Origin of the sequence: Chryseobacterium kimseyorum, assembly GCF_025971945.1 — a bacterium.
In the GTDB taxonomy this organism is placed as follows: Bacteria; Bacteroidota; Bacteroidia; order Flavobacteriales; family Weeksellaceae; genus Chryseobacterium; species Chryseobacterium kimseyorum.
This window is the reverse complement of sequence record NZ_JAPDHW010000015.1, coordinates 42,900-84,149: the sequence shown is the minus strand read 5'-3', so window position 1 is coordinate 84,149 and position 41,250 is coordinate 42,900. Positions and strand designations below refer to the sequence as shown.

The window sequence follows — 41,250 nt, the reverse complement described above, 5'->3', positions numbered from 1 at the left end:
CACCAAAGGTGCCGCCGAAACTATTTGTATTAGAGGAAATTTTAAATTAAATTCCTAAACTTTCTCTTACTCTTCTAATGGTTTCAGTAGCAATTGCTCTCGTTTTAACAGCTCCTTCCTGAAGTTTTGCTTCCAACTCATCAAGATTGTTCATGTAGTAAGAAAACAATTCTCTTTCTTTTTCAAATCTTGTAAGAATTAACTCTAAAAGTTCTTTTTTAGCATGACCATAACCGAAATTTCCGGCTAAATATTTCGCTCTAAGTTCTTCAGTCTGTTCAGGAGTTGCAATCAATTCGTAAATTGCAAAAGTCTTATCAGTCGAAGGATCTTTCGGTTCTTCCAGTGTTTTTGAATCACTTTCAATACTCATCACCTGTTTTTTTAGTTCTTTTTCAGGTAAGAAAATATTGATAATGTTTCCTCTCGATTTTGACATTTTGTGACCATCCACACCGGGAACATATTTGGTGTCTTCTTGCAGTTCAGCCTGAGGCAAAACCAAAACTTCACCCATCTGATTATTAAATCTTGAGGCTACATCACGGGCAATTTCCAAATGCTGAAGCTGATCTTTTCCTACAGGAACGATTTCTGCGTCATACAGTAAAATATCTGCAGCCATCAGAATCGGATAAGTAAACAAACCTGCATTAACGTCCTGCAGACGGTCTGCTTTATCTTTAAACGAATGTGCTAAAGTTAATCTCTGATAAGGAAAAAAACATGATAAATGCCAGGAAAGTTCACAGGTTTCAGGGATGTCGCTCTGTCTGTAAAAGAATGTTTTCTCAGTATCCAGTCCGCAGGCAAGCCATGCTGCAGCAATTTCGTACGTATTGTTTTTAAGCTCCTTTGCATCTTTGATCTGCGTCAGTGAATGCAGATTCGCGATAAATAAAAATGATTCGTTTCCTGCCTGCTTTGAGAGCTCAATTGCAGGAATAATTGCACCCAAAAGGTTTCCAAGGTGCGGAGTTCCGGTGGCTTGTATGCCGGTAAGAATTCTTGACATTTGTTTTAAAATTGTTTATGCAAAAATAGGCAAAATTTAAATGAATACTATTCATCCAAATATTGATCACCTTTAAAATTTGCAATTCTTAATATGATTATTGCAATGATCTGGGATTTTGATTTTGGGAAATTTGCAAAATAAAACAAATTAATGACAAAAATTTTTATTACCATTTTTTCCCTTGCGTTTGTGACCATTTATTCGCAAGTCGGAATTGATACCACAGATCCTAAGGCTACCCTAGATGTTACAGCAAAGGCTGCAGATTTATCTAAGATCGATGGAATTATCGCGCCTAGACTATCCGGAAACGAACTAAAATCGAAAGACGGTTTGTACGGACCAAATCAAAATGCAGCTTTTGTATATGCAACTTCCGCAGCTTCTCCTACAACAGCAAAGACGGTAGATGTTACTAAATCTGGTTACTATTATTATGATTCTCTTTTAGCAAAATGGGTTGCTTTTCAGTCTTCAGCCGGAAGCGGCATCACAACAAATGAAATTTCTAATCCGATTAATACGATAACATCCATCGTCAACGGTATTTCTACTACGACAAATGCAGTGAATGTTGTAAGCAATACTTCTGCAGCAAACAGCAATACTTTAACGACCACGGTAAACGGTGTCACAGGAACAAGTGTAAATCTTGTAAAATCTGTGAGCAATACCGTTTCAGCGACCAACTTTTTAACAACTACCGTCAATGGTGTTGCGAGTACGCCGGTTTCCATTAAAAATATTTACAACAGCGACGGAACTTTAACCGGTGACCGGACGATGACAATGGCGGGATATAGACTTTATCTAGAAGGAGTAACCGGAACAACGAGGTTTTCTAACGATACAGGTGGAGCCTCAATTGCGCATTTAGCCAGTACGGGAAGAGCTGATTTTATTATGAGAGCTGGTACAAGCGGAATGCAGTTTTTTGTAGACCCAAACGCAGCGGCTCAAATTTCTGCAGGTACAAGTTCAACTTCATTATCACTTGGAACCAGTGGCACGAATGCTGCTGCACCGATTGGTTTTTTTACGTCAACTGGTGGTGGAGCGAACGGCCAGTACCGAGCGGAAATTGCTGGCGACGGAAGATTTAATATTGTTAATAATTTAAGTGTTGGTTATGGCAATCAACAAACCTTTACAGGAACTCAAAAATTGAAGGTAAACGGAAGCATTGTAACGACTTCAAATACTTATCCTGACTATGTTTTCGAGAAATATTTTACCGGAAATTCGATCATTAAACCTGATTATCATTTTAAAAATTTAGAAGAAACTAAAAGTTTCGTTAAAGAAAATCATCACTTGCCGGGAATTGTTTCCATCAAAGATTTACAAAAATCAGAAGACGGTTATGATGTTGATATGACGCAACTAAGCATTCAGCAACTGGAAAAAATTGAGGAATTATATCTTCATGCTTTTGATCAGGAAGAAACGATTAAGCAACAGCAATCTGAAATTATTGATTTAAAACTGAGATTAGAAAAACTTGAAAGGATTACATTAAAATAGATATCATTTGTGTTTTGCGGAAATATGGATAAGATTTTCTTGTCCATATTTCGCTTTTGTTAAATAATATGTAACTTTAATTAAAACTTTCGCCATGGAAAATGAGGTACCTTTCTTCGCAACCCACGATGATTTTTTCAAGGCTGCAAATATGCCGCCATCCAAATACGACGGGCTTTATGTAGATGTTTTAGATAAACTTTGGACGCATCCATCGCTGGAAGTTCCGCCTTTCAAGCATAATTCTTATGCCATAAAATTACTTCTAAAAGGTGAAGGTGTAATGAGAATTGGTCAATGGAAGGAAAACCTGAAAGCGCCTGCGATCTTTATCTCACCACCAAATCAAATCGTTTCCTGTGAAATGGTGGATGACGATATTTTAGAATACGCTGTCATTATTTCTCATGAATTTGTCGAAAAACATTTGAGATTAAATCATTTTATCTCGGTTTTTGAATATTTTCAGGCAGAAAAGTCCGCTCCGATTGTGATTACTGATGATGAAATGACAGACTTAGAAAAAGTTTTTCATTACATCAATGACGAATATAAATCGGAAATAAAAAGTGATTCACTGGAAATGATGGCTTCGGCAATTCTTATTTTTTATATGAAGATAAAGAGACTTTACAGCAAATATTCATTAGAAATTGACGAAGAAAACAATGAGTCAAAAAAAATAGATTCTCTGAGCAACCGTTTCCTGAAATTGCTTCACGAAGATTCTCAAAATCTGGAGAATGTAGATTACAATATTGCCTATTTCGCTTCTAAACTCGCAGTACATCCCAATTATCTAAGCTCTAAATTAAAAACAGAAACCGGAAAATCTGCCAAAGAACATTTGGATGCAAAGCTTATCCACAACGCCAAAACTTTGCTTCAGCAAACCGATTTTTCAGTTAAGGAAATTGCTTTTAAACTGAATTTTAAAGAATCTTCACATTTTGTGAATTTCTTTAAAAAACAGACAGCGGAAACGCCGAGTGAGTTCAGGAAAGAGTATCAATGAGAGTTTGAAAGTAAATCCTTAAGACATTAAAAAGATTCTTATATTAGTGGAAAGAATTTCACAAATGGAGAACAACGACGTTTTATCGCCGAAGATTTTTAAATCCATCCAAAGGTTATGGATTTTGCTGGCAATCTTTGTAGGTGTGGATTTTATCACCAATTTCTTTTATCCCGAGCAAAAAGATTCTTCGTTGGCGAAGATTTTTGACTTCTTCTCTTCTGCGCTTCACTGTTTGTTTTTTCTTTGGTATTTTGTTATCAACAAGCGTTGGAAATCCTTTGTGATGGCGCTTCCTCTGTTGGTTTTGTGTTTCTTTTTTATGAAGGAGATTCGGAATTTTTTGGATTATTATATTCCTTTTGAAACCATTGTCAATTCTGGGACGATTCGGAAATATTCATATTTGATTATAGAATTGCTGGCCATTTTTATTTTGAGCAAACGATATTTGGTGGAAGAAGTAGTGACTGGAAAATGGGCGTTTGGAAAAATATTCCTTTTGAATCTCGGTCTGTTTTCGCTCTACAATTCTGATATGGGAATCGTGGAGCAAATGATTTCGACGGGGACTTTCAGTTCAAAAACTGTTGAATTCATCCTGACTTTTATTTATTATGCTTTGACTTCTGTGAGAAGTATTGCGTTTTTGGGTGCCTTTTTATTTCTGACAGGTTGTGTCATCAATCGGGAAAATATCTACCATTTTTCAAGCAAGGTTTTACAATTTGCCAACCGATATTTTGGCGTTTCAATTTTGATTTCCATCAGCTGTTTGATTTTCGGTTTCGCTTATTTGATTGAAAATGCAGTTTCCCTCCAGCTCGATTTCTTCGGAGAAAAGTTGACGGTTTTTGGTTGGCTCAACAATATTGCTGTCATTGCATTGTTCGTGATTTGCTCCAGATTTGTAGGTCAATTTTTGAAGGAAAGAAGCCTTCAGAAACAGAAATATTACGGCGTAATTGGAAGCTCGGTTTGGGTTCCCGTGATTAACATTATTTCTTTATTAATGATAAGATTTGATGATAAAATAAAATTCCTTTCCCCATCAAACTTCGAAAGAGCCAAGAAGATTCACTTGATCATCGCATCTGTCTTGATTCTGTTTTTCTATAAAAATGACATCCTTGATAACGATAAAAGGCTGGAAGGACTTTTGCTGAGTTCCATCTATATTGCGAGTTTCTGGATTGTCGCTTACATCAAAAAGTACAATTGGATTTTCCCTTTGATTCTTGCTGGACTTATAACGATGATTAATGTTTATCCTTTCTACAGCGGGATTTATGACGAGCAATTTATGTTCAAAGACTATGTTTTGGATTTTGTGAAACACACTTTTTCCATTGCGATGATTCTGATGACGATTGTGTTTTACGGGATTTATTATATTGCTTTTGAGACGTTGAATAAGAAATGATTACTTAGTTTTCAGGGGTTTACATATTTCAACAACATACGGATACGAATTATAAGAATTGATTTTTCTAGTTGAATCATTAGGTTTTCCAGAGCCAGTCAATATTTTCTGTTGATTATTTTCTCCACCTTTTATAGAATAAACAAAAGAAATTTCTTTTCCATTTTTATCTTTTAGCTTTTCAATTCTTCTATTGCCTTGTATTGATATATAGATGAGATTTTCTCGAATACATTTTTCATCAATTTCATTTTTCGCAACAACCATAAAAGTATCAACTGCACGCGAATAACTCAATAGCTTGTAATCAACCAACTTTTCAGTTTTAATCAATTTTAATTCTGAATTTTTGTTTGTATTGTCAAATTTTGAATTAGCACAAGAAATTATGATAGTTCCGATTAGAGTATGCAAAAAAGTTTTGATGTTAATTCTGCTCATTATGAATAAAATTAAAATTTACTTCTTTCTCAATATCACAGCCACTTTCGTAAACATACTTCTCGCCGACTCACTATCACTGCTGGCTTTGTAATCTAAAGTATATTTCCCGTCTTTCTCAATTGGAATTTGAATCACTTCTTGTTCAAAAGTCCAATCGGATTTTACTATTTTTTCAGGTTTTTCTTCTGGCGTTTCTTCAGAATTATTTTCGTCATCAGACGTTTCATTCTCAGTTTGTTCCTCTTCTTCTTTTTCTTCTTTTCTGACTTCGTGCGTAGAATTGATGATTTTATAATTGACCGCAAACATCGTCACAGTAGAGTTTTCAATGGTTTTTCCATTCAAGCTGAGATTGTAGTTCAAGCGAAAAGAGGGAACATTGTTATTCTCCAGAAATGATGCATCCATTTTCCCCCAAATCACAAGAACGTCGCCTTTCTTCAAATCAATGTTTTCTGTGGTGTTGACCAATTGGTCGTCCAGCGGTTTTTCTTCGGAAACTGTCTCTCCAACGGGATTGCAGGAGATTATGACGATTGAAAATATAATTAGAGTTAAAAATAATTGAAATATTTTGAGCATAATTTTTAATATTAGGACATTAGTAAAAAGCTAAAAGCCAGAAGCAAACCGCCAAAAGCAAACAATTATATTTTTAAATGTTTACTGAAATAATCATTCATCAAAGAAGTTAAATCATCTCCATTTTCGTTGGTTGGGCTGATGAGATAAAATTGACCTTTCTCGGTTTTGATGGAACTGATGATGTAATAATTAGAGTCATCAGAATTGTATCCGCTTCTTGTCGCACTTACTAAAATCGATTGGTCACTTATTTTTTTAATAAATCGAAACTGATCATCAATACTATACATTTGTCGGAAATAACCTTTATGTAATCGATTTTCAAAATTAAGGTCGTAAAATATTCCAGAATATTCTGAGTTTGCTAGAGACGTAACTTGGTCAAAAGTATTCTTGCTATGATCTTCATCCCGATAGAGGTAAAACTGCATCTTGTCTCGGTTGATGTTGACGCTGTCATTGTCTTTCAAGAAATATTTCAATTCCTTTGCCATCGATTTGTAGTAAACGCCGTAGTTTTTCAGTTCAGTTTCGGAAAGGCTTGGTTTGATTTTTTCCCAAGTCATATTTTCTGCCGGACTTTCATTATCAAAAGCCAACAGATTTTGTGCTTTTATATAGATCGAAAATAAGGAAGCGTATTGAAGTTTCTGGTCATTATATTTCGGAACTTCGGCGGTGTAGAGATAATACGTGGAATTTACCGGATTATACTGTCGGTAAAACAATTTCTTTCTTCCAAACCCATCTATAAATAACAAAGCATTTTTGTCTTCAAATAGAATTTTTTCAGCTTCATTGAATTTTTTGATGTCAGAAACAGGAAAAACATTGGGATTTGATGATTTACCGATCAACAAAACTTCTCCTGAGTCACCTTCAGAAAACGGATTTTGAACGCCAACACTCATTGGTATCTCAGCTTCATTTATTTCCGCAGTAGAATTTGGGTCAGTCACATTGATGTCGCTCGAAAACGAATATTCCTTCAGATAATTGCTCATCGGAAGCATCAAATCAACAGAAGTTGCGGAGTCCAATTCGTAAGACACTTTCTTCAAAAAAACCTGTTTTTTCGCTTCACTTTTTTGGATAGAATCTATTTGTGCCTGCGGAATTCCGAGCACCATATCAGCGTAATCCTCAGTTTTTTTGAAATCTTCATTCTCCGCTTTGTCTTTGCAGGAAAACAGAAATAAGGAAATTAATAAAATCAGATAAGTTTTTTTCTTCATCGTAATATAGACTTTAAAAGTAACGAAATTATTCTACTAAAATCTTCATCTAATCAAATTTTGGTTGAAGATTGGATAATTGCTTACGGTTTTGTGAATTTGATTTTTAAAACCTAATTCTTCATTTTAATTTTATAATTAAAAACCAGAACCTTCAAATGCCAAAGCGTCAAAGTTTGTTCAGCAAGAATCAAATCGTTTTCCGAACCAATAATTAATTTATCCCGAAACGAACTGATGAACTGCGACCAGTATTCTCCCTTAGAATCTTTCAGCAAAAAATAAAATCCTGCGTCTCCAAATTTTTCCCCTGAAGAATCTAAAATCAATTCACCATTTTTTCCAACACTTGGATTCATCAAAACAGTTGCGTTTCCATTTGGAAGCGGAAAAACAGCTTTCACACAGGTTTTTCTGGAAGGCAAAGTGCTGATTCCGTACACACCGGAATAAATAACCTGTCCGGTAGATTGAATGGAACGGAACCAAAATGTGTACTTGATTTCGTTGGTTACAGGATCGGCAAGATTGATGATCTCGCTTTTTAAAGATTCAGAGTCATCAATATTTTTCGTCGGAATATTCAGCTGATTGATTCTGTTGCTGAACAGTTTATTAAGTAAAATCCCGAAAAATTTGAAAAAAGGATTCCACTGTACAGAAAATTGTAAATGGTGACCGTCTGTGTTTTCATAGAATTGAATGACACTTTCAGATAGATTTTCGAACTCAGTTTCAGACAAATTCAGTTTCTGCATTGAGGGAATAATGCCTTTTGATTCTGAGTCTTTTTGAATAATTAAGTTTTGCTTTTCCGCAAACTGATGGATATAATCTTTACCAATTGCATCCAAATTTCCAAAGGGACCTATCAGCCACGGAAAATCTTCGGGATTAATTTTCTTTCCACGCAAGATTACCCATTGCTGAGTTACCCAATCCTGGAATTTCTGCATCGGATAAGCAAATCTCATTTAACCTTTTTTAAATTGGGAATAATATTGCACCGTCCGTTCCATTCACCAAATTCTGCGATCGGTTTGAAGCGAAGGGTTGTAAACTCAAAATGAAAATCTTTCCGGTCTCTTTCTTTCATCGCATTGGCATGTCTTTCAGGTTGTGGAACTTTGCTGTGTCCGTGCACCATATCTGTCATTTCTTTCTGTGTTTTCCAAACTGAAAAAGTGGAAACGGTATTTGGAAATTTAATCGAAGCCAGAGACAAAGTAGTTGCGGGATGGTCGCGAACCAATTTCTCAACCGGTCTTCCCCAGCGGATAAATCTTGGAATTTCCAGAAATTTCATTCGGGCAATTGTTACTGCGACAACAGGAGAATTCGGATTTTCAAATTCTAAAGTTTCATCCGGAATTTCAAACTTATTAAACTTGCCCCATTTTCGCATAAAAGTTAACCTCGTATGCCAACCTTTCGCAAGTATTTTTCCTAAGTTATTTTCAGTTAAAAAATTTTCAACATCACTTTCATTTTCCCATTGAGCAAATACGGCGATCTGCCGGATCAGCATTCGTGAAGGTGAAAGAATAGGAGAGCCAAGCGTCATTGCAGTCATACATTCTGCGTGAATTAACCCAGGGATATTTTCTTTTTTCGGTGGAAACAGAAGAATTTTAAGCGCAGAAATATAATTTGTTTTTACTAAATGATAGGTGAATACGCTCATTATTTCAAGTTATTGGAAGTTTTTGCAGAGGAAATTATAATATTAATTTTACTTTTTCCTTACTGAGTTATAATAATTGATTCCTTCTTTTTTCATCCAGAAATAAGGAATTTGTTTTGATTTCTTTTTTTTAAGATCGGTAATAATAGCAAAAAAATTATAGATTAAATAAGTGTATTTACCGTCATTAATAATTAGATTTGTGTCTGAAATTGTTCCAAAAAAGATTAAATTTTCTGTATTTTCAATTTGGTTTGTAAAAGCTGCAAAAGAATTTCCTTTATAATCTCGTAGACATTGTTGAATTTTATCTACAGCATTTTGACTGAAAATTTCTTTCGACCTACTAATGTGAGAATAAGCAACTTCGTCTTTATTTAAAACCTTTTTAATGATGAACGGATCTATTAATATACCATCATTATAAGTTTGAAATAATTTGAGAGCATCTAAAAAGGAAATGTAATTATTAAAATACCCTTCTGTTTTCAGATTATTTATATTGAAATTTGATAAGAATTGAACTTCTTTTTTGCTTATTTCCAATTCTTTTCCTGATGTATAGGAATGGTGGTACAAATAATTCTCTGCGATTTCTGAATCTGGACTTTCGTTAAGTGCACTTCCTATTCTGATTAATTTTCTTAAGCCACCAATTGAAATATCATTTCGATCATTTTTTTTGGTTTTGAATGAACTATAGAAATTTACTACTCTTCTTGTTTTGTTATCTACAACAATGATTTTTTCCCGGAACCATTCATCAAAAGCTTCTTTATCTTCAGGTTTAAAATTGTAAGTTAAAGCATTTTCAAAAATTTTATTTCGTATAGAATCCAAATTGGTTTTGTATGAAGTTTAATCTAAAGTGGTGTAAATTTTCAAATTCTTTTCCTGTGTATTGATTTTCAGTTTTATCAATTCATTATCAATGAAACGAATTACTGTGCTATCTTTTATCTGCTTATTATCTGAATAATAGTAAATGTTTTCCTTTTTGCAGGAAATGAAAATGAATAGTACAATAAACAGCTGAAAACTTTTCATGGCTATATTAAGGAATCAGAATCTTCTCCCCACCAAATTTCGGTTCCACCTCAAATATAAAATCCCAAAACACCTTTGCCCGCGCCAGTTTTTCTCGTGCATTGGTTTTAAAACCTGCATATTTATTTACATTTGCAGCATTGTAGCCGAATGCTCTAATTCCATTTTTTCTCGCAAGATATACAGCTCTCTCATTATGGAATTTTTGAGAAATAATAATGTAGGAATTTTGTCCGAAAATTTCTTTCGCCCGTAAAACCGAATCCAAAGTTCTGAAACCTGCAAAATCCTCAAAGATTCTTTCTGCAGGAATTCCGGCTTTGATCAGTTCGTTTTTCATTTCCTCAGGTTCATTATAATCCTTTTGAGAATTGTCTCCGCTTACAATAATATTTTGAACCTTTCCGGATTTATATAAGTCTGCAGCAGCTTTTATTCTGTTAAAAAAGTAGGCATTGGGATTTCCGTTGGATAAAGTTTTACTCGTGCCCAGCAGAAGTCCGGTTTTTTCGGTGGGAAGCCTGGAAATATCTGAAGTAACGAAATTTTTCGTCTGATCCTTAATCGTAAAGTTTGACCAAATAACAAAAATAATTCCTGCCACGAAAAGCAGCAGGAAGATTTTGATTGTATTTTTTATTAATTTTTTCATACATTTTAAACCGTTGTAGGTTTGATAAAAGTATGAAATCCCCGTGAGTTGGCAACACAAAAACCGATAAAGATTATGGGATTAAATATGCCCTTTAAAAGACAATATGGATCTACATATAAAATATTTTAAAATTCTAATCCATTCGGGAAAGCTTTCTTTCTAAATATTAATAATAATGCAGCACCTACGGTAATCGCAGAATCAGCAACATTGAAAATATATTTGAAGAATTCAAAGTGTTTTCCGCCGATTAAAGGCCAGCTGTCAGGAACCGTCCAGTCAACTAAAGGAAAATGAAGCATATCAACCACGCAGCCTTTCATAAATGTTGAATAACCTTCACCGAAAGGAACAAGTTTAGACACTCCGCCATAACCAATCCACTGATTGACGCTTTCGTCATACACCATTCCGCTGTCGAAGATTAATCCGTAGAACATTCCGTCTAATAGATTTCCGATAGCTCCGGCGAAAATAATGGCCATTGGAATAATCAGATAATTAGATTCACCTCTTGCCAACCATTTTTTAAACAGATAAACCATCCCGCCAATTAAGAAAATACGGACGATTACCAGAAAATATTTGCCAAGCATTCCACCAAAATGAAAACCATAAGCCATTCCGGGGTTCTCAACAAAAGTTAATTTAAAACCAGGGAAAACAGAAACACTGTCATTAAGGCTGAAATTGGTTTTAATATAAATTTTCGATGCCTGATCGATCAATAAAATAAGGAAAGTGATAAGTGCAATCTTCTTCATTACAAATTCGGCTTTGGTTTGTCTTTAAAGTTTCTTGCAGGCTTATCTTTTTTCACCGCAGGAGTGCGGGGTTCGAATGTCTGAGTTTTTGCCCCTCTTGTGTGAAATTTTTCGTAGCGGATTCCCATTTCTTTCATTACGCTTTTCAGCGCATTCAGCTCCATTTGGTTTTTTGGGTGTACAATTAATGCTTCCATTTTAATTTTATTTGAAACGATGTTTGAGCCTGGTGCTTATCAACGTTTTTTGTTACTGTTAATGCTTTGAAAGTTCGTCTAATCTTTTTCTGTCTTTGGCAGACAGGTCATTGATTCCGTTCTTACCCATTTTACTGAGAAGTCTGTCGATCTCTTTTTCCCTTTCTCGCTTGTCTGAATTGAACTGTTGATCGATGGTCAGATTTTTAGGTTTGTCGGGATAAAATCTGTTTTTGATTCTGTCTCGGTTAAAATACCATAAAACTGCCACAAGGATAATTCCTAAAATCAAATATTCACTCATAGATATAATTAAAAATTAGGTTTATACAATGTTATAAAAACATCATATAAACCCAATTAATTATTTACAAAAATAAGATAAAAATAATTATCTCTGCATATTTTTAGCTTCAATGCTTAAAGTCGCGTGTGGAACTGCCAAAAGTCTTTCCTTAGGAATTAGTTTTCCGGTTACTCTACACACACCGTATGTTTTGTTTTCAATTCTGATCAAAGCATTTTTCAGATCTCTTACAAACTTCTCCTGTCTTCCTGCCAAAATAGAGTTTTGCTCTTTGCTCAACGTTTCTGCCCCTTCCTCAAAAGCTTTAAAAGTAGGCGACGTATCATCAGTTCCGTTGTTTTGATCGTTGATAAAACTTTCTCTGATCAGTTGCAGATCTTTCTCTGCTTTATCTATTTTTTCTCTGATTATTTTTTTAAACTCTTGTAAATCAGAGTCGTTGTATCTTACTCTTTCGTCTTGCATTGTCTTTTTCTTTTTTAATAAATTTATGAAATGGATTTTGAAAAAACAATAACTAAATATTAATTTTTTTCAACATTTACTTTAAAATTAAGGTCATCGATGTCGATTTCATTAAAATTTGAAAGTGAAGATACAATTTCTATTTTATTTGACAAGACCTCAGATGAAATATATTCCTCATTTTGCTTGATTTGTTCCAAAAACGGTGTGTTTTCTTCCAAAATAATGCTTATTCTGTCTGTTAATTCAAAATCTTTCTCTTTTCTAAGATTTTGGATCCTGTTGATAAACTCTCTTGCGATACCTTCAGATTTTAATTCTTCAGTTAGTGTCAAATCTAATGCCACAGTTGTTTTTCCATCAGAAGTTACCGTCCATCCTGGGATATCTTTCGTTGAAATTTCTACATCAGCAGTTGTAATCTCATATCCCTGGATTTCTACTCTTCCTTCTTTTTCTAAAGACGAAATTTGCTCTGGTGTGAAATTAGAAATCTCATTCCCAACCATTTTCATGTCTTTTCCAAGTCTTGAACCCAAAGTTTTGAAGTTCGGCTTGATCTGTTTTACAATTAAATGAGATGCTTCTTCGGCATTTATTAACTGTAATTCTTTAACATTAACTTCCTGCTTAATTAATTCTGAAACCGCTAAAATCTGCTCCTCAGTTTTCTTATCCAAAACAGGAATCAAAACTTTCTGTAAAGGCTGACGTACTTTTATGTTTTCCTTCTTTCTCAGAGAGAAAACCATACTCGTAATATTCTGAGCTAAATGCGTTTTTTCAACCAAATCCTGATCGATTAAACTTTCATCAGCAACAGGGAAATCTGTCAGGTGAACAGATTCGAAAGTTTCCTTTCCGGTAGCTGCGTTCAAATCCTGATACAGCTGATCCATAAAGAACGGAGCGATTGGCGCCGATAATTTCGCAATAGTCTCAAGACAGGTATATAAAGTCTGGTATGCAGAAATTTTATCATCAGAATAATCTCCTTTCCAGAAACGTCTTCTGCACAGTCTTACGTACCAGTTACTTAAGTTATCATTCACAAAATTGCTGATTGATCTTGCCACTCTTGTCGGCTCGTAATCTTCGTAGAATGCTTTAACTTCTTTAATTAAAAGATTCAATTCAGATAAAATCCAACGGTCGATTTCCGGACGGTTTTCAACATCTTTTTCAGAATATTTAAATCCGTCAACATTTGCATATAAAGTGAAGAATGAATAGGTATTATAAAGCGTTCCGAAGAATTTTCTTCTCACTTCATCAATTCCTTCGATATCAAATTTCAGGTTTTCCCAAGGGTTGGCATTCGAAACCATGTACCAACGTGTAGCATCCGGTCCGTAAACTGCTAAAGTCTCAAACGGATCAACCGCATTTCCTTTAGATTTTGACATTTTCAGACCGTTTTTATCCAAAACAAGTCCGTTACTCATTACATTTTTATAAGCAACCGAGTCAAAAACTGCTGTTCCGATTGCATGAAGTGTGTAGAACCATCCTCGGGTCTGATCAACGCCTTCTGCAATGAAATCTGCAGGGAATGCTTTATTGTTGTCAATTAATTCTTTATTCTCAAACGGATAATGCAACTGAGCGTAAGGCATAGAACCTGAGTCAAACCAAACGTCGATCAGGTCGCTTTCACGGTTCATTGCTTTTCCTGATTCTGAAACCAAAACAATCTTGTCAACGATATTTTTGTGAAGATCAACCAAAGAATAGTTTTCTTCAGACATATTTCCTATTTCAAATCCTTTGAACGGATTTTCTGTCATGAATCCAGCTGCGATAGATTTTTCAATCTCATTGTACAACTCTTCAACAGAACCAATAATAATTTCTTCCTGTGCTGAGCCTGTGGAAGGATCAGTTCTCCAGATTGGCAACGGAATTCCCCAATATCTTGAACGGGAAAGGTTCCAGTCGTTAACGTTTTCCAGCCAGTTACCAAAACGTCCTTCTCCGGTAGCTTTTGGTTTCCAGTTGATTTCTTTGTTTAAATCTACCAAACGGTCTTTAACCGCCGTCATTTTCACAAACCATGAATCTAACGGATAATATAAAAGCGGCTCATCTGTTCTCCAGCTGTGTGGATAACTGTGAACATATTTTTCAACTTTAAAAGCTTTGTTTTCTTCTTTTAAACGGATAGCGATTTCTACATCAACAGACTTCTCTGGTGCTGTTCCGGCATCGTAATATTCGTTTTTTACATATTTACCTGCAAAATCTCCCATGTGAGAAGTAAATTTCCCTTGTAAATCTACTAATGGAACCGGATTTCCGAATTCATTTAAAACCAACATCGGCGGAACTTCAGGGGTCGCTTCTTTGGCAACTTTCGCATCATCAGCACCAAAAGTTGGCGCCGTGTGAACGATTCCTGTACCATCTTCAGTGGTAACAAAGTCTCCCGAAATCACTCTGAAAGCATTTTCAGGGTTTTGGTAAGGTAAAGTGTATGGCAATAACTGCTCATATTTAATTCCAACCAAATCAAAACCTTTGAATTCTCCAAGAATCTGGAAAGGAATGGTTTTGCTTGATGAAGTATAATTGGCGATATCTTCGTCAGTTCCCTCAACGAATTTTTTACCGAACTGTTTTCCAGTTAGAGCTTTAGCCAAAACAATATTGATCGGCTCAAAAGTATATTGGTTAAATGTTTTTACTAAAACATAATCGATTTTCGGTCCTACCGTCAAAGCAGTGTTCGAAGGCAAAGTCCAAGGCGTTGTCGTCCAGGCTAAGAAATGTACATCTCCAAATCCCTGTAAAAATGAAGGCAATGTTTCCGGAAGTGTCTTGAATTGCGCAACAATCGTCGTATCGGTAACGTCACGGTAAGCTCCCGGCTGGTTTACTTCGTGAGAAGAAAGTCCAGTTCCCGCTTTCGGAGAGTAAGGCTGGATCGTGTAACCTTTATACAACAAATCTTTGCTGTACAATTGCTTTAACAACCACCAAACGGTTTCCATGTATTTTGATTTGTACGTGATGTACGGATCTTCCAAATCTACCCAATAACCGATTTTTTCGGTCAGGTGATTCCAGACATCCGTGTAACGCATTACTGCTTCACGACATGCCTGGTTGTAATCTTCAATCGAAATTTTTTTGCCAATATCTTCTTTCGTAATTCCGAGTTCTTTTTCAACTCCTAATTCTACGGGAAGTCCGTGCGTGTCCCAACCCGCTTTACGGAAAACCTGTTTCCCGTTCTGAGTCTGGTAACGACAGAAAATATCTTTCAACGCTCTTGCCATAACGTGGTGAATTCCGGGCATTCCGTTTGCGGAAGGCGGACCTTCGTAAAACACAAATTCAGGATTTCCTTCACGGGTTTCAACACTTTTTTCAAAGGTTTTATTGGCTTTCCAGAATTCCGCAACATTCTCGGCTACGTCTATCAGGTTGAGGTTTTTATATTCTTTAAATTGGCTCATTGTAATTTCTCAATTTCGTTGATTAATCAAGTTGGCAAATTTAGTGATTTTTGTCGGTTTATAATATATGTTTTATTTTGATTGGGTTTATTGAAAAGTTTGCGAAAATTGTGAGGGTGAAAGCAGTGAATTGTGAATGGTTAAATGTGAATTTTCGCACGTAATGATTTAAACATCTTGTTAGCATATCAATAGGAGCGGGCTTTAGCCCGCTTTTAATATCGTCGAATCGTATTGGCTTTAGCCAAAACTTATTTTTACTCTCGAAGATTTTGCGGATTACGGAGATTTTTGAGATTAAATTTCTGAATCTAAAATCTGTGAAAATCTGTGCAATCTGTGGGAACAAACTTCCATCCAACTTTTAATTTTAAATTAAATAAATTTGTCATCTAAATTTAAACTATTGGAACTCTTCCCTCTCATCGAGAAATCAGGCATTCAGGACATCAAAAAGTTTCAGGAAGAAAAACTTCATGAACTTCTGAGATATTTAGAAGCGCATTCACCATTTTATCAGAAATTATTCAGAGAAAATAATATTCAGATTTCTGATGTCCATACTTTAGAAGACTTACAGAAAATTCCGACAACATCGAAGAATGATATTCAGCAGAACAATGATGATTTTTTCTGTGTTTCCCAAACTCAAATCGTTGATTACAGCACAACTTCCGGAACTTTGGGCGATCCGGTAACTTTCGGTCTTTCTGAAAATGATATGGAAAGAATTGCTTACAACGAAGCGATATCTCTTGCCTGTGCAGGAATTCAGAAAGGTGATGTTGTACAGATGATTACGACCATTGACAAAAGATTCATCGCTGGGCTCGCCTATCTATTAGGTTTAAGAAAAATGGGAGCAAGTGTCATCAGAATGGGACCCGGAATTCCGGAACTGCAATGGGATTCAATTTTCAGATATAAGCCAAAATATTTAATTACAGTTCCTTCTTTTCTTTTAAAAATGATCGACTACGCTGAGAAAAACGGAATTGATTATAAAAATTCAAGCGTTATCGGCGCGGTCTGCATTGGTGAAAGTATTAAAAATCAGGATTTTTCAGATAATATTCTTTCGCAGAAGATTAAGGAAAAGTGGGATATTAAATTATTTTCCACTTATGCATCTACAGAAATGAGCACCGCATTTACAGAATGTGAATTTCAGATCGGTGGACATCAGCATCCTGAATTGATTATAACAGAAATTCTTGATGAAGAAGAAAATCCTGTGAAAGAGGGTGAAAGCGGCGAACTGACGATTACTACTTTAGGCGTCGAAGCTTTGCCTCTGTTAAGATTTAAAACGGGAGATTTAGTTAAAGCGCATTATGAACCTTGTGAATGTGGCAGAAATACGATGAGACTCGGTCCGGTTGTTGGCAGAAAACAGCAGATGATTAAATATAAAGGTACAACGTTGTATCCGCCTGCAATGAATGATATTCTGAATGATTTTGACGGAATTTTGTGTTACCAGATTGTAATTCAGTCGAATGAAATTGGTTTAGATGAAATTATAATTAAACTCAGCACAGAAAGAGAAGACGAAAGTTTTGAAGGCGAAGTTCGTGATCATTTCAGAGCAAAATTAAGAGTAAGCCCAAAAATTGAAATAGTTGATTTTGATGTCTTGTCTAAAACGGTTTTTAATCCTAACAGCCGAAAGCCAATTACATTTTTAGATTTAAGATAAATTTTAAATGTTATTCAAATAAGTTGGAAATAGTATCGTTTGTTTAAAGTGAATTTTCTTTTCACATATTATATTTGCGATCTTAATTTTAAATTATGAAAAAAATATTTTTCTTTCTGTTCGTTGCATTGAGCACGACAATTCTCGCTCAAGATAAATTAACGATCGAATCGGGAAACCTGAGTTTTCTGAAAGGTCAGACCGAAGTGAATGTTGAACGTAATTACGGGAGTCCTCTTTTTCAGGCTGAAAATTTTACAGAAACTGAATATCTGGACAGAAGACATAAAGAAACAGTGGCCAAAAAAGGTGAAGCTGCATGGAAAACCTGGATTGATACTTGGGAACAGCATGTAGAAACTATTTGGACGGAAAAATTTATTGAAGGTTTAAATAAATCAAAGAAAATAAAATTCAGCCAAAACGTTGAAACAAAATACACATTAATCATTCATCCAAAATGGATGTATGCCGGATGGCAAGGTTTCGTCACGCAACCCGGAAAACTGTCTGCAGAAATTACAATCGTGGAAACTGCAAATCCTTCAAATGTTTTAGCAACATTAAAAAGTGATAAAATTGAAGGTACTGGTAGCAAAGTTGATTACGGAATGGAGTACGGAAGAATTTCCGCAGCCTACGAAAAAACGGGAAAAGAGTTCGGAAAAGAACTGAAGAAAGCTTTAAAATAAAACAAAACGGTCTGAAAATTTTCAGACCGTTTTGTTATGCTTTTTCTTTTTCTGTTTTAATAAAATTGGCTAAGTTGACAACCGCTGTGTCATGTATCCTCACAAAAGTATTTTTCTTATTCCAAACATATCCGGCGAGAACTGCGCAGATTTTCCTTTTCACATCAGGATTTTCAGGTTGGTGGAAAAATAATTCCTGAAGATTTCCGGTGTACCATTCTTTCACGTACGTTGTAAAAACGTTGACGCCGTATAAAATGTAATCTGCAAATTCTGTCTGCCAATCTACCTTTTCACCGTTTAGCTGACGGATTGCCAATTTTGCCGCCGTCATTCCGCCTTCTGTGGCAAATGCCATTCCTGAGGAGAAAACTGGATCTAAAAATTCTGACGCATTACCCGTCAACGCAAATCCGTCTCCAAATAATTTTTTAACCGAACATGAGTAATCTTTCAAATGTCTCGGTTCAAATAAAAATTCTACATCTCCGAAACGTTTAACATAATAATCTGATAGTGAAATTGCTTTTCTCAACGCCTCCGCAGCATCGCCGTTTTCAGATAATCTGTCAATATATTCAGTGGGTCCGACAATTCCTACACTCGTATTTCCATTGGAAAAAGGAATCACCCAAAGCCAGACTTCAGTTTCAATAATATCAAAAGAAATCAAAGTTCCTTCTTCGCCTTCTTCTCTGTTGATGTCTTCCACGTGAGCAAAAATCGCTGAGTGCGGAGATAGTTTTGAAGGTTTTTCTAAATCTAAAAGTCTTGGTAAAACTCTTCCGTAACCGCTGGAATCAATCACAAATTTTGCATGGATTTCTTTCGTTTTTCCGTCTTTGTTCTTTACGGTGGTGATAGAATCAGTTCCGTTAAATTCAATCCCAATTACTTCGGTTTCAAATTCAAGATCAACACCTTTTTTGATGATTTCCTGAGCCAAAGTATTGTCGAAATCAGCTCTCGGGACCTGCCAGGTCCAGTCCCAGCCTTCTCCGAATTTGTTGCTGAAATCAAAGATGCAGACTTCATTGCCACGCATAAAACGTGCGCCTAGTTTTTTTTCGAAGCCCATTTTGTCGAGTGCAGGAAACAATCCGGCCTCGTCAAAATGATCCATCACCCGTGGAATAAGGCTTTCACCCACCACAAGCCGCGGAAATTTTGTCTTTTCGACCACCTTCACATTGATCCCATTCTTCTTCAGATAAGCAGAAGATACGCATCCGGAAGGCCCAGCTCCAATTACTAAAACATCAACAATTTCTTTGTCCATTTGTTTAATAAAACTTTTATCTTTGCGCAAAATTAGTGACAATTAATTATATTTTACAAAATTATATCTATTACTTTTAATTGATGAAAATAAATAACTTTTTAGAACTGAGAGATTTTCAGAGAATTATAATTGAAAACGAAAGCATAGAATTAGATCCATCACTTCTCCAGAGAGTGAATGAAAGTTTCTCTTTTCTTAAAGAATTTTCAAAAAATAAAGTAATTTATGGTGTGAATACCGGTTTTGGGCCGATGGCACAATTCAAAATCAGTGATGAAGATACGCATCAGTTGCAGTATAATTTAATCAGAAGTCACTCTTCAGGTATCGGAAATCCGCTTCCTGCAGATGAGGTGAAAGCCTGTATGTTGGCAAGATTGAACACTTTGTCACTAGGGAATTCTGGTGTTCACGAATCTGTTGTAAATTTGCTTAAAGAATTAATTAACAGAGATATTACACCGTTGATTTTTGAACACGGCGGAGTAGGAGCAAGCGGTGATTTGGTTCAGCTGGCGCACTTAGCTTTAGTATTAATTGGTGAAGGCGAAGTTTTTTATAAAGGCGAAAGAAAATCAACCAAAGATGTTTTTGAAATTGAAAGTTTAGAACCGATTCAGGTTGAAATTCGCGAAGGTTTAGCTTTAATGAACGGAACTTCCGTGATGTCTGGAATTGGTATTGTAAATGCTTACAAAGCCAATCAGTTAACTGAAATTTCATTAAAATTATCCTGTGCAATCAACGAAATTGTTCAGGCTTACGATGATCATTTTTCAGAAGTATTGAATGGAACGAAACTTCATGCCGGACAGCAGAAAATTGCAGAAAAAATGCGTGCTCATTTGTCTGACAGTAAATTGATCAGAAAAAGAGCTGACCACTTATACACTCATTTTGAGGAGCAGGAAAAGGTTTTTAAGGAGAAAGTGCAGGAATATTATTCTTTGAGATGTATTCCGCAAATTCTTGGACCTGTCTTAGATACATTGGAATTTACAGAGAAAGTTTTAGAAAACGAAATCAACTCCGCAAACGACAACCCGATCATCAACGTAGCAGATCAACACGTTTACCATGGCGGAAACTTCCACGGAGATTACATTTCTCTGGAAATGGATAAGCTTAAAATAGTTGTTACAAAACTGACGATGTTGGCAGAAAGACAGCTGAATTACCTTTTAAATTCAAAAATCAACGAAATCTTGCCGCCTTTTGTAAATTTAGGTAAATTAGGTTTCAATTTCGGGATGCAGGGCGTTCAGTTCACGGCGACTTCAACAACGGCGGAAAGCCAGATGCTGTCGAACCCAATGTATGTTCACAGTATTCCTAATAATAATGACAATCAGGATATTGTAAGCATGGGAACGAATGCTGCGGTGATTTGCAGAAAGGTGATTGAAAACGCTTTTGAAGTGTTGGCGATCGAAGCGATAACTGTTGTACAGGCAATTGAATATTGTGGCTATCAGGATAAAGTTTCATCGAAAACGAAAGAACTGTACGATGATATCAGACAATTGATTCCTGCATTTTCAGATGATATGGTGATGTATCCATATTTGCAAAAGGTAAAAGATTATCTTAAAAAATAGAGACCATCCGCACAAATTAAATATTGAAAACTGCGAACCCGAAGGGTTCAATATCAGTAGCCGTAGGTGGAAACCTTTGGAACTAATCGTTAACGATTCAGAACCCTGAAAGGGTTCAATTTAAATAACCATAGGTGCAAACCTATGGAAACGAAATCGGTAATAAAATCAGAACCCTGAAGGGGTTCAATATCAAATAAACCCCACGGAAAAAAATTACAGATAACATTTCTAAATTTCCAAAGGGACGATTTAATAAAATAGGCGGAAACCTATTGTAAATTATTCACAAACTAAGACATATACATGAAATGTGCAATCATAACAGGTGGTTCCCGGGGTATCGGAAGAGCAATCTGTATAAAACTGGCAGAAGAAAAAAATTATCATATTCTCATCAACTACACTTCAAATGAAGCTGCAGCAAAGGAAACTTTAGCCAAAGTTGAAGAGTTGGGTTCTACAGGAGAAATTCTTAAATTCGATGTAGGAAATGCTGAGGAAACTCAGAAAGTTTTAAACGAATGGCAGGAAAACAATCCAAAATCTATTGTTGAGGTCATCATCAATAATGCAGGAATTACTCGAGATGGATTATTCATGTGGATGCCAAGTGAAGACTGGAACTCGGTGATTAACACGAGTTTAAATGGTTTTTACAACGTGACCAATTTCTTCATTCAGAAATTATTGAGAAACAAATACGGCAGAATTATCAATATGGTTTCCGTTTCGGGAGTAAAAGGAACGGCCGGACAAACCAATTATTCAGCGGCAAAAGGCGCTTTGGTCGGAGTGACAAAAGCTCTTGCTCAGGAAGTTGCGAAAAGAAATATCACCGTGAATGCAGTCGCTCCAGGTTTCATCAAAACCGATATGACGCAGGATTTCAATGAAGACGAACTGAAAGCGATGATTCCAGCCAACCGATTTGGTGAAGCGGAAGAAGTGGCAGATTTGGTTGCATTTTTAGCTTCGAAAAAATCTTCCTACATCACAGGAGAAATTATTAATATTAACGGAGGAATTTATTCATAAAATTTACAGTTGCAATTTTAAATTTTGAATTTTAAATCTTGAATTTGTAGAATGGAAAATAGGGTAGTCATTACCGGAATGGGAATTTATTCTTGCATCGGAACTTCTTTGGAAGAAGTGAAAGAATCCCTGTATCAAGGTAAATCCGGAATTGTTTTAGTGGATGAGAGAAAAGAGTTTGGCTTCAGATCAGGTCTTAGCGGCGTGGTTCCCAAGCCCGATCTTAAAAATCATCTCAACCGACGCCAGCGTGTCAGCATGGGCGAAGAGAGTGAGTATGCCTACGTTGCAACACTCGATGCTTTACAACAGGCCAATATCGATCAGGACTTCTTAGACCAAAACGAAGTCGGAATTTTATACGGAAACGACAGCGTTTCTAAAGCAGTCGTAGAATCAATCGACATCGCAAGAGAGAAAAAAGATACCACTTTGATGGGTTCAGGAGCGATTTTTAAGTCGATGAACTCTACGGTGACGATGAATCTTTCTACTATTTTTAAATTAAGAGGAATCAATTTAACCATCAGCGCGGCCTGTGCAAGCGGTTCTCATTCTTTGGGATTGGCGTATATGATGATCAAAAACGGTTTTCAGGACATCATCGTTTGTGGCGGTGCTCAGGAAACCAATAAATATTCAATGGCGAGCTTCGATGGTTTGGGCGTTTTTTCAGTGAGAGAAGACGAACCAACCAAAGCTTCAAGGCCTTTCGACTCAGGGAGAGACGGCTTAATTCCAAGTGGTGGAGCAGCATCTTTAATTGTGGAAAGTTTAGAGTCAGCACAAAAAAGAGGTGCCAAAATCATTGCGGAAATCGTTGGTTACGGCTTTTCTTCAAATGGCGGACATATTTCTACCCCAAATATCGACGGTCCTGCTTTGGCAATGAACCGAGCTTTGAAACAATCCGGTCTGGAAGTAAAAGATGTCGACTACATTAATGCCCATGCGACTTCAACACCAATCGGCGACTCCAACGAAGCAAAAGCCATTCACGAAATTTTCGGAAGCGAAGTGCCGGTAAGCTCGACCAAATCGATGACCGGTCACGAATGCTGGATGGCAGGAGCGAGTGAAGTGATTTACTCCATCCTGATGATGCAGAACGGTTTTGTGGCTCCGAATATCAATCTGGAAAATCCTGACGAGGATGCAAAAAGGATAAATTTAATCTCCGAAACTAAAAATCAAAAAATTGACGTATTTTTGTCGAATTCTTTCGGGTTTGGGGGAACCAATTCCGCATTGATCGTTAAAAAATTTGAATAAAAAAACATGGAAAGAGAAAAAATTGTTGCCATTGCTAATGATTTTTTAATCAATGAGTTTGAGGTAGATGGCGATGAGATCAGCAATGATGCCCACTTCAAGAAGACTTTGGGTTTAGACAGTTTAGATTATATTGATTTGGTGGTAGTCATCGAATCTAATTTTGGTGTGAAATTAGGTGAAGCCGATTTCAAAGACATCATCACTTTCAACGATTTCTACTCGACAATCGAAAATAAAATATCCTTAAAAATGTAGCAATAAAAATAATGTAACAATCTACCAATGTATCAGTTTACCCATTTGTAAGGTATTGTTACATTGTTACACTGCTACATTGTTAAATTAGTATTATGAACAAGTGGAAAGGCAAGTCTAAAGGCACCATCTTAGGATACAGAATCTTCGTCTGGTGCATTAGAAATATCGGTATCCGCAGTTCATACTTTGTGCTTTATTTTGTGGCTTCATACTATTTTCTGTTCGAAAAAAAGAGCAATCTTTACATTTCACATTACTTCAGAAAACGCCTTAGTTTCAGCTCTTGGAAATCGAAAGTTTCCGTTTATAAAAGTTACTTCACATTCGGTCAGACCTTAATCGACAAAACCGCAATTTCAGCAGGCCTACGTGAAAAATACACCTACGAATTCGACGGAATTGAAAACCTCAGAAACCTTTTAGCCGAAAAAAAAGGCGGCGTTCTCATCAGTGCCCACATCGGGAATTTCGAAATTGCCGAACATTTTTTTGCCGACATCGATTTTGACTGTCAGATCAATTTAGTTACCACAGATCAGGAAGTTACGGTCATCAAAGAATACCTCGAAAGTGTTTCTGTAAAGCAGAGCAACATCAAATTCATCTACGTTAAAGATGACATGTCGCATATTTTTGACATCAACGAAGCATTGTCAAAAAACGAACTCATTTGCTTCACAGGCGACCGTTATTTCGAAGGTTCAAAATTTCTTGAAGCAGACTTACTCGGAAAAAGTGCAAAATTTCCGGCCGGTCCGTTTCTCATAGCCTCACGGTTGGGCGTTCCCGTGGTTTATGTATATGTGATGAAAGAAAAAAATCTGCATTACCATTTATATGCAAGAGTGGCTCAGCAGGTTAAAAAACGCGATGCTCAGGGACTTCTCAACTCCTACACCCAAAATCTTGAATCAATGATCAAAAAATATCCATTGCAGTGGTTCAATTACTTCGATTTCTGGGATGATGTAGATTGATTTCTTATTTGGGCAGCTTTTCCGCCTTCCGTTCCCGCTTTTTTGTGCCATAGCTTTCCCGTGGCTTACAAAAAGAGCTCCACTCAAGTCGGGCTGCGGGCAATTCGGTGTTTAAAAGAGCCAAGTAAAAAGTTAGAAGAGCCAAATAGAATCCAAGTTGTGTGTATGGGGCTGTTTTGAAATTCGCTGGCTTAAACCTCATAGGTTTCCAAAACCTATGAGGTTTGATCATAAACAGTTAAATTCTATCCCTTTGCTGAGTAGAAAGTCCTTCCGAACGGAATATGTAGGCAGATTTAGAAAAAATATTAGCGTGCTTGGCGATTAAATAAGCGCATTTTATTCTAAACAGTTTGATAAACTTTTGTACCTTTTGCCGTTAAAAACAATAATCAAAATTTGAAAAAAAACTACGATATATTGGTCATCGGCAGCGGTCTCGGCGGTCTTGTTTCGGCGCTTATTTTAGCGAAAGAAGGTCTGAAAGTCTGCGTGCTCGAAAAAAATAACCAGTATGGCGGAAACCTCCAGACATTTTCGAGGGACAAACTCATTTTCGATACCGGAGTTCATTATTTGGGGGGATTATCAAAAGGGCAAAACCTTCATCAATTTTTTTCGTATTTAGAAATTATCGATGACCTCCAACTTGAGAAAATGGATGGAAACGGTTACGATAAAATTACTTTTGGAGATGATGAAATCGAGTATCCACATGCACAGGGTTACGACAATTTTGTACAACAGCTTTCAACATATTTCCCTGAGGAGAAAGAAAATCTGGAGAATTACTGCGAGGAAATTCAGAGAATCTGCAATTATTTTCCGAGATACAATGTGGTCGGACAAAACAATTATAACGAAGAGATCCTGCATCTCAACACCAAAAGATTCATCGAGTCGATTACTTCCAATGAAAAACTTCAGGCAGTTTTGCTCGGCTCCAATTTTCTGTATGCCGGAGATTCTGAAGATACGCCATTTTACGTTCATGCGCTGACGGTCAATTCCTATATACAAAGTGCTTATAAATGCGTGAAAGGCGGTAGCCAGATTTCAAAACTGCTGATCAAAAAATTAAGGGAATACGGAGCAGAAGTTCACAAACATTCTGAAGTTTCTGAATTTATCTGTAATGAAAACAATACTTTGACATCCGTAAAAACGACAGCGGGGAAAGAATATTCTGCCACTCAGTTTATATCAAATATTGAGATTCGTTCTGCCATACAATTGATTGGAGAAAGTAGACTGAAAAAATCTTTTCTCAACAGAATCTTAAGTTGGGAGCCGGTTTCATCATGTTTCAGTGTGTATCTGGTTTTAAAACCGAATGCCATTTCCAATTTCAATTACAATGTGTATCACTTTTCATCTAAAGATTTAGTTTGGAAAGCTTTTCAATATAAAAAAGAAAACTGGCCGGAAACGTATATGCTGTCTTCAACACCTTCAAAGAATCATCCCGAATTTGCAGAAAGCTTAACGGCAATTTCATACATGGATTTTGCAGAGGTGAAAGAATGGGAAAATACGTTCAATACGGTAGCCAACCAACAGGAAAGAGCTGAACTGTACGAGAAATTTAAACTCGAAAAAGCTGAAAAAATGATTCAGGCTTTGGAAAATAAAATACCCAATCTCAGAGCTTCGATTAAAAATATTTACACATCTTCTCCGTTGTCATACCGCGATTATATCGGAAGTTTTGAGGGAAATATGTATGGTTACATCAAAAGTTCTGAAAATCCTTTAAAAACAATGGTTTCGCCAAGAACTAAAATATATAATCTTTTCCTCACGGGTCAATCGGTAAACATGCACGGGATTTTAGGCTGTACCATTGGCGCATTCAACACCTGTGCTGAGATCTTGGGAAAGGATTTGATTGATGAACGTTTGTCTAAAATTTTAAATCGAACCGATGAAAAGTAGACATTTATTTTTTATTTTCCTCATTTTTACTCTGATTTCGTGTGGCACAAAAAAGTCTGTAAAACATATTCCTGAAGTCGAACAGTATGTGCTGGAAATCCCTAAAGTTGAGAAAATCAACGATTCTACTTTTTCATTTCATCAAAATTTTTTAACCAAAAACAAACAGCAGCTTTGGGAATTGTATATCAAAGGAAATCCTTTACAGTTGGGCTATAACAATGGAGCTTTGACTCAAAATTTAATGCAGAAACAGGAAGAGATTTTCTTTTCGAAAGTGGAAACTTTTGTTCCTTCAAAATTCAAACAGAATCTTTTGCGCGGTTTCCTGAAATGGTATAACCGAAAAATGTATCTCAATGTGAGAGATGATTTTCAGGCAGAATTGTACGGATTATCCCAATATTCATCAGGCAGATATGATTATATCGCACCGAAATTCAGAAGAGCAATGTATCTGCATGGTGCGCACGACATTGGCCACGCCATGCAGGATCTGATGGTCGTTGGCTGTACTTCGCTTGCCGTTTGGAACGAAAATACTGAAGACGGCGATTTGCTGATTGGAAGAAATTTTGATTTCTACGTTGGAGATGATTTTGCTAAAAATAAACTCATCGAATTTGTAGAACCGGAAATTGGAATTCCGTACATGAGTGTAAGTTGGCCCGGGATGATTGGTGTGGTTTCCGGAATGAATAAAGAAGGTGTGACAGTGACGATCAACGCAGGGAAATCTAAAATTCCATTGACAGCCAAGACGCCGATTTCTTTAGTGACGAGAGAGATTTTGCAGTATGCTAAAAATATAGAAGAGGCGATTGCGATTGCCAAGAAGCGAAAGGTTTTTGTGTCCGAATCTATCTTGGTTGGGAGCGCGAATGATAAAAATGCAGTCATTGTTGAAGTTTCACCTAAGAATTTCGGTGTCTATGATGTGGCGAATTGCAGTAAGGTTTTCTGCACCAATCATTTTCAGTCTGATGCTTATAAAAATGATGAAAGAAATCAAAAACATATTCTAGAAAGCCATTCAGAATACCGTTTCGAAAAGCTTCAGGAGCTTTTACAAACGAATAAAAAGCTTAATCCTGAGACAATGGCTTCGGTTTTAAGGGACAAATCCGGTTTAGAAGACAAAAGTATTGGTTATGGAAATGAGAAAGCCATTAATCAGCTTCTGGCGCATCATGCTGTGATTTTTTCGCCTGAGAAAAGATTGGTTTGGGTGTCTTCCAGTCCGTATCAGCTCGGGGAATTTATATGTTATGATTTAAATGAAATTTTCTCTGATCAGAGATTGAAAGATGGCGACTTTGCAAAATCAGAATTGAATATTGCCAAAGATCCGTTTATTGAGTCTAAAGAATTTAAGGATTATGAAGAATTTAAGTTTGCCAACGGTGAAGTTCAGCATGCAATTGATGGTGATGATGTCGTTTTAACGGATGATTTTATTCCAAATTATCAGTCTTTGAATCCTGATTTTTGGTTGGTTTATTATCAGGCCGGGAAATATTATTTTAAACAGAAAGAATATTTAAAGGCGAAAATTGAATTTGAAAAAGCATTGGCGAAAGAAATTACAACGGTTCCGGATCGGGAGAATGTTGAGGAATTTTTGAGGAAAACGGTGAGGAGATTGAAATGATTAGTTGAACCACTTCGGGGTTCAGTTTCTGTGTTGTTTTCATCCATGGGTTTCACCCACGGCTATTTATATTGAACCACTTCGTGGTTCTGTTGTTGCCTTATTTGTTATCCTTGGATTGTCTTCTCCTAATTCGGTTGCTCGATTTCACCAAGAGCTATTTAAATTTAAAAATTCGTGGTTTTATTCCTTTATTCTTCGTTTCTATGGGTTTCATCCACTTCGTGGCTGTGTTAGATGGAAGAGCACGGGAAGAAAAATTGATATAAAACTGAAATATTTTATTGAGTTTTGGTTGTTCAAAATATTGAAAAAAAAGACAAAACGTCTTTGCAGCCCGACTTGAACGGAAATCCTTTTTTGCTTATGGTATATTTCAATTAGCAAAAAAGTGAAGCAAAAAAGATTGGGAGTGGAAGGCGGATACAGCTGCCCAAATTATTTTAATTATTCTCTGGACTGACTTTATTCAAAAACAAAAACGTGGCAATCCACGAAATAGCTGACATGGAAATTGCTAAAATCATGCTTCCGATGATGTACTGTACAAAGTGATTTTTTACCAGTTCGAAATTCCATTCCTGATTGAAAATATCACTTTCTCCCGCAACGAAAGGCGAACCCAAAAACAGGGAAGCAACAATAATAAAGGGAATAAACGGTGGTAAACTCACGTTGGATGCGATGAATGCAAGAACTTTATTGAGTTTAAAAAGCACGGAAAGGGAAATGACCAGCAAAGTGTGAAATCCCCAGAATGGCGAGAAGCCCACAAAAACGCCCAGTGCAATTGAAAATGCCTTGGTGCGGTTGCTGCCATCGCTTTCCAAAACGTCTTCTTTAATGAACCTTTTAAAACTTTTTTTTCTGAAATTCCGGATAAAATTTCTTGGAATAATGTAAAACAGGGTGATGGTAACCAAGACCGTGTTCAGAATACTGATCCGTGTGAAATCTTTGAATGGTCTGAAGTGTGAAACCCTTTCTGCAGGATCATACAGCACTTTTATCGGAACGTTTTTCACGGGAACATGGCGCCAGGCAGTGCGGACAATGATTTCAATTTCGAACTCAAATTTTGGAGTGAAATATTTCTTTGGAATTTTGTGTAAAGGATATAAACGATAGCCAGATTGCGTGTCTTCAAGCTTAATTCCGGTCTCAAACCAGAACCAGAAATTAGAAAAACGGTTTCCGAAACTGCTTTTTTTGGGAATGCCGTCCTGCGACATATTCCGGTTGCCGATGAGCAGAACGTTTTCATTTTCCGCAAGTAAAGCTTCAACAAAAACGGGGATGTCGTTTGGGTAATGCTGCCCGTCTGAATCAATCGTGATGGCGTGATGGTAGCCAAGTTCTTTTGCTTTTCTGAAACCAATTTTCAGTCCGTTTCCTTTACCTTTATTTTCGGGAAGATGGAGAATGGTAAGCTGAGGGTAAGTTTTTAGAATTTCTGAAGTGGAATCGGTTGAACCGTCGTTGACAACGATGATGTTTTGCGTATATTCCAGGACGCCGTCAATGACTCTTCGCAGTGTCTTTTCGTTGTTGTAAGTCGGAATTAAAACGCAGATTTTCCTCCCGTCAATTGCACTCTGTACTTCAGAAAGTGTCATTTATTTCAACGAATTTTTTTCGGTTGCGGTCATGGTTTTAGACTGCATTGCGAACTTTTTGATGTACGTTTTCAGCGCAGTATTCTGCTTTGAATAGTTGCTTAGAATGTATGCTTTATCTTCTTTTAAATTCTTTGAATAGCCAACGATTTTCGGAATGTTTTCCTGAACACTCATTCTGATTAACCGCAATTCAACGTTATTTGGATTAGATTTGATCACACTTTCTAATTCTGTAACTCCGGATTTTACGAAAGATTTTCTTTTGTTTTTTTCGGTCGTCACCTTGGCTTCCAGAATTTCTGCAGCAGCTTTATAACCTTTCGTTAATGCATCTGAAGATGAACTTTTATCTGCTAATTCGATGAAGTTTTTTGCGCCTTCGTTTGAAGAATTGGCTTTTGAATACGCATTTCTCAGAGCATCCAAATCACCGCTTTGGAAAAATAAAAACAGTACTGTTATAAAAGAAAGTAAAAATTTCATGTGGAATTTTTTATTTAAATGTCACTTGGAATCGCCGAGTCAGCGATTTCATATATTAAATTTTAGTATAATTAACAGACAGTTTTAATGCAATAGTCTCGCCAAAAGCAGTTGTATTTTTTACCTTCACTTCGTTTTCAATTTCCTTGATGTCCAGCTGCATAGTTAGATCGGGCGTCTCAAAAGGATTGATAATGGCCATAAATTTCACGTTGGATGCAGATTTCAGGAATAATTTTTTTCCAGTAAATTCTTCTGTAAGCTCCTTCACGATCTGCATCATACAAACGCCTGGTGTAACCGGATTTCCGGGGAAGTGACCGTTAAAAATATTGTGATCTTTATTCAGTTTAATATTTGCTGAAAAACTTCCGTTTTCTAATTTTTCAGAGCTTTCGAGAGTGTAAAAATCTGTAAGTATGGTCTGCATTTTATTCTGTTTCGGTTATTTGAAATAGTTTGATATCGATCTTAAAATCTTTGTGTTTAAGATGAATCGTCTCTGCAAAAGTAGGTTTTTTAGCTTCAAAACTAAAATTGATCTTTTCCTTTCTGTTCCTGGTGTAAACAATCTGCGTGAGAAGAGAATTTTCTTTGTTAAAATACAGATAGTAATTTTTCGTGTTTAATTCTGATCTGAAAATATTTGAGTTTTCATTTTCAAAACTTTCGGCAACAGGGTATTTTTGTCTTAATAATTCCTGAAAATCATTTTTCAGAAAATTGATTACCATTTTTTTGTTTAAATCTTCTAAAACATAATTCAGTTTAAAATCATTTTCAGAGATTTCAAAATCAATCATTTTGTTTCCAAAATCTGAAGTCATCACGACTCTGTGTGTGGTTTTGGAGATTTTTTTGATGATAAGAATTCCGCTGATGTCATTGCCATAAACTTCCATTTGACATTTGTAAACATAATCTTCGTTTGAAGAAAAGTACAGATTTTCAACTTCTTTTTCGGAGTTTGAAATTGGTTTTACATCTGTCAGCTGATAAGTTTTGCACGAAAACATCAGCAATAAAAGCGAACTATAAAGAAAACTCAGAAGCAGGAATCGGCGCATTGATTTTGGTGTTTTTGAAAACAATATTTGTTGTGTCTCCCGAAGCCTCGGTCATATTTACCTGAGAAACTGTCGACTGATTTTTAGGAAAATGAAGTTCGATTTGCTTAATGTACTTCAGCAACTGCGCAGATTTCGGGGTAAATTTCGCGATATTTGAACTTGAATTTTTCATATAAACCACAGAAAATTCAGGGTCGCTGAACATTTTTCCGTTTGAACTTCCGACAATCAGTTTATTGATTTTTTCAAACGTTTTACTCTTTGCATCTACCGACGATTTTTTCCCTTGGTCGTTGATGAAAATTTTGTTTTCCTTAAAGATAATGCTGTATTGATAGGGTTTTGTGTATTTCCAGCTTAGTGTATTTGGCGATTTTAAAGACATTCTCCCTTGCGTAACAATGTTTTTGTCTAAAAAATCCATTTTTTTGGTTTGAACAAAATCACTTTGCAAAGTTTTGATTTCCCTTGTTTCAGCAGAAATTTTTGTCACAAATGCTTTGGATTCAGCGCTCGTCATTGCTGTATTTTGGGCAAAAACAAAACCTGAGATTAATAAAAAGGCGAAGAAAGCTATATTTTTAAACATTTATTTTTCTGATTTAATGATTGAATCAATCGTGACAGTTGAATACTTTTCACGCTCCAAAAATAACAATAATTCAACCAAAACATTGTACGTTTTCTCAGAAGTGTCGTGGAGCAGGATAATGCTTCCTTTTTTTAGATTTTTGGTTACTTTCTTTAAAATTTTCTTCTCATCCATAATCACCGTGTCCAGCGAACGGACATTCCAGCCGATGCTTTTTTTATTTGTTTTCTTAATGGCTTTTGCGATATTCGGATTGGTTACGCCGAAAGGTGGACGGTACAAATCGGTTTTAAAACTGCCAATTTTCAACATCACTTCATCGCATTTTTCAATTTCCTCAATCATTTTTGAAGTCGATAAAAATCCGGTATTATTTGAATGTGAAAAAGTGTGATTTCCAATTGTATGGCCTTCCGCAATGATTCTCTGGAAAGTTTCAGGATATTTTTCAATCTGCTTTCCGATGCAGAAAAAGGCGGCTTTGATGTGGTTTTCTTTTAATAAATCTAAAAATTTTGGTGTGAATTCTGTCGGTCCGTCATCGAAAGTCAAAGCGACTTCTTTGATTTTTGTTCGTTTATGAGTAAAACTGTTAACAAAATATCCCAACTGAATGTCAAACGAGCCCCAGATTATAACCGCTGAAAATAGGATAAAGCAAAAGATGTAAACCCAAACTGTTCCCTGAAATGCGTAAACAAAGGCATTCAGGAAAAGATAGAAGATGATAAATGGGTAATGCTTCATTTTTAAATTATCAGTTAATCTGGCTGTTCGCCAATTTCTCTTTTCACGTATTCAGACAATTTCCTTTTTGCAAATGCATCAAAATAATATATTGAATAATCGTCTTTTACATCCTCCAAAACCTCGTAAGCATTTGCAAACTCCAAACCATCTTCTTTTACAACATAAACATCATTGCCATAAAATGCATATGCGACGCTATCATATAAAGGCTTTCTGCAAATTAAATCATATTCAAAAGTTAACGGCTCATCTTCATTCAAATATTTTAGAGCCCATAAATCGCCTCTTCTTAAAGCATAAATATTTTTAGATAAAAACAGAGCGTCATTGTAATTTCCTATTTCAACAATCCATCCATCTGGAACGCCAGAATCTATTACACCAAGCAAACCATCTTTTTCTACCTTAAGGATTTTATCTGAGTCCAAACTATTGCTCAGGATTACCATCTCCGAAATCTGGTCATATTCAAAATCTAAACGTAAGTCACCTGTGGCGAGATGTAAAAGAGCTTTCTTTTTGTTTTTAAGGATGACCAAAGCTTCGGGAAGATAGTCTGTTCTAACGATTTTATCAAAGTCATCCACCAAAAGATTTCCTTTAGCATCAAATATTTTGTGTTTCTGCTGGTTTTTGTGAGGCTTTACCAAAATATGATTATAGCTCAATCCTTCAAGTGCATTTTCTGGATAATCCCCAACGTAGACAAAATTTCTGGTGAAGATTTTGTGCGCCTTTTGCCCGTTTACTTTTGTGTTAAAATAACTCGTTTTAGATTCAAACGGATTGTCGGATATAAAATCAATTTTCACTTCGCCGTTAGATGTAATCAGGCCGTATTTGTCGTTGAGTTTTGCAGTGAAAAGTTCTTTGTTGCCGTCATTTTCCAGAAAAATCATTTCTTCATACAAAGGCTCAAGAACAACTTTACCTTGCAAATTTATCAGACCAAATTTTTCGCCCGTCTTTACAATGGCTGTCTTAGAAATTTCGAAATCGTACGCATCATCGAAAATTAAGGGAATAATCTCTTCACCTCGCTTATCTACATAGCCATACTTTTCGTTTTTCACAACAACTGCAAGGTCTGAATAGTAATCATACGCATAAAATTCGTCGTAAATCGGCTGAATTAATACATTTCCCTTTTCATCTTTAAGTCCCCAAAGTTCATTTTCTTCGAAAATTTCCACTTGATTAAGCTCGATATTTTCCTGCCAGATATGTTCCCAACCATAATCGTAGTCCACATAATTCAAAAGTTCCCTGAAACTGCTAAATCCTAAAGTTGATTCACGGGTAAATTGCTTTACATCCAGCAAAGTCGCATCATTAGCTTCGATAGCCTGATGAAAAACGTTATTATTCTGTTGAATATCTTTTAAAAGTTGCTGTGCCTGTTCCTCATGCGAGACATCGCTCATATTGAAAACATCCCATGCATCAATATGGAAATAGGGTTGCTTCAGCTTGTTAAGATAATTGAATAAATTTTCTTTGGCCTCCGAAAATTTTTTGAAATCATCAATTAGATTTGAATTTTCTAAAAACTGATAGAGCTTTTTAAAATTTTCAATACCAGCTTGGGCGTCAAAATAAAGCCCGAAATTATCAGGCTCTGTGTGGTCATTGTAAATATTTCCTGCAACAAAACCTTCACCAGTGAAGAGACTTTGAAGAACCAGAGGGACGTCATAGCCCCATTCTACCATCATTACATCACTTTCACTGGCATCCGATGGATTTGATGCATTGTAAATGTAAATTCTGTGTGACATTTCACCTTTGTTTTTGTGTTTTTATTTGAACAGTTTTATCTGTCGTTTTTTATGCTTTTTCCAGCAAAACCAAACTGTGGTCAATTCCTCCCAAATGATTGTAGAGAAGAACATTTTTGATGCTTTCCTTTTTCAAATCACGAATCTTCATCACTTCTGGAATCTCTTGATTTTTCAGAATCTGACAGGCCATAAATGTTGAAAAACCGCTTGCTGTATTGAATTCGCCACTCAAATGCTTGTAATAAAGTTGGGAAGAATTTGGAAATAATTCCGATGCATTTTTATAATAAACATCCGACTCTGTATCTCCGCTGAAACCTAAAATAACAGCATCAATCTCTTCGTTTTGCAAATTATTTTTAGCTAAAAAATCTACAATGAATTGTTTAGTTTCGTCTAAGTCTATTGAGTTGACAATTTGAATATCTTTGAGTTGTGCGTACGAAGTTTCGGTTTTCTCTTTTCCTAAAACGAAAAAGCTTGAACCTTCGCCCCAAATCACACCTTCCGTCGTTGAATTCAAATAATCAACCGGCAGATTTTCTTCTTTTTTAATGGAATTGCTCAATTTGTAAAGTTCCATCGTTCTTTCTGTTTGTTCATCTGTTGAACCTACCAAAACATTTTCCGCTTCACCGTCCAAAATCTGAAGTTTCGCATCCAGCATTGAAAATTCGAGTGAAGATGAACTGTTGACATACGTGAAATTATAGCCGTGACACTGCAATCCCAAAGCAATCTGTCCTGAAACCGTGTTGTGCGTTGATTGAATGAAAAACGTTGGTGTCAGAAATTCTTCATTGTTTTCCAAAACATTTTTCAGAAACTTTTCAGAATCCTGAGAACAGCCCATTCCAGTTCCTACAATGATAGAATCGGGTTTTTCAATTCCTGCTTCCTGCAGAGCTTTTGTGGAAGCTACGGAGCTCATTTTGACCGTTTTAGACATTCTCCGGCTCATCGCTGGCGGAATGAATTCTTTGTAATTGGGTTCAATGGCTTTTAAAATCTGAACTGAATTTTCAGGTTTTAAAGTGTCGAAGAAATTTTCATTTAAAGTGTCCTGAACTGAGATGCAGGCGACACTGTTGATGTAAACTGCACTCATTATTTAGAAAAAATTAAAGTTGAACAGTTTCCGCCAAATCCAAATGAATTGGAAAGTACGTGGTTGATATTTTTTTCTTTCAGTTCGGTAACTGGCGTCAAATCAAATTCTTCCATTTTGGTTTTAAAATTTAAATTTGGAAAAATCACATTATTCTGCATCGCCAAAATCGAATAAACGGCTTCAATTCCCGCCGCCGCTGCCAATGTATGTCCAGTAAACGCTTTCGTAGAACTGAATTCCGGAACCTGATTTTCGCCAAAAATCCGAATCATTGCGATGCCTTCAGATAAATCATTATTCGGTGTTGCGGTACCGTGAACGTTGATGTAATCGATGTTTTCTTTATCTAAACCTGAAACTTTCAAAGCTTTTTCCATTGCTAAAAAAGCGCCTTGACCGTTTTCCGAAGAAGCGGTTTGGTGATGCGCATCGTTGGCATTTCCATAACCAGAAAGATAAGCGAGCACTTTTTTGTTTTCTTTTTTGACAATTTCATCAGATTCCAAAACCAGGAAAGCGGCTGCTTCGCCTAGATTCAGACCTTTTCTGTCGTTGTCGAAAGGGGTGTTGTATGAATCGGTCAAAATCATCAGCGTATTAAAACCATTCAAAGTAAACTTTGAAAGTGAATCTGTTCCGCCGACAATCACACGGTCGAGAACGCCGTTTTTAATGAGTTTTGCGCCCATCATAATCGCATTTGCTGCAGAAGAACAGGCCGTGCTGATGGTAGAAACCATTCCTTTCAGGCCCAACAATTCTGCAATTGCCAAAGATGAATTTCCGGCGTCGTGCGAGTCAATATATTTTTGCTTTTCAGGGAAATCTTCGTAGGTGTAGAAATATTTTTCGGTGATGTCCATTCCGCCCACGCTGGTGGAGGAAATGAGCCCGGTTTTATATTCGTTAATGTCCGAAATTCCGGCGCTTTCTACAGCTTCTTTTGCAGCCACCATTCCTAACAAAGCGGTTCTTGTAACATTGTTGTCTTCATCCAGCTGAAGTTTCTGCACAAGTTCTTCATTAGACAATTTTATCTCGCCCGTTTTAATGCTTCCGGCGTGGCGTGTTTCAAACAGTTCGATGTCTGAAATGCCGTGTTTACCGGTCGTAAGCGAAATAAAATTTTCCTCGACATTGTTACCAATGGAGGAAATGATGCCCATCCCTGTAATGGCAATTTTTTGACTCATCTTTTACAAATGTAACAATGTAGCAATGTAACAGTTTACCGATAATTGCGAGACTGTTACATTGTTAGATTGGTAAATTAATTTATTTTGTTCTGTTTTCTTCGATGTATTTTGCCATCACTTCAATGGATTGGAAGATTTCTTTTCCTTTTTTCGGGTCAGATAATTTGATTCCGTAGTCTTTGTCGAGAAGGACGATTAATTCCAATGCGTCGATAGAATCCAAACCAAGACCGCCACCGAAAAGTGGGTCTGTATCTTTAATTTCTTCTACTGCAACGTCCTCAAGATTAAGAACTTCTATGATTTTGTTTTTTAATTCTAATTTTAAATCTTCCATAATTTTATTCTAATATGTAAAATTACTCTTTACAGTAATATTTTTAAGTTATTTCTATTTTAAAAAATGTTTTTCTTCAATGTTTTCAAGCACTTTCATTTGGTGAATTGCAATTTTATTTAGTTTTTGCAAACGCTCTTTTTGGCTTAGATTCTCCTGAATGAAAATAGCATTGAGGTTTTCCAGGTTTGAAAGGCAAATCAGTTGATTTATTGTCGCATAATCACGAATATTTCCTTTTTTCTCAGGATTTGAATCTCGCCATTGACGTGCTGAAATTCCAAATAATGCCACATTCAGCACATCTGCCTCATTTGCATAAATGATAGAAATTTCTTTTGAAGATAATTCTTTTGGAATCAGATTTTGTTGGATAGCATCTGTATGAATTCGATAATTTATTTTTGCCAATTCACGTTTTGCGGACCAGCCAAATTGCTTTTGCTCTTCTTCTTTTAACCTTTGAAATTCGGTTATCAGATATAATTTAAACGAAACACTTATTGCCGAACCAAATTCAAAAGCAATGTCTTTATGAGCAAAAGTGCCACCATATTTCCCTTTTTTTACAATAATTCCAGTTGCATTGGTTTTTTCAACCCATTCCGAAATGCTCAACGTGAAATTAGGTAATCCTGCCTGCATTTTAAAGTGGTCAGATTCGACCACTTTAAAGTTTGGGTTATTAATGAGTTCCCAAGTACTCAAAAACTCTAATGCATAACGTGTTCTAATCCAGTTTTTAATAATATCCGCAGCACGGCTTTCGCTTTCTTTTGCGTTAGCCATATCAGTGAGCGAGATGTAATCTACATTCTCGACGGATACTATGGTTATTTCTGAATTTTCTACACTAATTTTTGCCATTCAAACTTTTAATAGCTGATTTTTATTTATTGAATCTTACAGTTTTTCACAAACTTAGCAAATATACAAAAGCTTTATAACTTTCCTGATATAGTTCTACCCAGCCACACAAGACTTTTTCAGCTTTCCCTGATTGCAGAATCTGTGCCGCGTATGAATTCAAAAATTCTTCATCAAATTCATCCAAGACGAAAAAAGCATTTTCGGTCTGCATTTTATGTTTAATGCTGATTTCGCCGACGCAAATATTCGGTAAAGTGTACACAAAAACTGCAGGACTCGGGAAATAATTTTCCTTAGAATTAATGCTTTCCTGATATTTAAAATCGGTGTCGAGGCTTGAAGATTTGTTGGCGAAAACCAATGCAGTTTTGCTGTGGTCATCGTTTTTCAAAATCATTTCAGAAGCGAGAAAAGCCAATTTGCTGAGATTATCCATTTTATGAAACTTTGGATAGTTCAGTTCTAAAGTTTTGTAGGCTTCTTTTGCAAAGTCTGAGAAATTTTGGGCTTTGGTTTCAAAAATAATTTGGTCGTTGAGGATTATTTTTGAGTTTTCTACGGTGCAAATGTCTGTTTTCTTCATCATTATAGTTTTAACATTTTTCCAAAACAATGGCCGCATTACATCCTCCAAAACCAGAAGCGGTTTTCAAAATATATTTAATTTCTGCAGATTGATTTTCTTTAATAATGTTCAAATCCTGAGAGACACCCATTTCTTCAAAGTTTTTGGATGGAATTAAAGTGTTTTTCAAAGCCGATTCCATAGAAATAATGCTTTCCAAAAGTCCGGAAGCTCCTAAGCAATGTCCGTAATAACCTTTCATACTGTTGAGGGGAACATTTTGCAAATTCATTCGGTTGAAAGCGATGGCTTCCATCTCGTCGTTATAAAGCGTTGCCGTTCCATGAGCGGAAATAAAATCGATTTGTTCTGCTGAAACTTTTGCTTCTTTAATCGCATTTTGAATACTGGCAAACAATCCGTCGCCGGTTCTCGATGGTCCGGAAATGTGATTCGCATCGTTAATCGCTGAGTCGCCCAGAACTTTAAACTTAAATTTTTCGTTCTGATTTAATTCTGAAGTTATGTAAACACTTGCAGTTGCTTCGCCTAAATTAATTCCATTACGGTTTTTGTCGTAAGGTTTGCAAGGTTCACTTCCAATTGCCTGAAAAGAATTGAAACCTGAAATTACAAACTCAGAAATCTCATCTCCGGCAACGACGAAAGCGTCTTTGTATTTTCCTGCCTGAATCATATTTTTCGCCACAGAAATCGCCATCACACCAGAAACACAGGCATTGGAAACGACAATCGGTTTGGTTTTAAATCCAAAGAAATCAGCGAGTTTTTGTGCTAATTTTGAAAGATAAACGCCTTCCGGTAAAGTGTTTTCGTTTTTTAATAAACTGATATTTCCTTTTGTTGTTGATAAAATAAAAGCAGTGCCATCTGAAATCGAATGTCTTTCTATCAAAGGTTTCAGACTCAACAAAAAAATTTTTTCAAGTCTTGTGAAATTCTGATTGTCAAAGTATTTATCGAATTCCTCTTCCAATTTCTCAGAATCAATTTTAGAAACAAAGAAAGCTTCGTGATTTTCTGTGACCTTATGTAAAGCTACGCCGGATTTTCCTTCCAAAAGTGCGTTCCAGTTTGCTTCCACATCAAAACCTAAAGGCGTGACGCAGTTGTAATCTGTAATGTAAATTTCTTTGTTCATTAATTATTAAAATTTTTGAATCATTTTTGAAAAGCAAAAAGCTAACAGCTAATCGCCAAAAGCCAACTATAATCCCATTTTATCTTTCCAGGCCTGAAAAAACTCGGGATTGTACAGGCATAAATTATTTTCAGAATCCAGAAAAACCTGAATAGTTTCTCCACTGCAAACCAATTGATTCTGCTGATTGAAAATCTCGTATTTATAAATCAGTTTTGCCGAAACAGAATTTACGAAAGTCGTTACAATGTTGAATGTTTCTCCATATTTCAAGGGAAGAAAATGCTCGCACGTACTTTTCACAATCGGCGTTACAAATCCGGCTTTCTGAATGTCGAGGTAGGTTAAACCGTGCTGTCTTCCGAAAGCTTCTCTTCCGTCCTCAAAATACACAATGTAATGCCCGTGCCAGACGATTCCCAGCGGGTCTGTCTCGTTGAACCGGACGCGTACTTCTTCGGTACAGGTTAAATTTTTAGACTGCATTTTTGTTTCAGCTTTTTTCATTAATTATATTTAAAAAATTATTTTTTTAAATATTCTGAAATTTTTCTTCTTAAATAATCTCTTTCAGTTCCGTTAGCATCATTGTCCATACTGCTATGGTTTATGTCAGTAAACTGAACGGTTATATCATATTTTTTTAGCTCTTCGTTGGTTGGCAAAACATTTTCGTCTGCTGGATAGTCTTTGGAGCGCAAAGTAAATATTTTTGGTTTAAAAGTTCTTGGCAATTCCATTCGTCTATTGTCCATTGAAATTATTTTACTGATAAGGTTTGGATATTTGTGAGCAAATAACACTGTCATATCTCCACCATTCGAATGTCCAATCAATGAGAGCTCATCATATTTTAATTGAGGATAATCTTGCTTGATTTTTTGTAAGACATACAATATGTTTTGAGAACCTCTTTCCCAATTTGGCCTTCGGGTTTCTTGTAGTTTACCAGTCATTGCCAAAAGTTCGTCAGTTTTCAACTCGTGTTGAATGCTGACAACAAAATAACCTTGTGAAGCTAAAAACTCTGTTAAATAGGTATAAGCTTGCAAATAATCGCTACCATTATTTTCTCCGTAACCGTGACTGAAAATAATTGGAATTTTATTCGCTTTCTTTTCGTCACTTGGTTGATAAATCGCAATTGGAATTTTTCGGTTTCTACTTTTATCAAATAAAGATAAAGTATCAAGTTTAAATTCCAATTTTTCGTTTCCAGAGGAAATTACTTTTTTGCTGGTCGAACATTGAATTATTGCGAAACCTAATATTATGATGAAAATATGCTTCATTTTTAATGACCCTTTTAATATGTTTTGACTTTTGGTTAGGGTTGACAAAACGTGAATTTCCCACGAAATCACTAGCCCTGATGGGAACGGCATCCTTTTTTGTTATTGCGATTGCTGATAAGTTCAATTTATTAATTCGCGTAGTTCGCAATGACAAAAAAGATATAGTGGACAGCAGGTTCCCGGCTTCTAATAA

The 41,250-nt window shown here is 36.1% G+C and carries 42 protein-coding genes; 13 read left to right on the top strand and 29 right to left on the bottom strand.

What is annotated here, in order from left to right; all coding sequences use genetic code 11:
• Positions 1-46: 46 nt before the first annotated feature.
• Positions 47-1,015 carry a tryptophan--tRNA ligase gene (gene trpS / locus OMO38_RS17100; RefSeq protein WP_264751399.1) on the bottom strand — a complete coding sequence of 323 codons (969 nt, stop codon included), beginning with the start codon at positions 1,013-1,015 and terminating at the stop codon, positions 47-49.
• Between the two features lie 153 nt (positions 1,016-1,168).
• On the opposite strand from trpS, the gene OMO38_RS17095 reads away from it, so the two are divergent.
• The 3 genes from OMO38_RS17095 (at position 1,169) to OMO38_RS17085 (ending at position 4,980) form a co-directional block, all read left to right on the top strand.
• Positions 1,169-2,542 (top strand): hypothetical protein, encoded by a 1,374-nt coding sequence (locus OMO38_RS17095; protein ID WP_264751398.1) that lies wholly within the window; start codon positions 1,169-1,171, stop codon positions 2,540-2,542.
• A 94-nt stretch (positions 2,543-2,636) separates the two neighbouring features.
• Positions 2,637-3,557 carry a helix-turn-helix domain-containing protein gene (locus tag OMO38_RS17090; protein ID WP_264751397.1) on the top strand — a complete coding sequence of 307 codons (921 nt, stop codon included), beginning with the start codon at positions 2,637-2,639 and terminating at the stop codon, positions 3,555-3,557.
• Positions 3,558-3,621: 64 nt separating this feature from the next.
• The gene (locus OMO38_RS17085; RefSeq protein ID WP_264751396.1) at positions 3,622-4,980 is read left to right on the top strand and encodes a hypothetical protein; all 1,359 of its coding nucleotides are present in this window, start codon (positions 3,622-3,624) and stop codon (positions 4,978-4,980) included.
• Here the strand turns inward: OMO38_RS17085 and OMO38_RS17080 are convergent, their stop codons facing one another.
• From OMO38_RS17080 to ileS, 12 genes are all read right to left on the bottom strand, one after another.
• Positions 4,981-5,421 (bottom strand): hypothetical protein, encoded by a 441-nt coding sequence (locus tag OMO38_RS17080; protein ID WP_264751395.1) that lies wholly within the window; start codon positions 5,419-5,421, stop codon positions 4,981-4,983.
• An 18-nt stretch (positions 5,422-5,439) separates the two neighbouring features.
• Positions 5,440-6,006 (bottom strand): hypothetical protein, encoded by a 567-nt coding sequence (locus OMO38_RS17075; protein WP_264751394.1) that lies wholly within the window; start codon positions 6,004-6,006, stop codon positions 5,440-5,442.
• Positions 6,007-6,071: 65 nt separating this feature from the next.
• Positions 6,072-7,244, bottom strand: coding sequence for a hypothetical protein (locus OMO38_RS17070; protein ID WP_264751393.1), 1,173 nt, complete (start codon positions 7,242-7,244; stop codon positions 6,072-6,074).
• 113 nt (positions 7,245-7,357) lie between these two features.
• Entirely contained in the window at positions 7,358-8,218 is an 861-nt protein-coding gene (locus OMO38_RS17065) for a hypothetical protein (protein WP_264751392.1), read from the bottom strand.
• Complete coding sequence (locus OMO38_RS17060; protein WP_264751391.1) at positions 8,215-8,928, bottom strand: hypothetical protein; 714 nt, start codon at positions 8,926-8,928, stop codon at positions 8,215-8,217. Before OMO38_RS17060 ends, OMO38_RS17065 begins: the two co-directional genes overlap by 4 nt.
• A 48-nt stretch (positions 8,929-8,976) precedes the next feature.
• The gene (locus tag OMO38_RS17055) at positions 8,977-9,768 is read right to left on the bottom strand and encodes a hypothetical protein (RefSeq protein ID WP_264751390.1); all 792 of its coding nucleotides are present in this window, start codon (positions 9,766-9,768) and stop codon (positions 8,977-8,979) included.
• A gap of 214 nt (positions 9,769-9,982) precedes the next feature.
• Positions 9,983-10,627, bottom strand: a complete 645-nt coding sequence (locus OMO38_RS17050; RefSeq protein ID WP_264751389.1) for a SanA/YdcF family protein — start codon at positions 10,625-10,627, stop codon at positions 9,983-9,985.
• A gap of 128 nt (positions 10,628-10,755) precedes the next feature.
• Positions 10,756-11,394 (bottom strand): lipoprotein signal peptidase, encoded by a 639-nt coding sequence (locus OMO38_RS17045; RefSeq protein WP_264751388.1) that lies wholly within the window; start codon positions 11,392-11,394, stop codon positions 10,756-10,758.
• Positions 11,394-11,591 (bottom strand): DUF2683 family protein, encoded by a 198-nt coding sequence (locus OMO38_RS17040; protein ID WP_229982769.1) that lies wholly within the window; start codon positions 11,589-11,591, stop codon positions 11,394-11,396. Before OMO38_RS17040 ends, OMO38_RS17045 begins: the two co-directional genes overlap by 1 nt.
• A 58-nt stretch (positions 11,592-11,649) precedes the next feature.
• Positions 11,650-11,895 (bottom strand): DUF6576 domain-containing protein, encoded by a 246-nt coding sequence (locus OMO38_RS17035; RefSeq protein WP_242802644.1) that lies wholly within the window; start codon positions 11,893-11,895, stop codon positions 11,650-11,652.
• A gap of 87 nt (positions 11,896-11,982) precedes the next feature.
• The gene (locus tag OMO38_RS17030; RefSeq protein ID WP_047443777.1) at positions 11,983-12,363 is read right to left on the bottom strand and encodes a TraR/DksA family transcriptional regulator; all 381 of its coding nucleotides are present in this window, start codon (positions 12,361-12,363) and stop codon (positions 11,983-11,985) included.
• A gap of 59 nt (positions 12,364-12,422) precedes the next feature.
• Complete coding sequence (gene ileS / locus OMO38_RS17025) at positions 12,423-15,821, bottom strand: isoleucine--tRNA ligase (protein ID WP_264751387.1); 3,399 nt, start codon at positions 15,819-15,821, stop codon at positions 12,423-12,425.
• A 406-nt stretch (positions 15,822-16,227) separates the two neighbouring features.
• Between ileS and OMO38_RS17020 the strand changes: the two genes are divergently transcribed.
• Both OMO38_RS17020 and OMO38_RS17015 read left to right on the top strand, forming a co-directional pair.
• Positions 16,228-17,520: a phenylacetate--CoA ligase family protein gene (locus OMO38_RS17020; protein ID WP_264751401.1), complete on the top strand. Its 1,293-nt coding sequence runs from the start codon at positions 16,228-16,230 to the stop codon at positions 17,518-17,520.
• Between the two features lie 95 nt (positions 17,521-17,615).
• On the top strand, positions 17,616-18,212 hold the full coding sequence (locus OMO38_RS17015) for a hypothetical protein (RefSeq protein ID WP_264751386.1): 597 nt from the start codon (positions 17,616-17,618) through the stop codon (positions 18,210-18,212).
• A 34-nt stretch (positions 18,213-18,246) separates the two neighbouring features.
• Here OMO38_RS17015 and OMO38_RS17010 read toward each other — a convergent pair whose 3' ends face one another.
• Positions 18,247-19,491 carry an NAD(P)/FAD-dependent oxidoreductase gene (locus OMO38_RS17010; protein WP_264751385.1) on the bottom strand — a complete coding sequence of 415 codons (1,245 nt, stop codon included), beginning with the start codon at positions 19,489-19,491 and terminating at the stop codon, positions 18,247-18,249.
• An 83-nt stretch (positions 19,492-19,574) separates the two neighbouring features.
• Between OMO38_RS17010 and OMO38_RS17005 the strand changes: the two genes are divergently transcribed.
• From OMO38_RS17005 to OMO38_RS16975, 7 genes are all read left to right on the top strand, one after another.
• Positions 19,575-21,092 (top strand): HAL/PAL/TAL family ammonia-lyase, encoded by a 1,518-nt coding sequence (locus OMO38_RS17005; RefSeq protein WP_056075783.1) that lies wholly within the window; start codon positions 19,575-19,577, stop codon positions 21,090-21,092.
• A 306-nt stretch (positions 21,093-21,398) separates the two neighbouring features.
• Complete coding sequence (fabG, locus tag OMO38_RS17000) at positions 21,399-22,130, top strand: 3-oxoacyl-ACP reductase FabG (protein ID WP_264751384.1); 732 nt, start codon at positions 21,399-21,401, stop codon at positions 22,128-22,130.
• Between the two features lie 51 nt (positions 22,131-22,181).
• Positions 22,182-23,402, top strand: a complete 1,221-nt coding sequence (locus OMO38_RS16995; RefSeq protein ID WP_264751383.1) for a beta-ketoacyl-[acyl-carrier-protein] synthase family protein — start codon at positions 22,182-22,184, stop codon at positions 23,400-23,402.
• 6 nt (positions 23,403-23,408) lie between these two features.
• A complete protein-coding gene (locus OMO38_RS16990; RefSeq protein ID WP_264751382.1) occupies positions 23,409-23,660 on the top strand; it encodes an acyl carrier protein in 252 nt (83 codons plus the stop codon).
• A 95-nt stretch (positions 23,661-23,755) separates the two neighbouring features.
• Positions 23,756-24,640 (top strand): LpxL/LpxP family acyltransferase, encoded by an 885-nt coding sequence (locus OMO38_RS16985; protein ID WP_264751381.1) that lies wholly within the window; start codon positions 23,756-23,758, stop codon positions 24,638-24,640.
• A gap of 399 nt (positions 24,641-25,039) precedes the next feature.
• Positions 25,040-26,575: a phytoene desaturase family protein gene (locus OMO38_RS16980; RefSeq protein ID WP_264751380.1), complete on the top strand. Its 1,536-nt coding sequence runs from the start codon at positions 25,040-25,042 to the stop codon at positions 26,573-26,575.
• Positions 26,565-28,226 (top strand): C45 family autoproteolytic acyltransferase/hydolase, encoded by a 1,662-nt coding sequence (locus OMO38_RS16975; RefSeq protein WP_264751379.1) that lies wholly within the window; start codon positions 26,565-26,567, stop codon positions 28,224-28,226. Before OMO38_RS16980 ends, OMO38_RS16975 begins: the two co-directional genes overlap by 11 nt.
• Before the next feature lie 443 nt (positions 28,227-28,669).
• On the opposite strand, the gene OMO38_RS16970 is transcribed toward OMO38_RS16975, so the two are convergent.
• The 15 genes from OMO38_RS16970 to OMO38_RS16900 all read right to left on the bottom strand — a co-directional run bounded on the left by OMO38_RS16970 (position 28,670) and on the right by OMO38_RS16900 (position 41,054).
• Positions 28,670-29,842, bottom strand: coding sequence for a DUF2062 domain-containing protein (locus tag OMO38_RS16970; protein ID WP_264751378.1), 1,173 nt, complete (start codon positions 29,840-29,842; stop codon positions 28,670-28,672).
• Entirely contained in the window at positions 29,843-30,328 is a 486-nt protein-coding gene (locus OMO38_RS16965; protein WP_264751377.1) for a hypothetical protein, read from the bottom strand.
• A gap of 55 nt (positions 30,329-30,383) precedes the next feature.
• Positions 30,384-30,758: a 3-hydroxyacyl-ACP dehydratase gene (locus OMO38_RS16960; protein WP_185113702.1), complete on the bottom strand. Its 375-nt coding sequence runs from the start codon at positions 30,756-30,758 to the stop codon at positions 30,384-30,386.
• A 1-nt stretch (position 30,759) separates the two neighbouring features.
• Positions 30,760-31,395, bottom strand: a complete 636-nt coding sequence (locus OMO38_RS16955) for a hypothetical protein (RefSeq protein WP_264751376.1) — start codon at positions 31,393-31,395, stop codon at positions 30,760-30,762.
• Positions 31,361-31,987: a LolA family protein gene (locus OMO38_RS16950; RefSeq protein ID WP_264751375.1), complete on the bottom strand. Its 627-nt coding sequence runs from the start codon at positions 31,985-31,987 to the stop codon at positions 31,361-31,363. The genes OMO38_RS16955 and OMO38_RS16950 overlap by 35 nt, the downstream gene beginning before the upstream one ends.
• Positions 31,988-32,737 carry a polysaccharide deacetylase family protein gene (locus tag OMO38_RS16945; protein WP_264751374.1) on the bottom strand — a complete coding sequence of 250 codons (750 nt, stop codon included), beginning with the start codon at positions 32,735-32,737 and terminating at the stop codon, positions 31,988-31,990. It abuts the gene before it with no gap.
• Positions 32,738-32,751: 14 nt separating this feature from the next.
• Complete coding sequence (locus OMO38_RS16940; RefSeq protein WP_264751373.1) at positions 32,752-34,518, bottom strand: WG repeat-containing protein; 1,767 nt, start codon at positions 34,516-34,518, stop codon at positions 32,752-32,754.
• 49 nt (positions 34,519-34,567) lie between these two features.
• Entirely contained in the window at positions 34,568-35,629 is a 1,062-nt protein-coding gene (locus OMO38_RS16935; protein ID WP_264751372.1) for a beta-ketoacyl synthase N-terminal-like domain-containing protein, read from the bottom strand.
• Positions 35,629-36,825, bottom strand: a complete 1,197-nt coding sequence (locus tag OMO38_RS16930) for a beta-ketoacyl-[acyl-carrier-protein] synthase family protein (protein ID WP_264751371.1) — start codon at positions 36,823-36,825, stop codon at positions 35,629-35,631. The genes OMO38_RS16935 and OMO38_RS16930 overlap by 1 nt, the downstream gene beginning before the upstream one ends.
• Before the next feature lie 82 nt (positions 36,826-36,907).
• Positions 36,908-37,165: a phosphopantetheine-binding protein gene (locus OMO38_RS16925; protein WP_034963026.1), complete on the bottom strand. Its 258-nt coding sequence runs from the start codon at positions 37,163-37,165 to the stop codon at positions 36,908-36,910.
• 54 nt (positions 37,166-37,219) lie between these two features.
• A complete protein-coding gene (locus tag OMO38_RS16920) occupies positions 37,220-38,032 on the bottom strand; it encodes a KilA-N domain-containing protein (RefSeq protein ID WP_264751370.1) in 813 nt (270 codons plus the stop codon).
• Positions 38,033-38,078: 46 nt separating this feature from the next.
• The gene (locus OMO38_RS16915; RefSeq protein ID WP_264751369.1) at positions 38,079-38,621 is read right to left on the bottom strand and encodes a 3-oxoacyl-ACP synthase; all 543 of its coding nucleotides are present in this window, start codon (positions 38,619-38,621) and stop codon (positions 38,079-38,081) included.
• Positions 38,622-38,628: 7 nt separating this feature from the next.
• Positions 38,629-39,762, bottom strand: coding sequence for a beta-ketoacyl synthase N-terminal-like domain-containing protein (locus OMO38_RS16910; protein ID WP_264751368.1), 1,134 nt, complete (start codon positions 39,760-39,762; stop codon positions 38,629-38,631).
• Positions 39,763-39,828: 66 nt separating this feature from the next.
• On the bottom strand, positions 39,829-40,269 hold the full coding sequence (locus OMO38_RS16905) for an acyl-CoA thioesterase (RefSeq protein ID WP_406567333.1): 441 nt from the start codon (positions 40,267-40,269) through the stop codon (positions 39,829-39,831).
• A gap of 17 nt (positions 40,270-40,286) precedes the next feature.
• Positions 40,287-41,054, bottom strand: coding sequence for an alpha/beta hydrolase (locus tag OMO38_RS16900; protein WP_264751367.1), 768 nt, complete (start codon positions 41,052-41,054; stop codon positions 40,287-40,289).
• Between the two features lie 5 nt (positions 41,055-41,059).
• On the opposite strand from OMO38_RS16900, the gene OMO38_RS16895 reads away from it, so the two are divergent.
• The coding region (locus OMO38_RS16895) for a hypothetical protein (protein ID WP_264751366.1) at positions 41,060-41,250 on the top strand (191 nt) is incomplete at its 3' end.

What these genes read in the sequence shown, in the direction of transcription:
- OMO38_RS16920 (WP_264751370.1), bottom strand. Translation starts at nt 38,032, where the DNA reads ATGGCAAAAATTAGTGTAGAAAATTCAGAAATAACCATAGTATCCGTC.
- OMO38_RS16935 (WP_264751372.1), bottom strand. Translation starts at nt 35,629, where the DNA reads ATGAGTGCAGTTTACATCAACAGTGTCGCCTGCATCTCAGTTCAGGAC.
- OMO38_RS16940 (WP_264751373.1), bottom strand. Translation starts at nt 34,518, where the DNA reads ATGTCACACAGAATTTACATTTACAATGCATCAAATCCATCGGATGCC.
- trpS (WP_264751399.1), bottom strand. Translation starts at nt 1,015, where the DNA reads ATGTCAAGAATTCTTACCGGCATACAAGCCACCGGAACTCCGCACCTT.
- OMO38_RS16955 (WP_264751376.1), bottom strand. Translation starts at nt 31,395, where the DNA reads ATGCGCCGATTCCTGCTTCTGAGTTTTCTTTATAGTTCGCTTTTATTG.
- OMO38_RS16905 (WP_406567333.1), bottom strand. Translation starts at nt 40,269, where the DNA reads ATGAAAAAAGCTGAAACAAAAATGCAGTCTAAAAATTTAACCTGTACC.
- OMO38_RS16960 (WP_185113702.1), bottom strand. Translation starts at nt 30,758, where the DNA reads ATGCAGACCATACTTACAGATTTTTACACTCTCGAAAGCTCTGAAAAA.
- ileS (WP_264751387.1), bottom strand. Translation starts at nt 15,821, where the DNA reads ATGAGCCAATTTAAAGAATATAAAAACCTCAACCTGATAGACGTAGCC.
- OMO38_RS17010 (WP_264751385.1), bottom strand. Translation starts at nt 19,491, where the DNA reads ATGGACAAAGAAATTGTTGATGTTTTAGTAATTGGAGCTGGGCCTTCC.
- OMO38_RS17095 (WP_264751398.1), top strand. Translation starts at nt 1,169, where the DNA reads ATGACAAAAATTTTTATTACCATTTTTTCCCTTGCGTTTGTGACCATT.
- OMO38_RS17015 (WP_264751386.1), top strand. Translation starts at nt 17,616, where the DNA reads ATGAAAAAAATATTTTTCTTTCTGTTCGTTGCATTGAGCACGACAATT.
- OMO38_RS16990 (WP_264751382.1), top strand. Translation starts at nt 23,409, where the DNA reads ATGGAAAGAGAAAAAATTGTTGCCATTGCTAATGATTTTTTAATCAAT.
- OMO38_RS17045 (WP_264751388.1), bottom strand. Translation starts at nt 11,394, where the DNA reads ATGAAGAAGATTGCACTTATCACTTTCCTTATTTTATTGATCGATCAG.
- OMO38_RS17065 (WP_264751392.1), bottom strand. Translation starts at nt 8,218, where the DNA reads ATGAGATTTGCTTATCCGATGCAGAAATTCCAGGATTGGGTAACTCAG.
- OMO38_RS16930 (WP_264751371.1), bottom strand. Translation starts at nt 36,825, where the DNA reads ATGAGTCAAAAAATTGCCATTACAGGGATGGGCATCATTTCCTCCATT.
- OMO38_RS17075 (WP_264751394.1), bottom strand. Translation starts at nt 6,006, where the DNA reads ATGCTCAAAATATTTCAATTATTTTTAACTCTAATTATATTTTCAATC.
- OMO38_RS16950 (WP_264751375.1), bottom strand. Translation starts at nt 31,987, where the DNA reads ATGTTTAAAAATATAGCTTTCTTCGCCTTTTTATTAATCTCAGGTTTT.
- OMO38_RS16995 (WP_264751383.1), top strand. Translation starts at nt 22,182, where the DNA reads ATGGAAAATAGGGTAGTCATTACCGGAATGGGAATTTATTCTTGCATC.
- OMO38_RS17060 (WP_264751391.1), bottom strand. Translation starts at nt 8,928, where the DNA reads ATGAGCGTATTCACCTATCATTTAGTAAAAACAAATTATATTTCTGCG.
- OMO38_RS16975 (WP_264751379.1), top strand. Translation starts at nt 26,565, where the DNA reads ATGAAAAGTAGACATTTATTTTTTATTTTCCTCATTTTTACTCTGATT.
- OMO38_RS17035 (WP_242802644.1), bottom strand. Translation starts at nt 11,895, where the DNA reads ATGAGTGAATATTTGATTTTAGGAATTATCCTTGTGGCAGTTTTATGG.
- OMO38_RS16910 (WP_264751368.1), bottom strand. Translation starts at nt 39,762, where the DNA reads ATGAACAAAGAAATTTACATTACAGATTACAACTGCGTCACGCCTTTA.
- OMO38_RS17005 (WP_056075783.1), top strand. Translation starts at nt 19,575, where the DNA reads ATGAAAATAAATAACTTTTTAGAACTGAGAGATTTTCAGAGAATTATA.
- OMO38_RS17030 (WP_047443777.1), bottom strand. Translation starts at nt 12,363, where the DNA reads ATGCAAGACGAAAGAGTAAGATACAACGACTCTGATTTACAAGAGTTT.
- OMO38_RS16945 (WP_264751374.1), bottom strand. Translation starts at nt 32,737, where the DNA reads ATGAAGCATTACCCATTTATCATCTTCTATCTTTTCCTGAATGCCTTT.
- OMO38_RS17090 (WP_264751397.1), top strand. Translation starts at nt 2,637, where the DNA reads ATGGAAAATGAGGTACCTTTCTTCGCAACCCACGATGATTTTTTCAAG.
- OMO38_RS17070 (WP_264751393.1), bottom strand. Translation starts at nt 7,244, where the DNA reads ATGAAGAAAAAAACTTATCTGATTTTATTAATTTCCTTATTTCTGTTT.
- OMO38_RS17040 (WP_229982769.1), bottom strand. Translation starts at nt 11,591, where the DNA reads ATGGAAGCATTAATTGTACACCCAAAAAACCAAATGGAGCTGAATGCG.
- fabG (WP_264751384.1), top strand. Translation starts at nt 21,399, where the DNA reads ATGAAATGTGCAATCATAACAGGTGGTTCCCGGGGTATCGGAAGAGCA.
- OMO38_RS16915 (WP_264751369.1), bottom strand. Translation starts at nt 38,621, where the DNA reads ATGATGAAGAAAACAGACATTTGCACCGTAGAAAACTCAAAAATAATC.
- OMO38_RS17080 (WP_264751395.1), bottom strand. Translation starts at nt 5,421, where the DNA reads ATGAGCAGAATTAACATCAAAACTTTTTTGCATACTCTAATCGGAACT.
- OMO38_RS16965 (WP_264751377.1), bottom strand. Translation starts at nt 30,328, where the DNA reads ATGAAATTTTTACTTTCTTTTATAACAGTACTGTTTTTATTTTTCCAA.
- OMO38_RS16925 (WP_034963026.1), bottom strand. Translation starts at nt 37,165, where the DNA reads ATGGAAGATTTAAAATTAGAATTAAAAAACAAAATCATAGAAGTTCTT.
- OMO38_RS17050 (WP_264751389.1), bottom strand. Translation starts at nt 10,627, where the DNA reads ATGAAAAAATTAATAAAAAATACAATCAAAATCTTCCTGCTGCTTTTC.
- OMO38_RS16900 (WP_264751367.1), bottom strand. Translation starts at nt 41,054, where the DNA reads ATGAAGCATATTTTCATCATAATATTAGGTTTCGCAATAATTCAATGT.
- OMO38_RS17085 (WP_264751396.1), top strand. Translation starts at nt 3,622, where the DNA reads ATGGAGAACAACGACGTTTTATCGCCGAAGATTTTTAAATCCATCCAA.
- OMO38_RS16970 (WP_264751378.1), bottom strand. Translation starts at nt 29,842, where the DNA reads ATGACACTTTCTGAAGTACAGAGTGCAATTGACGGGAGGAAAATCTGC.
- OMO38_RS16985 (WP_264751381.1), top strand. Translation starts at nt 23,756, where the DNA reads ATGAACAAGTGGAAAGGCAAGTCTAAAGGCACCATCTTAGGATACAGA.